This window comes from Streptomyces sp. NPDC088124 (genome assembly GCF_040685895.1).
Lineage (GTDB): Bacteria > Actinomycetota > Actinomycetes > Streptomycetales > Streptomycetaceae > Streptomyces.
Window position 1 is genome coordinate 1 of sequence record NZ_JBFBJB010000075.1, and the last position, 42,291, is coordinate 42,291.

Annotated in this window: 43 protein-coding genes, 2 pseudogenes and 1 riboswitch; of the genes and pseudogenes, 15 read left to right on the plus strand and 30 right to left on the minus strand. The window is 70.4% G+C overall.

The annotated features are described in order from the left end of the window. A partial coding sequence (locus AB0P17_RS38220; RefSeq protein ID WP_365818766.1) for an aminotransferase class I/II-fold pyridoxal phosphate-dependent enzyme occupies positions 1–1,376 on the minus strand: 1,376 nt, incomplete at its 3' end. Between the two features lie 36 nt (positions 1,377–1,412). Between AB0P17_RS38220 and AB0P17_RS38225 the strand changes: the two genes are divergently transcribed. Then, entirely contained in the window at positions 1,413–2,207 is a 795-nt protein-coding gene (locus AB0P17_RS38225; RefSeq protein ID WP_365818768.1) for a pyridoxamine 5'-phosphate oxidase family protein, read from the plus strand. Here AB0P17_RS38225 and AB0P17_RS38230 read toward each other — a convergent pair. The 4 genes from AB0P17_RS38230 to AB0P17_RS38245 all read right to left on the minus strand — a co-directional run bounded on the left by AB0P17_RS38230 (position 2,189) and on the right by AB0P17_RS38245 (position 5,993). Continuing rightward, positions 2,189–3,199 carry an EamA family transporter gene (locus AB0P17_RS38230; RefSeq protein ID WP_365818770.1) on the minus strand — a complete coding sequence of 337 codons (1,011 nt, stop codon included), beginning with the start codon at positions 3,197–3,199 and terminating at the stop codon, positions 2,189–2,191. The two genes, AB0P17_RS38225 and AB0P17_RS38230, sit on opposite strands and share 19 nt — an antisense overlap. Before the next feature lie 82 nt (positions 3,200–3,281). Then, a complete protein-coding gene (locus AB0P17_RS38235; RefSeq protein WP_365818838.1) occupies positions 3,282–3,830 on the minus strand; it encodes a Clp protease N-terminal domain-containing protein in 549 nt (182 codons plus the stop codon). A gap of 270 nt (positions 3,831–4,100) precedes the next feature. After that, positions 4,101–4,706, minus strand: a complete 606-nt coding sequence (locus tag AB0P17_RS38240; protein WP_365818772.1) for a PadR family transcriptional regulator — start codon at positions 4,704–4,706, stop codon at positions 4,101–4,103. A 384-nt stretch (positions 4,707–5,090) separates the two neighbouring features. Continuing rightward, positions 5,091–5,993, minus strand: a complete 903-nt coding sequence (locus AB0P17_RS38245) for a LysR substrate-binding domain-containing protein (protein WP_365818774.1) — start codon at positions 5,991–5,993, stop codon at positions 5,091–5,093. Between the two features lie 92 nt (positions 5,994–6,085). On the opposite strand from AB0P17_RS38245, the gene AB0P17_RS38250 reads away from it, so the two are divergent. Then, on the plus strand, positions 6,086–6,913 hold the full coding sequence (locus AB0P17_RS38250; protein ID WP_365818776.1) for an oxidoreductase: 828 nt from the start codon (positions 6,086–6,088) through the stop codon (positions 6,911–6,913). Positions 6,914–7,108: 195 nt separating this feature from the next. Here AB0P17_RS38250 and AB0P17_RS38255 read toward each other — a convergent pair whose 3' ends face one another. Both AB0P17_RS38255 and AB0P17_RS38260 read right to left on the minus strand, forming a co-directional pair. Continuing rightward, positions 7,109–7,630, minus strand: coding sequence for a hypothetical protein (locus tag AB0P17_RS38255; RefSeq protein WP_365818778.1), 522 nt, complete (start codon positions 7,628–7,630; stop codon positions 7,109–7,111). Positions 7,631–7,671: 41 nt separating this feature from the next. Further along, positions 7,672–8,256, minus strand: coding sequence for a hypothetical protein (locus AB0P17_RS38260; RefSeq protein WP_365818780.1), 585 nt, complete (start codon positions 8,254–8,256; stop codon positions 7,672–7,674). Positions 8,257–8,387: 131 nt separating this feature from the next. Between AB0P17_RS38260 and AB0P17_RS38265 the strand changes: the two genes are divergently transcribed. Continuing rightward, entirely contained in the window at positions 8,388–8,696 is a 309-nt protein-coding gene (locus tag AB0P17_RS38265; RefSeq protein WP_365818782.1) for a hypothetical protein, read from the plus strand. 449 nt (positions 8,697–9,145) lie between these two features. Here the strand turns inward: AB0P17_RS38265 and AB0P17_RS38270 are convergent, their stop codons facing one another. Continuing rightward, complete coding sequence (locus AB0P17_RS38270) at positions 9,146–9,481, minus strand: helix-turn-helix transcriptional regulator (RefSeq protein ID WP_365818784.1); 336 nt, start codon at positions 9,479–9,481, stop codon at positions 9,146–9,148. Positions 9,482–9,864: 383 nt separating this feature from the next. On the opposite strand from AB0P17_RS38270, the gene AB0P17_RS38275 reads away from it, so the two are divergent. After that, complete coding sequence (locus AB0P17_RS38275; RefSeq protein ID WP_365818786.1) at positions 9,865–10,857, plus strand: phosphotransferase; 993 nt, start codon at positions 9,865–9,867, stop codon at positions 10,855–10,857. A gap of 31 nt (positions 10,858–10,888) precedes the next feature. Here the strand turns inward: AB0P17_RS38275 and AB0P17_RS38280 are convergent, their stop codons facing one another. The 7 genes from AB0P17_RS38280 to AB0P17_RS38310 form a co-directional block, all read right to left on the minus strand. Next, positions 10,889–11,380, minus strand: a complete 492-nt coding sequence (locus tag AB0P17_RS38280; protein WP_365818788.1) for a DUF6262 family protein — start codon at positions 11,378–11,380, stop codon at positions 10,889–10,891. Further along, positions 11,370–13,622: a tyrosine-type recombinase/integrase gene (locus AB0P17_RS38285; RefSeq protein WP_365818790.1), complete on the minus strand. Its 2,253-nt coding sequence runs from the start codon at positions 13,620–13,622 to the stop codon at positions 11,370–11,372. The genes AB0P17_RS38280 and AB0P17_RS38285 overlap by 11 nt, the downstream gene beginning before the upstream one ends. Next, the gene (locus tag AB0P17_RS38290; protein WP_365818792.1) at positions 13,619–13,750 is read right to left on the minus strand and encodes a hypothetical protein; all 132 of its coding nucleotides are present in this window, start codon (positions 13,748–13,750) and stop codon (positions 13,619–13,621) included. Before AB0P17_RS38290 ends, AB0P17_RS38285 begins: the two co-directional genes overlap by 4 nt. Beyond that, positions 13,732–14,727: a tyrosine-type recombinase/integrase gene (locus AB0P17_RS38295; RefSeq protein WP_365818794.1), complete on the minus strand. Its 996-nt coding sequence runs from the start codon at positions 14,725–14,727 to the stop codon at positions 13,732–13,734. The genes AB0P17_RS38290 and AB0P17_RS38295 overlap by 19 nt, the downstream gene beginning before the upstream one ends. Beyond that, positions 14,687–15,832, minus strand: a complete 1,146-nt coding sequence (locus AB0P17_RS38300) for a tyrosine-type recombinase/integrase (RefSeq protein WP_365818796.1) — start codon at positions 15,830–15,832, stop codon at positions 14,687–14,689. Before AB0P17_RS38300 ends, AB0P17_RS38295 begins: the two co-directional genes overlap by 41 nt. Before the next feature lie 253 nt (positions 15,833–16,085). Continuing rightward, the gene (locus AB0P17_RS38305; RefSeq protein WP_365818798.1) at positions 16,086–16,244 is read right to left on the minus strand and encodes a hypothetical protein; all 159 of its coding nucleotides are present in this window, start codon (positions 16,242–16,244) and stop codon (positions 16,086–16,088) included. A gap of 99 nt (positions 16,245–16,343) precedes the next feature. Beyond that, a complete protein-coding gene (locus AB0P17_RS38310; protein WP_365818800.1) occupies positions 16,344–16,796 on the minus strand; it encodes an Lrp/AsnC family transcriptional regulator in 453 nt (150 codons plus the stop codon). 111 nt (positions 16,797–16,907) lie between these two features. Here AB0P17_RS38310 and AB0P17_RS38315 point away from each other — a divergent pair, with 111 nt between their 5' ends. From AB0P17_RS38315 to AB0P17_RS38330, 4 genes and pseudogenes are all read left to right on the plus strand, one after another. Continuing rightward, positions 16,908–17,525 (plus strand): LysE family translocator, encoded by a 618-nt coding sequence (locus AB0P17_RS38315; protein ID WP_365818802.1) that lies wholly within the window; start codon positions 16,908–16,910, stop codon positions 17,523–17,525. Positions 17,526–17,573: 48 nt separating this feature from the next. Next, complete coding sequence (locus AB0P17_RS38320) at positions 17,574–18,032, plus strand: PaaI family thioesterase (protein WP_365818804.1); 459 nt, start codon at positions 17,574–17,576, stop codon at positions 18,030–18,032. Further along, on the plus strand, positions 18,029–18,229 hold the full coding sequence (locus AB0P17_RS38325; RefSeq protein ID WP_365818806.1) for a hypothetical protein: 201 nt from the start codon (positions 18,029–18,031) through the stop codon (positions 18,227–18,229). The genes AB0P17_RS38320 and AB0P17_RS38325 overlap by 4 nt, the downstream gene beginning before the upstream one ends. Positions 18,230–18,241: 12 nt before the next feature. Further along, a pseudogene (locus AB0P17_RS38330) lies at positions 18,242–19,015 on the plus strand (MBL fold metallo-hydrolase); the annotation flags it as partial. Positions 19,016–19,082: 67 nt separating this feature from the next. Here AB0P17_RS38330 and AB0P17_RS38335 read toward each other — a convergent pair. The 4 genes from AB0P17_RS38335 to AB0P17_RS38350 form a co-directional block, all read right to left on the minus strand. Beyond that, a complete protein-coding gene (locus tag AB0P17_RS38335; protein ID WP_365818808.1) occupies positions 19,083–19,385 on the minus strand; it encodes a 3-methyl-2-oxobutanoate hydroxymethyltransferase in 303 nt (100 codons plus the stop codon). 313 nt (positions 19,386–19,698) lie between these two features. Then, on the minus strand, positions 19,699–21,786 hold the full coding sequence (locus tag AB0P17_RS38340; protein WP_365818810.1) for a Mu transposase C-terminal domain-containing protein: 2,088 nt from the start codon (positions 21,784–21,786) through the stop codon (positions 19,699–19,701). Next, the gene (locus AB0P17_RS38345) at positions 21,774–22,292 is read right to left on the minus strand and encodes a TnsA-like heteromeric transposase endonuclease subunit (protein ID WP_365818812.1); all 519 of its coding nucleotides are present in this window, start codon (positions 22,290–22,292) and stop codon (positions 21,774–21,776) included. Before AB0P17_RS38345 ends, AB0P17_RS38340 begins: the two co-directional genes overlap by 13 nt. A gap of 6 nt (positions 22,293–22,298) precedes the next feature. Beyond that, on the minus strand, positions 22,299–22,535 hold the full coding sequence (locus tag AB0P17_RS38350) for a hypothetical protein (RefSeq protein WP_365818813.1): 237 nt from the start codon (positions 22,533–22,535) through the stop codon (positions 22,299–22,301). Positions 22,536–22,672: 137 nt separating this feature from the next. On the opposite strand from AB0P17_RS38350, the gene AB0P17_RS38355 reads away from it, so the two are divergent. The 3 genes from AB0P17_RS38355 (at position 22,673) to AB0P17_RS38365 (ending at position 25,187) form a co-directional block, all read left to right on the plus strand. Beyond that, on the plus strand, positions 22,673–23,236 hold the full coding sequence (locus AB0P17_RS38355; RefSeq protein ID WP_365818814.1) for a DinB family protein: 564 nt from the start codon (positions 22,673–22,675) through the stop codon (positions 23,234–23,236). A gap of 118 nt (positions 23,237–23,354) precedes the next feature. After that, on the plus strand, positions 23,355–24,194 hold the full coding sequence (locus AB0P17_RS38360) for a DUF3626 domain-containing protein (RefSeq protein WP_365818815.1): 840 nt from the start codon (positions 23,355–23,357) through the stop codon (positions 24,192–24,194). Positions 24,195–24,365: 171 nt separating this feature from the next. After that, positions 24,366–25,187 carry a PhzF family phenazine biosynthesis protein gene (locus AB0P17_RS38365; protein ID WP_365818816.1) on the plus strand — a complete coding sequence of 274 codons (822 nt, stop codon included), beginning with the start codon at positions 24,366–24,368 and terminating at the stop codon, positions 25,185–25,187. Positions 25,188–25,296: 109 nt separating this feature from the next. Here AB0P17_RS38365 and AB0P17_RS38370 read toward each other — a convergent pair whose 3' ends face one another. Then, complete coding sequence (locus AB0P17_RS38370) at positions 25,297–26,097, minus strand: CPBP family intramembrane glutamic endopeptidase (RefSeq protein ID WP_365818817.1); 801 nt, start codon at positions 26,095–26,097, stop codon at positions 25,297–25,299. A gap of 194 nt (positions 26,098–26,291) precedes the next feature. Here AB0P17_RS38370 and AB0P17_RS38375 point away from each other — a divergent pair, with 194 nt between their 5' ends. Further along, positions 26,292–28,205, plus strand: coding sequence for a substrate-binding domain-containing protein (locus AB0P17_RS38375; RefSeq protein ID WP_365818818.1), 1,914 nt, complete (start codon positions 26,292–26,294; stop codon positions 28,203–28,205). Positions 28,206–28,378: 173 nt separating this feature from the next. Here AB0P17_RS38375 and AB0P17_RS38380 read toward each other — a convergent pair. Continuing rightward, positions 28,379–29,881: pseudogene (locus AB0P17_RS38380) on the minus strand (glutamate--cysteine ligase); the annotation flags it as partial. A gap of 520 nt (positions 29,882–30,401) precedes the next feature. Here AB0P17_RS38380 and AB0P17_RS38385 point away from each other — a divergent pair. Both AB0P17_RS38385 and AB0P17_RS38390 read left to right on the plus strand, forming a co-directional pair. Continuing rightward, positions 30,402–31,076, plus strand: coding sequence for a hypothetical protein (locus tag AB0P17_RS38385; RefSeq protein ID WP_365818820.1), 675 nt, complete (start codon positions 30,402–30,404; stop codon positions 31,074–31,076). A 290-nt stretch (positions 31,077–31,366) separates the two neighbouring features. Beyond that, positions 31,367–31,573, plus strand: a complete 207-nt coding sequence (locus AB0P17_RS38390) for a DUF5999 family protein (RefSeq protein WP_365818822.1) — start codon at positions 31,367–31,369, stop codon at positions 31,571–31,573. Positions 31,574–31,737: 164 nt separating this feature from the next. Here the strand turns inward: AB0P17_RS38390 and gcvP are convergent, their stop codons facing one another. Beyond that, positions 31,738–34,623, minus strand: a complete 2,886-nt coding sequence (gene gcvP, locus AB0P17_RS38395; RefSeq protein WP_365818824.1) for an aminomethyl-transferring glycine dehydrogenase — start codon at positions 34,621–34,623, stop codon at positions 31,738–31,740. Positions 34,624–34,807: 184 nt separating this feature from the next. Beyond that, positions 34,808–34,905: riboswitch (glycine riboswitch) on the minus strand. A 113-nt stretch (positions 34,906–35,018) separates the two neighbouring features. On the opposite strand from gcvP, the gene AB0P17_RS38400 reads away from it, so the two are divergent. Next, positions 35,019–35,417, plus strand: coding sequence for a PRC-barrel domain-containing protein (locus AB0P17_RS38400; RefSeq protein WP_365818826.1), 399 nt, complete (start codon positions 35,019–35,021; stop codon positions 35,415–35,417). Here the strand turns inward: AB0P17_RS38400 and AB0P17_RS38405 are convergent. The 8 genes from AB0P17_RS38405 to AB0P17_RS38440 form a co-directional block, all read right to left on the minus strand. Then, positions 35,312–36,877, minus strand: coding sequence for a DNA polymerase IV (locus AB0P17_RS38405; protein WP_365818828.1), 1,566 nt, complete (start codon positions 36,875–36,877; stop codon positions 35,312–35,314). The genes AB0P17_RS38400 and AB0P17_RS38405 overlap by 106 nt on opposite strands. Before the next feature lie 80 nt (positions 36,878–36,957). After that, the gene (locus AB0P17_RS38410; protein ID WP_365818830.1) at positions 36,958–37,527 is read right to left on the minus strand and encodes a MerR family transcriptional regulator; all 570 of its coding nucleotides are present in this window, start codon (positions 37,525–37,527) and stop codon (positions 36,958–36,960) included. 178 nt (positions 37,528–37,705) lie between these two features. Beyond that, positions 37,706–38,179: a bifunctional nuclease family protein gene (locus AB0P17_RS38415; RefSeq protein ID WP_006123076.1), complete on the minus strand. Its 474-nt coding sequence runs from the start codon at positions 38,177–38,179 to the stop codon at positions 37,706–37,708. Positions 38,180–38,232: 53 nt separating this feature from the next. Continuing rightward, entirely contained in the window at positions 38,233–38,970 is a 738-nt protein-coding gene (locus AB0P17_RS38420) for a MerR family transcriptional regulator (protein ID WP_365818832.1), read from the minus strand. A gap of 20 nt (positions 38,971–38,990) precedes the next feature. Further along, complete coding sequence (locus tag AB0P17_RS38425; protein WP_365818840.1) at positions 38,991–39,812, minus strand: FHA domain-containing protein; 822 nt, start codon at positions 39,810–39,812, stop codon at positions 38,991–38,993. Between the two features lie 148 nt (positions 39,813–39,960). Beyond that, positions 39,961–40,896 carry a DUF881 domain-containing protein gene (locus AB0P17_RS38430; protein WP_365818834.1) on the minus strand — a complete coding sequence of 312 codons (936 nt, stop codon included), beginning with the start codon at positions 40,894–40,896 and terminating at the stop codon, positions 39,961–39,963. Between the two features lie 5 nt (positions 40,897–40,901). After that, complete coding sequence (locus AB0P17_RS38435; RefSeq protein ID WP_023543062.1) at positions 40,902–41,234, minus strand: small basic family protein; 333 nt, start codon at positions 41,232–41,234, stop codon at positions 40,902–40,904. Further along, the gene (locus tag AB0P17_RS38440; protein WP_365818836.1) at positions 41,231–42,163 is read right to left on the minus strand and encodes a DUF881 domain-containing protein; all 933 of its coding nucleotides are present in this window, start codon (positions 42,161–42,163) and stop codon (positions 41,231–41,233) included. Before AB0P17_RS38440 ends, AB0P17_RS38435 begins: the two co-directional genes overlap by 4 nt. Positions 42,164–42,291: the final 128 nt, after the last annotated feature.

Here is a 42,291-nt window from a genome sequence, read left to right on the forward strand (position 1 = left end):
GTCGACCCCGCCTTCGTCCTCAGCGAAGCCCTCGCCCTGCCCCAGCCCTCCTGACGAAAAGCCGGCCGGCGGCTCAGCGCCGACGCGGTGGCGTCGGCGAGCGGCCCGATGTCGTCGGCCGTGAGGGCCGACACCGTCAGCCGTACGCCTCGGGGCGCCGCGGTCCTGAAGCGCGCGCCGGGGGCGACCGCCCACCCCGCGTGCAGCAGCCGCGCCACCGCGCCGGTCTCGTCGGCCACCGGAACCCAGACGTTCATGCCGCTGCGGCCGTGCGCCACGACGCCCCGGTCCGCCAGCGCCGTGACGAGCCCGTCCCGCCGTTCCCCGTAGGCGCGCGCGACGGCGGGTACGTCCACCGCTCCCGAGGTCCACAGGTGGACGACGGTCCGCTGGAGCAGCCGGCTCACCCAGCCGGGGCCGAGCCGCTGACGTCCCTGGACCCGGTCGATGGTCAGCGCGTCCCCGCTGAGCACCGCGAGCCGCAGATCGGGACCGTACGCCTTGGCGGTCGACCGTACGAACGCCCACCGGTCCGTGACCCCGGCCAGCGGATGGAGCGGCAGGTCCACGATGCTGTGGCCGTGGTCGTCCTCGATGAGCAGGACCTCGGGGCGGTCCGCGAGGAGGACGCGCAGCTCCGCGGCCCGACCGGCGCCCATCGAGGCGCCGGTCGGGTTCTGCGCGCGGCAGGTGACGACGACCGCGCGGACGCCGTCCCGCAGCGCCCGGTCCAGGCCGTCCGGGAGCGGCCCTTCGTCGTCCACCCCGACGGGGACGAGCCGCAGTCCGAGCGCCGGGACGAGATCCAGCAGGCTGCCCCAGCCGGGGTCCTCCACGGCGACGGCGTCACCGGGGCGCAGATGCGCGGCCAGGACGCGTTCGATGGCGTCCAGCGAGCCGGAGGTGACGGCGACCGGTCCCGGCGGCACCCCGTCCGCGTCCAGCCCCGCGCGGGCGAGGCGCGCCAGCTCCGGGTCGACGGGCTCCTGTCCGTACAGCCCGGGACGGCGGGCGTGGTGGCGCGCGGCGGCGGCGAGCGCGTCGCCCAGCGGGGGCAGCAGGGCCGGGTCGGGGTTGCCCTCGGAGATGTCCCGTACGCCGGGCGGCGCCTCGACGCGGATGGAGCCGCGGGCGGTGCTCGCCGGACGGGGCCGCACCCGGCTGCCCCGGCGGCCGGCCGTCTCGATCACCCCCCGGTCGCGCAGGGCGCGGTAGGCGGCCGCGACGGTATTGGGATTGACCCCCAGCTCGGCCGCCAACTCCCGCATCGGGGGCAGCGGTTGGCCCGGCGCCAGCTCTCCGGAGCCGACCCCTCGCTCCACGCTGGCGGAAATCTCCGCGGCACCTCGGCCGGTAATCCGATACTCTCCTAGCACAAAGAACACTATGCACTAGTGCAATGGAGAAGGCAAATGCCCGAGACCACCGACACCGCACAGACCGCCCGGCCCACCGGGAACACCACCGGGAGCACCGCCTACCGGCCCACGGCCCGCACCGTCCCCACCCGTTCCAAGGAGCGGGCCGCGTACGACCACGGACTGGTGCACGGGATCCTCGACGAGGCGTACCTCTGCCACCTCGGGTTCGTCCGCGACGGCGCCCCGGTCGTGCTGCCGACGCTCTACGCGCGGGTGGGCGAGCGGCTGTACGTGCACGGCTCGACGGGCTCACGCCCGCTGCGCATGGCGCGCGGCGCCCGGACCGGAGCCGACGCGGACACAAGCACCGGCACGAGCACCGGCACGGACGCCGGCCCCGGCACGGGGGCGGCCGGGAAGCCGGACGCCGGCCTCGCGGTCTGTCTGACCGTGACCCATGTCGACGGTCTGGTGCTGGCGCGCTCCGCCTTCCACCACTCGATCAACTACCGCTCGGTGGTGGTCCACGGCACCGCCCACCAGGTCACCGACCCCGAGGAGCGGCGCATGGCACTCGACGCGATCGTGGACCAGGTCGTCCCCGGCCGCGCCGCCGACTCCCGACCCGCCAACGCGCGCGAGCTGGCCGCGACCGCCGTGATCCGGCTCGATCTGGACGAGGTCTCCGCCAAGGTCCGTACGGGCGGCCCCAACGACGAGCCCGAGGACGCCGTCCTCCCGCACTGGACGGGGGTGGTCCCTCTCGTACGCGGCTACGGCCCCCCCGAACCGGCCGCCGATCTCGACCCGTCCGTCGCGGTGCCCGGCTACCTCTCCGCCCTCTGAGGCCGGACCGGGTCCTCCCGATCCGGTTCCGCCGCCGGGATCTCGCCCAGGGCGCCCGCGCCGCCGGCGACCGGTCCCGACGGCGCCTTGGGCGTCGACGACTGGGCGATGAAGGCGCCGACGAGGACGACGGCGCCGCCGAGGATCTGCGGGGCGGAGAGATGCTCCCGCAGCAGCACCCAGGCCAGCACGGTCGCGACGACCGCCTCCAGGCAGGCCACCACACCCGCCACCTGCGGGGAGAGCCTGCGCACCGAGATCACTCCGGTGACGTACGCCAGCACGGTCGCGATCAGCACGATCCAGCCGAGCAGCAGCCCGGCCGCGATCCGCGAGCCGCCGAAGTCCACCGAGCCGCCGAGGACCGCCCAGTCCATGCCCCACGGGCGGGCCACGGCGGTCAGCACCACGGCCCCGACGATCAGCCCGTACGCGATCACACCGAGCGGATCGGGGGCGTCCGCCCCGTCGCTGCCCTGGTCGGACAGGACGAAGTAGCCGACCTGGCAGCAGGCCGCGCCGAGCGCGAGGAGCACCCCGACCGGGTCGAGCCCGAGCCCGGCCCACACCTCGACCACACAGGCGAGCCCGCCCACCGCGAGGACGACCCCGACGGCGGCGGCGCGGGTGACCGGCCGGCGCTGGACGAAGCGGACCCAGAGCAGGACGAGCGCGGGGGCGAGGTATTCGATGAGCAGCGCGACACCGACGGGGATCCGGGAGAGCGCGGCGAAGTAGCAGGCCTGGACGCCCGCGACGGCCAGCAGACCGAACCCGGCGAGCAGCGCGGGCCTGCGGCGCACCAGCGCGCGGTGGCGCCAGGCCACCGGGAGCATGATGAGGGCGGCGCCCGTGACCCGTAGCCAGACCACATGGAGCGGATCGAGCCCCGCTTCGATCAGCGGCTTGGCCGCGACCCCCGAACCACCGAACGCGAACGCCGAGCCCAAGGCCAGTGCCAGGCCGACGTTCCTCCCCTGAGACGCGTGCATGGCGTCATCATGACAGCTCGCGTCAGGAGCGTCATCCGCGTGACACCTGTCGAGACGACCGTGGCCCGGCGGGGGCCCGGGATCACGCCCGGCCGGAGAGGCGGGACAGCCGTCGCTCCAGGGTTCCGGCGTCGGCCCCGGCCCGTTCCAGCACCTCGGCCGCGCGGCAGTCCCGGTCGGCGAGGAGCGCGGCCAGCAGATCGAGCCCGCTGATCCGCGGTTCGCCGTTACGGGCCGCCCGGTCCAGGGCGCCCGCCATCGCGGCGAGCGCCTGCGGGGACCAGCCGGTCACGGCCCGGTCGGCGGCGTCACGCGGCACGGGCACCGCCGGGACGGACCCGGAGTCCTCCACGGTGGCCTGCCAGCGCAGCCCGTAGCCGATGCTCCGCTGGACGAGATAGCCGAGCACCCGGACCACACGTTGATCGCCACCGAAGACATCCCGTACCAGCGGGTCCGTCTCCAGCAGGGAGTGCAGCAGATGGGCGGTGTCGACCTGGGCGTCCCCACCGCGCAGCGCCCTGCGACGCGCGCCGGCGAGCACCGACACCAGCTCCGCCGTGAGCCGGGATTCGGCAGCGGCACGGACCGGCGTGACACCGGCGCGCTCCGGGGCGGGTGATACCGGCACCACGGGTGAAGGCTTCTGCACGCTCCCACCCCATCAGTCCCCCGCGCCCGGGGCATCCCCGGCGGGAAGCATCTTCGTGTCCGACGGAGGGTGGGCACATCGGGACGAGTCCTCCTCCTTGCGGATGAGATTCCCCTGTTACTTCCCCGATGCGCCCTTCCGGACCCTTCCGCGCTCATCCCCGAGCAGACGCTTGGCCGAGGCCCCGCGGCGCCCCGGCGGACACCGGGAACACCGCGGGGCCTTGCGGGCAGTCGGCCGCGCGGGCGGTCAGTCCTCGTCGGCGAGGATCAGATAGAGCTTCTTGCGGGATTCGTTGATGACCGCCAGGGCCTTCTCCCGCTGCTCGGGAGAGCCGGTCTTCCAGACCTGTCCGAAGGCTTCCATCAGCCCGAATCCGGCCTGCCGTATCTCGTTCATCGACTCCCAGTCGATGCCGCGGCCGGCCTCTTCCCACGGAGCGTCGGGCCCCGACTCAGCCTCGGCCGCACCGGCCTCAGTGAGGGTGAACAGCTTCTTGCCGCCCTCGCTCCGGCTCTCGATCAGCCCCTCGTCCTCCAGCAGTTGGAGGGTCGGGTAGACCGATCCCGGGCTGGGGCGCCAGGCCCCGCCGCTGCGCTCGCCGATCTCCTGGATCATCTCGTAACCGTGCATCGGCCGGTCCTTCAGCAGCGCCAGGATCGAGGCGCGCACATCACCGCGCCGCGCCCTCCCCCGGCCTCCGCCGCGCCCCCTGCCGCCCCCGCCGAAGGGACCGCCGAACGGCGGGCCGAACGGCCCGAAGGCCCCGCGCCGCCCCTCGAAGTCACCCCGGCCGGGGTGGCCGGGCCCGCAGTGACCGGATCCCGGTCCGTGCTCGTGTCCATGTGAACGCATCGCTACGCTCCCTTCATCGTTGATCTGTCGCGATGCGTCAACGATATATCGGAACCTGTCGCATGGCAAGGGAATCACAGCGACGATCACTGACCTGTGACAGAGATCTTGGGGCGACTGTCACCGAAGTCGAGCCGAGGTCACTTTGTGTCAACGAAGGTGGGCCACTGCTTTGCTTGTGACATCGAAGATGGGCCGATGGCGGCCGCTTGGGGTGCGAAGCACCGTGTGTCAGGTGACAGCGGACCCTTGGGAAGCCTTCTGATCACGGGACCGCGGAATGTCGATGAGAGCGGACAGCACTTCGGGACGGTTGAGTGCTTGGGTTGGGCGGTTGCTCGGCTGCTGGCTGGAGGAGTCGGTTTCGGCCCATGGGCGGTGCGTTCAGGGTTGCCCGGCCGCCTGTCGACAGGCGCGTGCGTAGTCCAGTACCAGAGGACGGTGGTCGTCGGCACGCCAGGCGAGCGCGAGCCGGCTGGGGGAGATACCACGCACCGGGCGGGTGACGACGCCACTCAGGGCAATCAGTGGTGCGTTCCCGCTGGCCAGCAGGCAGACGCCGCGTCCGTCCACGAGCGCTTCGTACGTCTCGTCAGTACTGGCGATCTCAGCCCCGATGCGCGGCGGCCTGCCACCGCGGGCGTCAAGCGCGAGCCAGTAATCCCGGAGCGCCCCTGCGCTCTCCGGTAGCGCGAGGAAGGGCTCGTCCAGCAGGTCGGCGAAGTCGACGGCTTCGCGAGCGGCCAGTGGATGCTCCTGGGACATGGCGACCAGGCGTGGTTCCTCGGCCACCACCACGCAGGTGTAACGGTCGAGTTCAGGCAGGGGCAGCCAGACGAAGGCGAGGTCGCTGGAGGTGTCCGAGAGGCCTGCGGTCGAGTCCTCCCAGCTGACCTGGCGCAGTTTCACGGTGGCGTCGGGGTGCGCGTCGGTGAACCGGGATCTGATCGCTGGCAGCAGACCGCCGCGGCCCGGGCTGGTGCTCATCCCCACGAGGAGTGTCGTCCGCTGCCCGGCCTTGGCGACCTCGACCGCCTCCCGCGCGGCGTCCCAGACGGCGAGCACCTGGTGGGCATGGGGCAGCAGCGCGGCACCCACCGGCGTGAGCCGGACACCCTGCCGGTCGCGCTCGAACAGCGGCGCGCCGAGCTGCCGTTCCAGCATCCGGATCTGCTTGCTCAGCGCGGGCTGAGAGACGAATAGCCGCTCGGCAGCACGGGTGAAATGCAGTTCCTCCGCCACGGCGGCGAAATACCGAAGATCCCTCCCATGCACATCCATAACCATTGGTTATCACAGCGGGTCTTGGACGGGCGAACGATGCCCCCGGCAGGGTTGAACCCGAAAGGTCCGCAGCACTTTCCGGGAAGGGATGTCCGATGACCAAGGTATGGCTGGTGACCGGGGCGAGCAGCGGCTTCGGCCGGGCGATCACCGAGGCGGCGGTCGCCGCCGGGGACGTGGTCGTGGCAACCGCGCGCCGCGTCGACGCGCTGGCAGGCCTGGTCGCCGCGCACCCCGACCAGGTGGAGGCGCTGCCGCTCGACGTCACCGACACCGCAGGGATCGAGGCCACCGTGCGGGATGTGGCGGACCGTCACGGCAGGGTCGATGTACTGGTCAACAACGCCGGACGCAGTCACGTCGGCGCCGCCGAGGAGACCACCGACGCCGAATTGCGGTCTCTGTTCGACCTGCACTTCTTCGGACCCGCCACACTGGTCCGGTCCGTGCTCCCGCATATGCGCGCCCGACGCAGCGGCGCGATCGTCCAGATGAGCAGCATGGGCGGCCAGATGTCCTTCGCCGGGTTCTCCGCCTACAGCGCCACCAAGTTCGCTCTGGAAGGATTCTCAGAGGCGCTGGTCGACGAGGTGCGCCAGCTCGGCATCAAGGTACTGATCGTCGAGCCCGGAGCCTTCCGCACCAGCCTGATGGGCAACATCAGCGCCAGTGAGGAGATCGCAGACTACGCCGAGACGGTCGGTCCCACCCGGCGGATGACCCAGACCGGCGGCGGCGCGGAACCGGGCGACCCAGCCAAGGCCGCGGCGGCGATCCTGGCCGCCCTGGACGCCGAGCAGACCCCGCTGCACCTGCCCCTGGGCAGCGACGCGGTCGACGCGGTCCTCGCCCATCTCGACGCCGTCCGCTCCGACGTCACCACCTGGGAGAAGACCGCTCGCGATACCGCCTACCCGCGATAAGGGCAGCGTGACTGGCAACCGGTTTGCCTCAGTGAAGGTTGACCGCTTCGGTGGGCCGCGCCGAATAGGCGATCGATGATCGTTTCGGCTACTGGTGTGTCTTCGGTGTCTCACGGCCTCGGGACTGGTAGGGGTCTGTGATCAGGTGACCTGTAATTGAGGGCTCGGGCTGCCTCCGATTACTGTGAGTTTCCGTCAGGGGCGGCCTCGGGTAGCACTTTGTGTTGCGGTGTCGGGATCGATGCCTTGGTGCCGTAGCCGCGCGCGGACCCTCTCCCACCGCTCAGCGGGCAACTCCCACCCGATCGCCGATCCGGTGTCGCTCGCGGAGAAGGAGACTCCTGATCCCGTCGGCCCCCAGATCTCTGCGGAGATGGTGTGCGGCACGAGGGTGATGAACCATTCGCGCTGCCGTTCGTCCGTCAAGTCCAGGACAACGGCGGTCTCCCCTTCCCGGGCGCCCGTCGCGTCGGCGATGGCGGTGAGGGCGGCCTGGGCATCCGGAGGCCAGGGGAGGTCGGAAATGAGGTCAATGTCCGTCGAAGCCGCGTCAGGTGCCACCTCCCTTATCACCTCTTCAACCACTGTCCTCGCTGTTTCTGGGGCGGTGCCTTCCTGGAGGAAGAGGTCAAGCGAACGTGGCTTATGGCCATCGCGGCTTCGAAAGGACCGTGTGAGCTCGGTGAGCGCGCGCGTGAGTGAGTGTTTGGCGGACATCGGGCTGTCGTCTCCTCTGGTGAGGTTTTGCGCGAAACATTTCATCGGGTGTGGTCGCCGGGTGCGTAGTTCTTCCAGGGGGCTCCGGCTTCGGTGGCGATGCGGGTGGTGCTCTTGTCGTGGTAGCCCAGTGCTTGGGCGATGACGGGCGCCGGGGCCTGGAGGACGAGCTGGCGGATGGCCGAGGTGCGGCCTTTCTCGGCCGGGACGCCGAGTTTCCGCAGCGCGTCGCGCAAAGTGCCGGGGCTCACCGGCTGGCTCGGGCGGCGGCCGGGGAAGAGCCAGGGCGAGTTCTGGTTGATGGCAGGGGTGTTGGCGGGCAGGGCCTGGAGATAGTCGAGCAGGAGGTCGGCCACCGGCTCGGGGACTGGGGTAGGCGGGTCGCCGAGCCGGAGTGTGACGTGCTGGCCGTCATGGACAACGTCGTCGGTGGTCATGCGGACGATTCGGCTGACGGGCTGTGCGAACAGCAGGACGAGGCAGGCGGCGAGTCGGACTCTCGGTGAGGTGCTGTCGTCGGCGAGAACCCGTTGCAGGGCGGCGATGCGCTGGTGTTGGCCCATCGGGTGGGGGTTGGTGGTCGGGCGGTTCGGGATGGCGAGCCGCGGCATGTGGCGGGTGCCCATGCACCAGCGTAGGAATGTCTGCGCGGGGCGCCGGGTGGCGTACTTCTCCGCGTGCCAGGCATCGAGATCGGTCTGGGTGCAGGAGTCCAGCGTGACGTGCCGGGCGGAGAGCCAGACCAGGAGGAGCCGGCTTGGGTGATCTGCTGACGGGATTCCTGCGTCGTGCTGGCGCCCAGCGGGCTCTTGGCCGCCTTGGCGCGGAGCTTGCGGAGCTGGTGCCAGGTGGCGAAGTGCTGGAGTATGCGGGCGTGTTCGACGTCCTCCGTGGCGGCGATCCGCTGGGCGAGCCACCGCTCGAACAGCAGGAGTCGGCGGTCGAGGTGCGGCAGGACGCCGCTGTCCATGAGCAGGTCGCGAAGGTAGGCGGCGGTCCGCCAGTTCGGCAGGGCCTGGATGGCGTCGTGTGTGAGCGGCACTGTTCCGGTGGCGAGGTCTCGTAGCAGGGCCGGGACTTGCGGGTTGCGGAGCCAGATCAGCCGGCTCTTCGGGCGGTCCAGGCTCACCAGGAGCTGGTGCAGCGGGATCAACTGCGGGTAGATGCGGCCGGTGCCGTCGTCCAGGAGGGCGGTGAGCTGGTCGGAGAGGGTGCAGCGTTCGCAGAGCCGTCCGCCGAGAAGCAGGCCCTCGAAGCCGCAGCGGTCGCAGAAGAAGTCGCGGCTGATGCCTGCGCAGTCCCGGCAGACCGCGGTTCCCGCCGCGTTCCGGCCGGGAAGCAGTCGCTCGGTTCCGCAGTCGGGGCAGCGGCCTCGGTCCCGCGTGGCCCGTTCGTAGCAGGTGCGGCAGATAGGTCCGTCTGACCAGTTCGCGGACTTGGCAGCGCGGCGGCCGCAGCGTGCGCAGGTGCGTATGTGCCACCGCTCGTATTTCTCGCGGCTGTCGTAGGCCGGGCTCACGAGTCGGGGGTGATCCGGGCGCGCTTGGGCCGGATGGTGTTGGCCAGGTCCACGACGTCGGCGCCACCGGAGGCGGCGGTGCGGCGCGGGGCGACGTTCTCGGCCCGGGTGGCGATCAGGTCGGCGGGAGTGACATCGAGGATGTCGCAGAGCGCGGCCAGGACCGGCAGGGAAAGCCGTTCGGGAGTCTGGGTGACCAGGCGCCAGACCTGGACCGAGGACAGCTCGATGCCGCGTTCGGCGAGCAATGGGGAGAGGTCGGAGGCGGCGAAGATGCCGCGGGTGGCCATCACCTCGCGCAGTCGCCACTGGTAGCTGACCTGGCGTTTCATCAAGCCCTCCTCGCTGGCCGCAGAGCGGCCTGCATCGTCGCGTCCAACGCTCTCCGCAGGGTGCGGGTGCGGAAGTCGGAGGAAACACACGTGTAGATCGCGGTCGTGGATGCGTGTTCGTGTCCGACCTGTTCCTGGATTATCTTTAGTTCGCTGAGCTGGCAGGCTGTTGACCTGCGTGTTTGTGTTGTGGCCGTTGTCCGTGACGTAGCTGATGAGGGCATTGGGGGGCCTTTCAGCACGGGCCGATCGTTACCGACCTGGGATTGCTTGTCGATGGTCTCTTGGAGGGTCTCCCGGGCGTCGGCCATTCGTCGGCAGTCGGAGGCTGCGGAGGAGGTATCCAGTGGCACGCGCGGCGGCCTCTTCAGTAGGTTCTGCGGATGCGGCAATTCGCGGACATCGAAGACCTGTCGGGGCTCGTGCGTGACGCACTGGGAGCGGGATGCCACGTTGTCGCGGTGGACCGGTTGCGCGGGGGAAGCAAGAAAGGGGTGTACCGGGTCCGGCTCGATGGAAGCCACCCGGCGAGTCTGATCATCTACAGCTGGGCCGAAGCTGAGAACTTCTGGCCAGGCGCGCACGAAGGCGACTTGGCTGACCCGTTCGCGCCCGCCTCCGGGCTGGTCCCGTTCCTCACCGCGCAGCGGAGCTTGAACAGCCTCGGGGTGCGGGTTCCACAGGTGCTTCTGGCGGATGACAGTCGTCGCCAGTATCCGGCGGACGTCGCCGTGGTCGAGGATGCCTCCGGCAGCACGCTCGAAGCACTCTTCGAAACCGATCCCACGCGCGCTGCGGGAGCCCTCGGGGACCTCGCCGAGATGCTTGAGGTGATGCACCGGCACCAGGCCCAGCACTACGGCAGGGCGGACCTGTTGGAGCGGGGCGGCTCCGCATCCGAGATCTCGTGCGAGCGACGGGTCCTCGACCGCGCCATGCGTGACCTTGAGGAGGCGGCGGGGCGTGACGGCAGGATCGCGGCAGCCGGCACGGCAATGTGCGACCGTCTGCAGGAACTGGCTGATCGGGTGAGCCCTCGCGCGCAATACGGACTGATCCACGGTGAACTCGGACCCGACCACGTCCTGGTCGACGCCGAAGGTCACCCTGTCCTGATCGACATCGAGGGCCTGATGTACTTCGACGTCGAGTGGGAGCACGTCTTCCTCCGGCTCCGCTTCGGCGAGTGGTACCCCGCCCTGGCCCGGCCCGGTCTCGATCCGCAGCGCCTCGACCTCTATATGCTCGCGATGCGTCTGTCGCTGGTAGCCGGTCCACTGCGTCTCCTTGACGGTGACTTCCCCGACCGGGCGTTCATGCAGGGGATCGCTGAGCACAACCTGAAAGAGGCGCTGGCGCTCCTGCCGTTGGTGTAGCCGGATACACAGGGCCGCGCCGAGCACCCGTCTACTCGACACGATCAGCTCGAACGGGTGGGCGGGGAAGCTGACGCTGGCGGTGGGGAACCGGGTGACCGTCGACAGGGTTGCTTGCGCCTGCCCGTGGTGAGTTGGTACGGGTCGTCGCGGCGCGTTGTTCGCCGAGGGCACGGGCGAGTTGCTCGCGGAGTTGCTGGTTCTCTTCGGTGAGCCGCCGGATGCGCGCGTTGGCGGCTTCGAGCCGTCGCAGCAGCGAAGCATCGGAAGTGCGCTGACGTGCGGGAACCAGCGATCTGGGTTCCCGGCGGTGTGCTGCCCGCAGTCGCTCGATCTCTGCTCGCAGGTCCGGCTGGGCATAGAGCCAGGACCGGGATACTCCGGCCTGCTTCGCGACGGTCTCGAATGTGACCGGCTCGCCTGCGGCGTCGAGGGTGCGGAGGGCCTGGATGGCTTTGGCGCGGGTGTACTCGCTGCGGCGGCGGGCGGCGTCGACGATGTGTCGGCTGTTGTCAGCTCGCATCGGCGGTCGCCTCCGACTGCCCGGGGTCGGACTCCAGACCGGTGATGATCTTCTCCAGGTTGCCGAGGACCTGGCGGTTCATCTCGGCCACGCGTGCTTGGCCACGGGCCTCGGCGGCGGAGACGATCTGCAGCAGTTGCTGCCGTTGCTCACGGTGCTGCGGCAGGAACTCGGGGGTCGTTACGAACATCGGACATGTCAAGCAAGCGTTGGCATGCGGACAGGTCTTCTGTACTGGCAGACCGCAGTAGCCGTTGGGCAGGGCCTGGGTCACACGGCCGAGCCGCTGCTTGGCCCATGTGGCCTCGGCCAGAGGGCCTTGGGGGTCGACGATGACGCTTTCACCCTGGATGTTGACCTTGCGGGCCTTCTCCCAGTGCCGGCGGACCGTGGTGTCGTGCAGCCGGGCATAGTGGGCTGTCATCTCGCCGGAAGAGTGATCGAGAAGGACGCGTACAACTTCCTGCGGGACGTCTCGGTTGATCAGTCTGGTTCCAAAAGTGTGGCGCCATTGATGGGGCGTCAGATGGACGGCCCGGCCCTGTTCGTCGCGGACGTCGCACCGCTCCAGCCAGAGGTCGAGCTGCCCGCGGTAGGAGTGCGTGGTCAGTGGCCGGGTGCCGTCGGGGTTCATCCGGGGTGCCGGGAACAGCCACCGGCTGCCACTGGGCCAGCGGTCCAGGACGCGCTGCTGCTGCGTGGTGATCTCGTTCTCGACTTCCTCGTCGATCGGGACCAGGGCTTCGCGTTTCATCTTCCGGTTGAGGTAGCGCACGTAGGCGGCGCCGTCGGCGTCCCGGATGATGCAGTCGAAGGCCAGGTTGCAGGCGTCGCCGACGCGCAGTCCGCAGCGCATGAGGATCAAGGTCAGCACGCGGCCGTCGGGGTTGTGCCAGCGGTCGAGGTTGGCGGGCTGCTCGACCTGGGCCATCACGTGCTCGGCCAGCGCCCGGGGTAGTCGCTTGTCGGGGCGGGGGAAGTCGTCGGGGTAGAAGGTCGCATTCGCCGGGAGACTCCGGTCCCAGACGTGGCGGCGCACGGCGTTGAAGAAGGCGTTGAGCGAGCCGATGTCCCGGCTACGGGAATGGGTCGAGCGCGGGTCCAGGGCCAGGTCGGCGAGATAGCGTTCCAGCACGGTCCGGTCCACGCGGGCGAGCTTGTCGGCGGCGACGCGGGGATCGGCCAGGAATCCGGAGAAGCGGTTGAGGGCAAGGATGTCGACGACGGCCTGGTTGATGCTGCGGCCGATACTCAACCGCCAGCGCACGAATCGCTTGGCCGGCTCGCGCAGCCACGGCTGGGTGATGCGGTCGAACCGCAGCCGTGCCCGGGTGCCCTCGATGCCGAGCCGGCGCAGTTCCCATACGTCGCGCGGGAACTCGCTCTCCCAGCCGTTGCCGTGGACGAGGTCTTCCAGATGCATGTACGCATAGCGCAGGAAGGCCAGTTGCCCGTTCTGGCTGTGGCTGGCACCTCGCATCGCCGCGTAGTACTCGCTCCACCGCTCCATCGGCCACTCCAGCAACGACGCGGTGCCGCTGGCAGCGGCCAGTCGGATCACCGGGGCGACAGCCGAGCTGTGGGTGTTGACCTGCCGGTCGTCGTGACGGCACTGGAGTGCGTACTGCAGCTCCAGTCGCAGCTGCCGCTGGCCGTCCAACGGTCGGAAGTCGAACCGGTCGTCGCCCGCTGCCTCGCAGCGGCGTACGAACTCCTCGATCTCGGGGCGGCCGACGGCCTGCCAGCGGGAGTTGTGGTTGTGGCAGAACGGCGACTTCCCCTGAGCCCACAGGGTGCAGAACGACAGCCGACAGACCCGGCGGCCGTCGTCTTCGACCACTCGGAGACCCGCGGTCCAGATCTTCTTGTCGGGTTTGCCCGCTCGCTCCCAGAAGCCGTTGTGGCTCACGCGTAGGCCCTGACGGGCCGCTCCGAAGCGGCATCCGGCGATGGCGCAGGCGGTCAGCTCGGACCGCCCGACCGGATCGGCTCCGGGATCGGCGATGAACGCTTCAACGTCCGGGTTCCCGCGGCGTTGCCAGCGGTAGTAGTGGCCGCGGCAGAGCTGGCGGGTGCGGGGCTGGCGCGGGCAGCCGGGAACCCGGCAGGCACCCAGACCGAAGATCAGTTCCCCAGGCTCGGGGATGAACACATCCACCCGGAACTCCGGCCGGACGGCAGCCATCAACTTGCCCAGCAGTCCGGCGCCGGGAGACGGAAGGGCGAAAGTCTCCTGGCTCACCAGCGCACCTCCCGGCCGGTCAGGAATCCTGCGGCCTCCAGAGCACGGCGGGCGTCCTCCACCGACAGGTGGCCGTAGATGTCGTGCGTGGTGGCGATCGAGGAATGTCCTAGCAAAGTGCTGACCACTCGATCGGCACTCCCTGCCGCAGGAGCAAGGTCGCTCGGGTATGCCGGAGCCAGTGGGGGTCGAAGTCGATGCCGGTGTCGCGGCGCAGTCGCAGGACGAGATCGTAGACGGACGCGTAGGTCAGCGGGCGCCCGTAGGAGCCGCCCCACAGATTGACGAACATGTAGTCGCTGTCGAGGTCGCCGTACTCACCGTGGAGGTAGTCGGCGTAGAGCCGTACGATCTCGGGGCCGACGGGAACGGTGCGGGGCGATGCGGACTTGGCCCTCGCCCGGTTGTCGTTGACGCGCGGTATGACGGTCAACTCGCCTTCTGCCGCAGCCAGATCCTCGTGCCGCAAGCCCAGAGCTTCGCCGATCCGGACGCCGGTCTCCCACAGCAGTGCGAACAGGAACCGGTCCCGCAGCCGGGTGCAGGCGTCCAGGATCGCCTGGACCTGGGCGGCCGTCAGGATCGTCGGATGCATGCGAGGCGTCTTCAGCTTGATCGTGCGACGCCGCTCCGGCTGTCCGCCGGCCAGGTGGTAGAGGAATGGCTTCCAGCCCGTGCGGCGGGCGCGGACCGGCTGCAGTTCGGTGACAAGGTCGCCGAGGTCCACTCCGTGGCGTGCGTGGAAGACGTACAGACCGCTGACGGCGGAGAGCTTCCGGTTGACCGTGGTGACCCCGCAGTGATGCTCCGCCGAGGGCAGCAACGTCACACCGCCATGCCGTCCCGCAGGCGGCAACCGGAGCCAGGCAACGAACTCGCCCAAGTTCTCCAGCCGGACCTCACGCCAGTCCAGACCGCGTCGGTCGAGGAAAACGAACCAGTCCTTCAGATCATGGGCGTATGCCTTGATCGTGTTCGGAGACCGCTCGATGTCGGTCAGGTAGGCGAGGTAACGCTCGATCGGCTCGACTATCCCGCCTTCATTGCCGAGGACCGTCCATGACTCAAGCGACGAGTCGGGCATCAGCACCCGTTGCACCAGCATCAAACCTCCCGGAGAACTGCCTGGTGGACGGCGGTAGATAACCACCTCCACCACACAGATCGCCGCCCGCCCCAGGCTCGTGCTGCACGTCATGGACACACTGCTGAGGACTCAAGAGAACCTGGACGAACCGGGCGTCCATGCCCATCTCGATCAGGTGGGTGACGTAGGACCTGCGGAAGGAGTGGAAGTCGAGTCCGTCGTCCAGGCCGAGGGCGTCCCGGTAGGTGGTGAAGCGGGTATTCATCTGGGAGAAGCCGACCCGGGCCGAGCGCTCCGAAGGCCACAGAGCCCCGGAGCCGGCAGTGGGAAACAGCGGACGCACCTCCTCGTTCCACTGCTGGAGGATCTCCGCCGACCAGTCGAAGACGGTCAGCACGCTGCGGCGCTTGGGCGGCGAGCCCTTCTTCGCCTTCCCGTGGCGCACGTAGAGGACGCCGTACTCGCCGAACTCGGGGCCTTCGGGGTTGCGTCCGAAGTCAACCGCGTCCAGCATCCGCGTCTCGTTGCGGCGCAGGCCGAAGGCGTATGCGGTCTTGAACAGCATCGCGTCGCGGAATGCGGGCAGCCAGCCCTTGCGGCCCCGGCCGCGGACCCTGCCGACTTGGTCGTCGGCGTGGTCGAAGAACGCCTGCAACTCCTGCCGGGTGAAAGCCCGTTTACTTGGGTCTGCCTCGGCTTCCTCCACGTGCACCGCGGTGTTCCACTCGTGCACCACCTGAACCGGATGGGCGCCGAAACGCTCCTCGCAGGTCACCGCCCATCCATAGGCGGGATCGGTGATGAAGGAGCAGAAGGACCGGACCGATCCCTGGTAATTGCGGAGCGTGGAACGGCGCAGGTGCTGCACCGACCGCAGGTCACCCAGCCACTCGTCGACCATCTGCGGCGACCAGGCCCAGGGGAACGTGTCCGCGTGCCGGACGAAGGCGCGTACCACCTTCTCCCGGCCCTCGATCGTAGAGAACGCCAGGTTCCGCGCGAGCTGCTGGTTGCGCCAGCCGTCCAGCATTGCCGTGAACACCTGCTCGTCCGGCCGCAGCAGCGGCAGGTCACCTACCAGATGCAGCCCGACAGCCCCCGGCGCGAGCCTGTTCCCACCCACGAATGACTACCCTCCGCCGCCTACATCAGACGAAGGAATCTTTCATCAGATGTAATCGCCTGGCAAGTTCCCAGCTCAGAAGGCATCTCAATCCGCACTCGCCCCGTCTCAACCGGCCCGGCGAATCGTCCGCACCGAACTCATATAGGGCGCTGACCAGGGACATCGAGGGAAGGGGCTGTTGATATGCGCCCCAACCGCAGTGTTGCATCTGATGAAATTGCGGCCACTTGGAACATCGGTACAGCGGTTATCAGTGAGAACGATCACGGTCCGGCTGGGGTGCCAGGAGAGCAGTGACGCGGTTCTCGTACTCGCGGCGGGCCTTGCGCTGTGCCGGGACGGTCGGGGCGCCTTGGTTGCCGTCGAGGGGCTGGCAGCGGGCGAGGAGCTGGCGAAAACCCGTAGCCACGCACCTGTGCCTCCACGATCACATGATCATCCATGGACGGTGCGTTGATCACTTGAGGGTGCCATCGTTTGCCGACAGGGAGGGCGATCGGGGGGGCGGCTATTCGGGCAGCGGTCTGTCCTGGACGACGTTCTTCATGACGAGGGTCGAAGTCAGGCGTTGGACGCCGGGGAGCCGGGCGAGCTGCTGGTCGTAGAGCTGCTGGAACGCGGCCAGGTCGGCAGTCGCGACCCGTAGAAGGTAGTCGGGCTCACCGAACAGGCGCTGCGCCTGCAGCACGTGCGGGACGGCGGTCACGGCCTCTTCAAAGGCGGTGACGGTGTCGGCGTCCTCCCAGCGCAGGGTGGCGAAGACGAGGGCCTCGAAGTTCAGGCCGACGGCGGCCGGATCCACTACCGCCCGGTAGCCGCGGATCGCGCCCTCGCGTTCGAGGTCGCGCAGTCGGCGGTGGCAGGGTGAAACGCTGAGCTGCACGCGGGCGGCCAGCTCGGTGACCGTCAGGCGGCCGTCGAGCTGCAGCTCGGTAAGAATCTTCCGGTCCATGGCGTCCATGGAGAAGATTCTCCCTCACATTGCGCGATCATGGGGTAAAGACGCAAACACCTTCGGACGTATCCGGCCTAGCCTTCCCTCCAGAGCGAGACATGCGAGAGGGAACGGTTGATGGACACGACGACGCTGGCGGCCTTCCTGGCTGTGGACCTGCTGCTGGTGTTCACGCCGGGCGCGGACTGGGCCTACGCGATCTCCGCCGGACTGCGGGGACGCTCGGTCGTCCCGGCTGTCACAGGGCTGATCGCCGGGCACGCGGCCTATGCGCTGGTGGCCGTCGCGGGCCTGGCGGTGATCGTGGCGAGCTCCCCGGCCGCGCTCACCGCTCTGACCGTGGCGGGCGCCGGCTACCTGCTGTGGCTGGGCTGGGGTGTCCTGCGGCAGCCGGCCGTTCCGGCGGCCGCTGGAGGGAGCGCGGACGCCTCCCGCGTGCAGGTCATGCTCAAGGGGGCCGGGATCAGCGGCCTGAACCCCAAGGCGCTCCTGCTGTACTTCTCGCTGTTCCCGCAGTTCATCGACCCTGCCACGGGCTGGCCGGTCGCCGCGCAGACCGGGCTGCTCAGCACGATGCACCTGACCGCGTGCGCCGTCGTCTACCTCGCCGTCGGCGTCCTGGCCCGCACGGTCCTGAGCACCAGGCCCTCGGCCGCCCGGGTCGTCACCCGCATCAGCGGTGCCATGATGATCGCCATCGGCGCCTTCCTGCTGGTGGAACGCCTGGCCGGCTGAGAAACCCGTCCCGCTCCACCCGTCACGGCCCCGAAGGAGAGCACGCACGTGGAAGACCGGATGCAGCAGGAACAGGCGAGCCCCGCGGTGCACAAGCGCGTCCAGGACAGCTTCAACCTGCAGGGCCTGATGTCCCATCTCGGCGCGCGCCTCGCTCACATCGGCCCCGGCCGCGTACACATCGTGCTCCCGGCTCGCCCTGAGGTGACCCAGCAGCACGGCTACGTTCACGCCGGTGCTACCAGCGCCATCGCGGACAGCGCCGGTGGCTATGCCGCGCTCACCCTGTTCGACGAGGATTGCGAGGTCCTCACCGTCGAGTACAAGATCAACCTCCTCGCGCCCGCCGCCGGCGACCACCTCGAAGCGATCGGCACCGTCCTCAAGCCCCGACGCACCCTGACCGTCTGCCAGCTGGAGGTCTACGGCGTCCAGGCCGACGGCGCGCGGAAGCTCGTCGCCAACGGGCAGCAGACCCTGATCCGCGTGAACAGGCCCACCGCATGAACCCCCAGCCGTCCACTCCGGCCCTGCCGTCCTGGCTCACGTGGTGGCAGCGCCCCTTCCCCGACGCCAACACCCTCCTGCTGCCCGGACGGCAACCTGCCCTGGTCGACACCGGCTTCGTCGGCCACGCCGACGAGACCGCCGCCTGGGCCCACGCGCACGCCGGCACCGTCAACCTGGTCGTCAACACCCACTGACACTCCGACCACGTCGGCGGCAACGCCCTCCTCCAGGCCCTTGGCGCCGCCATCGCCGCCGGAACCCCGGAGGCCGAGGCGATCACCCGCCGAGACCCCGGCTGCTGCGCGGCCGAGTACCTCGACCAGCCGGTCGCCCCGTACACCGTGGACGTCCCACTCGACGACGGACAAGTCCTCCGCCTCGGGGACAGCGACTGGGAGGTCGTACGAACCCCCGGGCACACCCCGGGCCACCTCGCACTGTGGCAGCCTGATGAGCGGCTCCTCGTCGTCGGTGACGCGTTGTCGGACTACGACGTCGGCTGGGTCAACCTCGCGCTCGACGGCCCCGACGCGGCCACCACCGCGCTCGCCTCCCTCAAGCGGATGGCCGACCTCGACCCCCGGGTGATCCTGCCCTCCCACGGCCCGATCCCCGCCGACCCCGCAGCCGCGTTCGCCGTCGCCCTGCGCCGCGCCCAACGCCTCGTCGACGACCCCGACGGAGCGGTCTGGTACGGCGCCCGCCGGATCCTCGCCTTCGCCCTGATGATCCGTGGCGGCATCCCGGCCGACGAGGTCGAGACGTACCTCCACGCTCGTGCCTGGCTGGCAGACGCCGCCCGCCTCCTGGACGCGCACCCCGAGGTCCTCGCCGGCGAACTGGTCACCACCATGCTCCGCAGCGGCGCCATAGTCCTCCGCGACGGCCGCATCCACGCCGCCGCCGACCACACGCCTGTGGTGCCCGAGGCGATGCGCGCGCCCTACCCACGAGCCTGGCCCGCGACCGAGCCGCGCTGACACGTGGGGGATCGAGGGCGGGTGAGCGGCTCCAGCTGCTCGCCCGCCCTCTATCTGCACGCTCCGGTCAGAAGGTGTGCTCCGGTGCCGGGTAAGTTCCCGCCGCCACGTCGGCCGCGAAGTCCCGGGCCGCCTCGCGCAGTACACCGTGCACGTCGGCGTACTGCTTCACGAACCGCGGCAGCCGCCGCCTCCGCAGGCCCGCCATGTCCTGCCAGACCAGCACCTGCGCGTCGCACCCGTTCCCCGCGCCGATACCGACGGTCGGCACCGCCACGCTGCGCGTGATCTCCGTGCCGACGTCCTCGGGCACCATCTCGATCAGGACGGCGAACGCACCGGCCGCCTCCAGCGACTTCGCCGCCGACACCAGCCGCTGCGCATCCTCACCCCGAGGCTGTGCTCGGCCTGCGGAGTGAACCCGATGTGCGCCATCACCGGAATCCCGCACCGACGGCCGGTGGTGACGGTGTGGCGGACCGTGGAGGTGGCCACTACCCGCAGGCGCGTGTGGTGGTCCAGTCGGTCCTCGGTGTCGCGGGCGCGGTCGGCCTCGCTCAGCGCCGCGTACGCGTCCTCGGACAGCATGACCGGCAAAGCCGGCGGGTCCTGTGTGAACTCGCGCCAGCCCGGGCGCGTACTCAGGTGCCGGTCCGCTTCGGAGGGCAGGAGGTGAGGCGTGGTCACGAACGTCTCCAGGGGTCCTCGCGCGGGTCGAACAGGCCCAGCGGGATCACGTCGGCCATCGTGTCCTCGTCCTCCGCCGGCGGTTCCGGCGCGGGCTTGTTCTGCTGCGTCTCGGGTGGCGGCGGAGCCGCGGCTGCTGCCGGCGTGGTGGCCCTGGTCCGGGCTGCGACACGGCGATCGCCCTTGGCCTGCTTGGCCTTCCTGCCCTTCTTCGCCGTCGGCTGGGCGGGGCCGGCGTGTGCGCGGGTCAGCAGAGCGGCCACGGCCTCGGCGAGTTCTTCCTCGGTGGCCTTGGGCAGCTGGTGGCTGACGTGGTCCCAGGCCAGGTCGCCGAAGGGGACAGGCGCCCGGTTCAAGTATTTCCAGGTCGCCTGGACCCATCCGCCGTCTCCACGGTGGTCGCGTACCCAGACCCGGGAGACGTCGTAGGGGTCACGGTGGACCTCCCAAAGACCTCGCTTGGCGGTGACACCTGATTGGTGCCGCCGCATCGGCCCGAGTTCCGGGGCGTCGTAGGTGCGGTTGTTGATCCGGATGCCGTAGGCGTTGACGACCCGCCAGGCCGCGGGCAGGAGCTCAATGTAGTCCTGGCCGCTCAGAGCGACCGGGACATAGCCGCAGGACTCGATCAGCGCGGCGTACTTCTGGTTCGGCGTGAACAGACGGCCAGGATGGTCGGGGTCGCGCAGTCCTTCATGGGGGCGGTTCAACCACCTGGCGACGACCCATTCATCGAGCAGTTCCTGCAATTCGGGCAGTGACCACAGGTTTTCCTTCTCCGGGTGCCGGCCGCGGTGGTCGGTGTTGCGCCCGGTGTGGCCGGGGAGGAACTGCGCGAACATCGTGGCGACCGAGCCCAGCATCTTCTCGATGTGTCCCTTCTCGAAGGGCGAGCCCTTGTGGGTCGGCTGGAAGTCGATCTCCAGGAACCGGCAGGAGGCCCGGAAGTTGCGTGAGATGAACGCCTTCCCGTGATCGCAGACGATCATTTCCGGGACGATCACCGGCCTGGCGGCCGCGTGCTCAAGGCGCTCGTCCAGGGTCAGCAGCCGCCGGTGCGGCAGAACGGAGCGGGACATCTTCAGCGCGTCCACCCAGCCCGGACGCATCAGCTCCGGAGTAACAGTCCTGGCCAGCAGCACGCTGGCATCAACCGACTTCGTCGACGGCCGGAGAACGACCGCTGTCGGGGTCCGGGTCGCGACGTCGATCACCGCCGTGAGTTCGACCTTGCCGACGACCCCGTTGTCCAGCCGGACCATCACATCGAGCGGGATGGAGTCGATCTGCATGACCTCGCCCGGAGCACTCACCGTCAGTTCCCCGAACGGGACAGCCGCCGTGTGGGCCTTCGACCGGCGTGTCACGGCCGAGCCCGTCGCGTGAGTGCCCGCCGTCAGTTTCTCCACCAACCGGTATAGCGTGGCCCTGGACGGCCACGGAGCCGCCTGCCCTTCCTCGGTCTGCTTGAGGATCTCCTTCGTCCTCCAGATCAGGTAGGACGCGGTCCGGGTGGAGGCGTCGACTCCTTCCTTGATGGCCTGACGCATCGCGTCCACCACCCCGGGGTCCACCGTCCCGAACTCCGGCCGCTTGCGGACCGCGCGGCCATCAGCCAGCCCGGCAACCCCGTCCTTCAGATAGCGGCGACGCAGTCGGGCGACCGTGCTGGCCGTCACCGTGTGCCCAGCCCTCGAAAGTTCCGAGGCCTTGGCCTTCTCCCGCGCGGTCAGCGACGTGCCCGGCCCGTACTCCTCGCGCGGCTCCATGCCGGGCTCCGCGGCCGGCGGCAGTCCGTGCACCACTTCCAGGATGTGGCTCTCCCACCACAGTGCCTGTTTGACCGCCGCCTCCGGGAGCGCCTCCAGGACGGACGAGGCCGGCAGCGGCATCCGCTCCGGGCGGAACAAGACCTCGAAGTCCACCGCCTCGAACAGCTCGATCAAGGCCACCACCCGGTAGGGATCCTCGGTGTCCTCCAGGACCGCGGCCTGGGCAGTCACCTCAAGCACCCCCCGGACCTGCCCGTCGAACCGGACTCTCTCACCGACCACCAAGGTCGGCGGACGTGTCAGCCGGCCCATCGCCGCCCCTTCGCCCAGACCAGGCTCCCGGTCTCCATCAGCCCTCCCGACAGATCCACCGTCAACGTCCCCGACCACAGCAGGTGGAACAGCACCGGCAGAACCTGGAGCCGGTCGCCGACCACCCCGGCGCCCTCCCATAAGCCCCTCGGCTCGCTGAACACCTCCAGGAGACGCTCAGCCAAAGCCGCCGGCCGACCCGAGCGTGCCCGGCGATACCGCGACAGCCACCGAATGTTCGCCATGAGCACCGCATCAGGACGGCCGGCCCACTCGAACTCCCAGCCCACGGCCTCGCAAGCGCGCTCGGTCGCCGCGAAGGCCTCCCGCGTCCCCTCGTCCATGTCGTCCTCAGCACGGACATCCACGACCCGGGCCTGCCCCGCAGCCAGCCGGACGAAGTAGTCGGGAGCGTGGCGGCGCTGTCTTCTGCCGTCGTCCCAGTGCAGCCAGAAGGGCTGTGACGATATCGCCGTCACCTGCGGATCACGGTCGAGCAGGATCAACCGGTCTCACTCCAGCCACGACTCATAGCCCACGTGATCCCGCGCGGTCACCGAGTAGTACCAGCCGGCGAAGCCCGGCGTGTCCTTGTCCCAGCGGAACGGCCGGACAGGTTCGACCGCCTCGAAGGAAACCTGCCAACTCGCCCCCAGAGGGAGCCTGCGACGCTCTCCGCCGCTGAGAAAGTCCAGCTCAAACGCTGCTAACGCCTCGTCGCCGTACGCACGCGACAGAGCTTCCACCACACCCCCAGCCCCGAAGGCCGAGCCGGTGCTTAACCTTCGGTGAGACTAACGGGCATCCGTTCACCTTCGCTGAGAATCGCGGAATCCTAGTTGAGACAGGTCAATCACTCTGCTCGACGGGTCTGTAGTGTGCGGCGATGACAAGAAGCGAGCGGCTCGCGGAGCAGTTGGACTGGTACTGGCGCAAGAACCTGCGGCCGCGGCTGGACGGTCTTACCGACGAGGAGTACTTCTGGGAGCCGGTGCGCGGCTGCTGGAGCATCCGCCCACGTGGCACGTCGGCCGCACCGATGTTGGAAGGCTCGGGGGAATGGACGATGGACTCCGCGTCCCCTGCCCCGGTGCCGGCACCGGTGACCACGATTGCCTGGCGGCTGGCGCACATCATCGTCTCGTGCCTGGGCTATCGGGTCGGCTGGTACTTCGGCGGCCAGGACGTCGACTCCCAGACATTCGCCTACGCGGGGACCGCTGACGAGGCGCTGAAACAGCTCGATGAGATGTATGGGAGATGGAACGCGGGGGTCCGCGAGCTCTCGGACGCCGACCTGGACAATCCGCCCACGGTGGGTCCCGAGCGGTTTCCCATGGAGAACAGGGTCCTGCACGTCAACAGGGAGCTGATCCATCACGGCGCCGAGATTTCCCTGCTGCGCGACCTCTACCGCCGGCAGGACGGAGCCGTACCGCGCCGCATATGACTTTCGATCGTTAGAGGTCGGCTCGATTGGCGATCCATACTCCCGGCCGTCAGGCGGAACGGGCTGTTGCCGGATAACCCGCGTGCACTGGTTGATCAGCATGGGGAACACTGTGCCGATGAGCTCCGCAGTATCCCTGACATCGCAGGAGCGGGCCCTTCGCCATGTCGCGGGACTATCTTCGGGCCCGCCGGTGGACCCGTCGCTGCGCGTGACCCTCAACTTCCACCCGGACCGCCTGCTCCAGGGCCGGCCCATCCTGGACGCCATGGCCGAAGCGGGCGCCTACTACTCACAGTTCGTCACCGGGAGCAGTAACGGTGGACTGACTGCGTATCCCGGCGGCGACCGGTGGGGCTGGGAGAGCCGGATCTTCCATAAGGCGTACGACGAAGCACCTGCTCATGAGCGGCCGGTCTACGGGGCGTTGGACTTCCGCCGCAAGCCGGTCGGCGGGGCACCGCGGTTCGGCTCCGCGCACTTCCGGCTGACTGCCGAGACGCTGGCGCGGACGACGTTCTGCTACCCGGACAGTTTCCTTGAACCTGCGGCCTTCGGTATCGCGGACCGCATGGGGCTCATCGAGCTCGCCCTCGCCGACCGGCAGGACGATCTTGACGACTACATCGAGGCACAGGTGCACGGGCCGGTGAGACCGCACCGCCATGTGGAGGCGCTGGTCCTGGACCCCTGCTACCAAGGCACGGCTGTTGAAGACGCGGCCCTGCGTCTGGGGTGCCGGGTGGAGTGGCACCCAGGTTTCCGTCTCACTGTCGGGGAACTCCGCCGTCACCCCGGCTACCGCGGCCAGGAATACGTCGACTTGGGCACGCAAATCGCTGTCGACGACGTGCTTGACCCTCGGATCGTCGGAGATGCTGCCCGCGCCGGCCGCTATGACCCTCAGGCGGTCAAGAAGGTGTGGCACTACCTGGCGCGTTTCGGGACGCCCTGTTAGCTGAGCGAGGTGGAGGCTGCTGCGATCACAGGCCCAGGTCGCGTGACGAGCGCCGCGCTCCCGGCGATCCGTCCGGCGATCCGTCCGGCGGCTTCTTCGGTCCACTTCTTCGGTCCACCGGTACGGAATTGGCCTTGGGCAGCGGATCCACGCGGCTCCTACGCTCGCGCCATGCGCATTCGAATCGTCGACGCCTTCACCGACCGCCCCTTCAAGGGCAATCCCGCCGGGGTGCTGCTCCTCGACTCCGACGGCTTCCCGGACGCCGACTGGCTCCAGCGGGTGGCCGCCGAGGTGAACCTCTCGGAGACCGCCTTCGCCCACCCCCTGCCGCCCGGCGGCGGCGCCGACTGGGCGCTGCGCTGGTTCACCCCGGTCACCGAGGTGGGCATGTGCGGCCATGCCACCCTGGCCACGGCTCATGTACTGCACAGCACGGGACGCGCGAGCGGCGCCCTGCGCTTCGCCGCCCGCCCCGGGATCCTCGGCGCCACCGCGCACGAGGACGGCTCACTCACCCTGGACTTCCCGACCTCCCCGCTGACGCCGGTCACCGTCCCCGACGGCGTCCCGGACGCCCTGGGCGCGGAGCCGCTCTCCGTCCACGACACCTCGGAGCACATCGGGGACCTGCTGGTGGAGCTGGCCGACGAGCGGACCGTACGGAGCCTCACCCCGGACTTCACGGCGCTCAGGGCGTTCTCCGAGCGCGGCGTGATCGTCACCGCGCCCGCAGACGAGCCGGACGGCGGATACGACTTCGTCTCGCGGGGCTTCTTCCCCAACGCCGGGATCGACGAGGACCCGGTGACCGGCAGCGCGCACACCGCGCTCGCCCCGTTCTGGTCGGCGCGGCTGGGCCGTACGGAACTGACCGGGCTCCAGGTCTCCGCCCGCACCGGGCTCGTCCGCACCTCGCTGCGCGGCGACCGGACCCTGCTCACCGGACGGGCCGTCACGGTCATCGACGGCGAACTGCACAGCGCGCCCTGAAACGGCCGAGGGGCGTACGGGTCTCCCCGCACGCCCCTCGGCCCCGGTGTCCGCGACGCCCCCGGCATCCCCACCCGCGACGCCCGCGACGCTCGCGCGCGGATCCCCGTCACACGGTCGGCAGCCAGGAAACGTGGCCCGCCAGCAGCGCGTATCCGACGAACGCCCCGATGTCCAGCAGCGCGTGGGCGACGACCAGCGGGCCGACCCGCCCCCAGCGCCGGTAGAGCAGGACGAACACCACGCCCATCACCATGTTGCCGATGAAGCCGCCGATCCCCTGGTACAGGTGGTACGAACCACGCAGCACGGAACTCGCCACCAGCGCGCCCATCGGCGTCCAGCCGAGCTGCCCGAGCCTGCGCAGCAGATACCCGACGACGATGACCTCCTCCACCACGGAGTTCTGCACCGCCGACAGGATCAGCACCGGGAACTTCCACCACACGGAGGGCAGCGACTCCGGCTGCACCGTCAGATTGAATCCGGCCGCCTGCATCGCCAGGTAGAACGCCAGCCCGGTGCTGCCGATCCCGGCCGCCACCAGCGTGCCGCGTCCCAGGTCCTGCCAGGGCCTGCGGCCGTCGAAGCCGATGTCGCGCAGCCCGCTGCCCTCCCTCAGCAGGAGGTGCGCGACGAGCGCGACCGGGACCAGCGCCGTACTGATCCCGAAGAGCTGCCAGGCGAGATCGAGCCACGGCCGCCCGGGCGCGGCCGAGGCGTTGAGCCGGGCCGCCTGGTCGCCCAGCGCCTCGGGCCTGGTCAGCGAGCCGATGAAACTGATGAGCGCCGACACCGCGCTCGCGCCGAGCGAGAGCGCCAGCACGAGCATCGTCTCGGACCTCAACGTCCTCGATGAGAGGGCCTCTTGGGGGTAAGAGCCGTCCACCCGCCCCGCCTCCGCCTGCACACCAGCCTCCAGTTGGGTAATCCCGCCTCATGCCTCTCACGGTGCCGCTAGGGTCTCGAATGCGGGTACGAAGATCGCTCGCGACAGGCCGGAAGACCGGCGCCGTCCGGCGTCCGGCGTCCGGGCCCGCATCTCCGGGCCCGTCCACTCTTCCAGCCCTTGTTCACCCTTCACGAAGGAGGGGCGTCACCGTCATGGGACGTCACAGCTTGCCCGACGCACGATCGGCGGGAGCGCGCAGGGCCCGGTCACCGCGCCGTCGCACGGTCACGATCGCCGCGGCGGTCGTGGTGTCGGTGGCCGCCGGAACGGGAATCGCGGCGGGCAGCGGCCTGCTCTCCCTCTCGGAGACCTCCTGTGACAACACGCCCGTACGGCTGGATCTCGTCGCGTCCCCGGACATCGCCCCCGCCCTGCGCGCCGTGGCCGACCGAGCCCGGCGCGACCATGTCACCTCCGACGGCCGCTGTATCGACATCCGGGTCACCGCGCGGGAGAACGCCGAGGTCGCGAACACGCTCGCCACCAGCTCCGTCGCGCCCGACTACCAGATCTGGGTACCGGACTCGGACCTCTGGGTGGAGCGCGCCACGGGGGCCGGGGACGGGGTCGCCCTGACCCCGGCGGGCAATGTGGCCCTCTCCCCGGTGGCGCTGGCCGCGCTGCCGACGTCCGCGCAGGCGCTGGGCTGGCCCGCGAAGACCTACACCTGGGCCGCGCTGGCCGCGGCGACCGGCAACACCGACACCGTGCGCCTGGGCGCCGCCGATCCGTCGCGCAGCGCCACCGGGCTGCTCGCGCTCAGCAGCATCGCGGAGTCGGAGCGGCTGGAGTCCGAGCGGCAGGGCGGCGACCCGCGGCAGACCGGAGCCGGGCAGGGCGGTGCGGACGGCAAGCAGGGCGCGGACGGCAGGACGAAGACCGAGGACCAGGAAGGGGCCGGCGGCACCCGGGCCGCCGCCACCGCGCGGCTGCTCACCCAGCGGGTCTCGGAGTCGGACAGCCGCGTGCTGGAGAGCCTGGCCCGGGACGACGCGGGCGCCGGGCTCAACGACCCCCGGAGCAACGAGGCGGTGCTCCTCTCCGAACAGGCCGCGTTCCGGCACAACTCCGAGAACGGCGGCTCCGCGAAACTCGACCTCTTCTACCCCACCGACGGCGCGCCCGCGCTCGACTATCCATACAGCCTGGTCAACCAGAGCGCGCTCAGTACGGACGAGAGCCGCGCCGCCATGCGGTTCATGGCACTGCTCAGCGAGGACAGCTCGTACCGCACCCTGGCGGAACACGGTTTCCGGGTCGCGAACACGCCCGTCCACGACGACGTGCTCCTCACCGCCGGAGGCCGCTCTCCCCAGCCGTACACCGGGGCGGACGCCCGGCCACCGTCCGCGGAGGCCGTGGAGCGGGCCCTCGGTCTGTGGACGATGTCCGTGCGCAGCGCCCGGCTGACCACCGTCGTGGACGCCTCGGGGTCGATGGAGGAGTCCGTACCCGGACGCGGCGGCCAGAGCCGGATGGATGTCACCAAGGCGTCGCTGCTGCGGGTCCTCGCCCAGTTCACCGCCGAGGACGAGCTGGGCCTGTGGGAGTTCAGCACCCGGCTGGACGGTGCCAAGGACTACCGCAAGCTGGAGAAGACGGCGCCGCTCGGTGAGCCCGCCAAGGGCGGTGGCACCCACCGCGAGCGGCTCTCCGACGCGTTCACCGCGCTGAAGCCCGTCCCCGACGGCGACACAGGGCTGTACGACACGGCGCTCGCCTCCTACCGGGAGGCTCGGGCGAGTTATGTGCCCGGGAAGTTCAACGCGCTCATCATCCTCACGGACGGCTCCAACAAGGACGACGACAGCGTTTCGCGCGGCAAACTCGTCGAACAGCTCAAGGAACTCGCGGACCCCGAGCGCCCCGTGCCGCTGATCGGCGTCGCGGTGGGGCCCGACGCGGACCGCAAGGAACTCGACGCGATCGCCCGGGCCACCGGCGGCGCCGCGTACGAGGTGAGTGACCCGGCCGACATCCAGTCCGTGATCCTGCGGGCGATCATGCTGTCGGCGAGCGAGTCCGCGGCGGACGCCACCGCCGACACCACCGCGGCCCGCCCCTGACCCGGCCCGCCGCCGGACGGCGGGCCGGGCCCGCACGCCCTCGCCCCTTTCCTCCTCTCCGCCCGGCCCCGGCCGGGTCACCCCCTCCCGCTGCCGAACGGCCCCGCGTCGCAGTCGCCGGGGTCGGCCGGTCCCCGGCCCGGCCCTCCCAGGTCCGGCCGCCGCCCGCCGGAGGGCGCGGGGAACCCCGTCGGCCAGGTGTGCACCGGCTCCCCGCGGTGCATCAGCTCGCAGTAGCGGCGGGTGGTCGCCGCGAGCGCCGCGTCCCGCTCCAGGCCGGCCTCCAGCGCCCGGTGGAAGGTCTCCACCTGCCAGGAGGCGCCGTTCACCCGCCGCTTGCACCGCTCCTCGATGACCCCGAGGTAGAAGTCCCGGTCCACCGGCGAGATCTGCCACGCGTCGAGCCCGGCCGCCGCGAGCGGCAGCAGTTCGTCGCGCACGAGCTTGACCGCCGGTACGGTCGTGATCCCGCCGGCCCGGCCCGGGCGCGGCCAGCGCAGCTCCGCGTCGATGCCGTGGCGGCACGCCTCCTCGAAGTTCCTGGCGGCGTCCGCGAAGGGGAGCCGGCGCCACACCGGCCGCGCGTCCTCGGCGAGCGCCCGCACGAGCCCGTAGTAGAACGCGACGTTCGCGATGACGTCGGTGACCGTCGGCCCCGCGGGCAGCACCCGGTTCTCCACCCGCAGGTGCGGGGCGCCGTCGGCGACCTCGTACACCGGCCGGTTCCAGCGGTAGACCGTGCCGTTGTGCAGTGCCAGCTCCTGGAGGTCGGGCATGCCGCCCGCGTCGAGCACCCGCATCGGGTCCTCGTCGTCGCAGATCGGCAGCAGCGGCGGGAAGTAACGCAGGTTCTCCTCGAACAGGTCGTAGGCGGAGCTGATCCAGCGCTCGCCGAACCAGGTCCTGGGGCGTACCCCCTGCGCCTTCAGCTCCGGCGGCCGGGTGTCGGTGGCCTGTTCGAAGAGGGGCGGCCGGGATTCGCGCCACAGCTCCCGGCCGAACAGGAACGGCGCGTTGGCACCCAGTGCCACCTGCACGGACGCCACCGACTGGGCCGCGTTCCACACGTCGGCGAACCGGTCGGGGGTGACCTGGAGATGCAGTTGTACGGAGGTGCAGGCCGCCTCCGGGGTGATCGAGGCCGACGTACAGGTGAGCCGTTCCACGCCCTCGATGTCGAGGGTGAAATCCTCGCCGCGGGCCGCGACCATCTGATCGTTGAGAAGTGTGTAGCGATCCACGTCGGAAAGGTTCGCGGAGACCACGTCGTGCTGTGTGAGGGTCGGCAGAATTCCGATCATCACGATCCCCGCGTCGACCTCACTCGCTTTGCGGTGGGCATATCCGAGGCCCGTGCGCAGTTCCTCGGCCAGCTGGTCGAGAACGCGCCCGTCCAGCCGGTGCGGAGCCACGTTCACTTCCAGGTTGAACATTCCGAGTTCGGTCTGGAAATCACCACTCGCGATGCGCTTCAGTACCTCCGCATTCATCATGCGGGGCATCCCGTCGGAGCCCGCCAGATTCAGCTCGATCTCCAGGCCCATCAGATTCTTGGGCCGGTCGAACCGCTCCTCCGCCAGGAGCCGCTCCAGCACCGTCAGGCACTGCTGGAGCTTCCTGCGGTATTTCTGCCGATCGGACAGGTCGGAACCGCCCGCTTCGACCTTCTCCCCCATCGAAGTGTCCCTCCTCGACTGGGCGCCCGGCGGCTGGGGCCGCTCGCGTCACGATCGATAATGCCCACACAGAGTGATCCGTAACGCCCCCGTCCGCCCCCGGCGCCCGGTAGGGTGGTGTCCGGCCGCCGAGGCATCCGGCACATTCCCTCGGCATAACAGGGTGACAGGGAGTGGATTTTCGTTTCCGCTGCCCGAACGGGCGCCGAAATCGCCGACCATTTTCAGCCGACCCCATCCGGCGAATCACCCCAGGCCAGACGCCCTCCCTTCACGATTTATCAACTGAAATCGCGTGGGAGATGGACTTAATAGTGCCTTGCCCGCAATATCCAGTACGGCTAGCGGAAACATGGCGTGAACACGCGTCGTATAAACTCTGCCCACGAGGCAGAGAGTCGGCGCCCGGCCGTACGGCCCGGTGCCCCACCTCTGACCCCGCATGCCGACAGCGACGTCCGCACCCGCCCACGCTCCATTTCACGCGTCACCCTGTCTCCTGAATGAGAGGCAACCCACCATGCCGCTGCATGTACCCCCGGCCCCGGCGCCCGCCCTGCGCAGCGTTCTCGCGGCACTCAGTTCCCCCACCGCCGTGCGCGATGCCCGCACCCCCGCTCTGCAGTCCGTCCAGGGACCGCTGAGCCCCGAACTCCCGCTCCCCGTCCACACTCTCGGCGGTCCCGGCGGTCCCGGCGGTCCCGACCACGTCACCCAGGAGGACCGGACCACCCCACCGGGCAGCGGTGCGCCACGGACCAGGCTGACCGGCTGGCGCTTCCTGATCCGCAGCGGCGACCGCTCCGTGGCCGCCGCCGACACCATGCTCACCGCGGACGGCTGGGCCTTCTCCCGCTTCTTCGAGGGCCCGTACCTGCCCTCCACCGAGCGGGCACTGCGCCAGGCCGAGAGCCTCACGACGGCCTACCAGCCCCGGCTGCTCTCCGTGCCCGAGCTGTACATGCTCACGCTCTGGCTGCACGGCGACACGGAGGCCGACCCCGGCGCCGGTGCGCCCGCGCCCACCGACATCCTCGTACCGCTCGCGCCCGCGCCGCCGGGCATCGCGGCGCACCGCCCGCACCGGGTCGCCGAGTTGCTGCCGGTGATCGGGCTACGGCTCACACCGGCCCCGCCGCTCGCCCCCGCTCCGGCGGCGGCCCCGGCGCCTCCACTGCTCCGCACCCCGGCCTGAACGCGCGTCCCGCGCCCGTGCCCCGCGGCCCTGCCGGTCGCGGGGTACTTCGCTGCCCATCCGGCGTAGTCCTCCCGGGCCCCCTCGAACCACCCGAAAGGACAGCCCGAATGAGCTGAACCGTCCGCGTGGGTGAGACGTCCTTAAGCAGAAGGAAGCACTGCCGCGAAATACCTGCGGATCGCCGTCCGCGGGGCAACACTAGGACTGGACCAGACAGATACGGGGGAGCGGCCATGAGTACATCGAGCCGCAGGACACTCACGACGACTCAGCGAAAGAATCCACCCATGTGCCAGCATCAGCCAGCCTGTCCGACAGCCGACTCCGCCGACCGTGACGCGGCGCGGCTGATCGCGCACCATCCGGAGCAGGGCTGGAGCCTGCTGTGCAACGGCGTGCTGCTCTTCGAGGACACCGGAGAGCTGCTGCCCGACGGACAGATCATCGCTCCGCACCGGCCGCTGCGCACGGAACAGGTCGCCACGGCGGCCTGAGCCCTCGGCGCCACCCGGCAGCCCGCGGCCCGCACGGCGCCCGGCAGCCGGCGGGAGAACGAACAGAAGAACGGGGGCCGGCCCGGAGATCACTCCGCACCGGCCCCGACGCATGACAGCGAACGCCCTTACACCACCTGACGCCCCGTCAGCTGCCGTCCGCGTCAGTCGTCGTACGCGTCCACCGGCGGGCAGGAGCAGACCAGGTTACGGTCACCGAACGCGCCGTCGATCCGGCGGACCGGCGGCCAGTACTTGTCCGCGGCCGAGACCCCGGCCGGGAAGACCGCCTCGGACCTGCTGTAGGCGTGTTCCCACTCACCGCCCAGCGCCGCGGCCGTGTGCGGGGCGTGGCGCAGCGGATTGTCGTCCGCGGGCCACTCGCCCGACGCGACCCGCTCGATCTCCGCACGGATCGCGATCATCGCCTCGCAGAAGCGGTCGATCTCCTGCAGGTCCTCGCTCTCGGTGGGCTCGATCATCAGTGTGCCCGCCACGGGGAACGACATGGTCGGCGCGTGGAAGCCGTAGTCGATCAGCCGCTTCGCGATGTCGTCGACGCTGACACCGGTGGCCTTGGAGAGCGGCCGCAGATCCACGATGCACTCGTGCGCCACCAGCCCGTTCGGGCCGGTGTAGAGCACCGGGTAATGCGGCTCCAGCCGCTTGGCGATGTAGTTGGCGGCCAGCACGGCGACCTGCGTCGCACGCTTGAGGCCCTCGCCGCCCATCAGCCGTACGTACGCCCAGGAGATCGGCAGGATGCCCGCCGAGCCCCACGGCGCCGCGGAGATCGGACCGACGCCCGTCTCGGGCCCGGCGGCCGGCTGGAGCGGGTGGTTGGGCAGGTACGGGGCGAGGTGGGCCCGGACGCCGACGGGGCCGACGCCGGGGCCGCCGCCGCCGTGCGGGATGCAGAAGGTCTTGTGCAGGTTCAGGTGCGAGACGTCGGAGCCGAACCGGCCCGGCTTCGCCAGACCGACCAGGGCGTTCAGGTTTGCGCCGTCGACGTACACCTGGCCGCCCGCGTCGTGCACCGCCGCGCAGATGTCGCCGATGTGCTCCTCGAACACCCCGTGCGTGGACGGGTAGGTGACCATCAGGACGGCCAGCTCCGCGCCGTACTGCTCGATCTTCGCCCGCAGGTCCTCGACGTCGACGTCGCCGTCCTCGCGCGTCTTGACGACGACGACCCGCATCCCGGCCATGACCGCGCTCGCCGCGTTCGTGCCGTGCGCGGAGGACGGGATGAGGCAGACGGTGCGCCCGGTCTCGCCGTTGGCCCGGTGGTACGCCCGTACGGCGAGCAGTCCGGCCAGCTCGCCCTGCGAACCGGCGTTGGGCTGGAGGGAGACCGCGTCGTACCCGGTGACCTCGGCGAGCCGCTCCTCCAGCTCGCGGATCAGCGTCAGATACCCCTGGGCCTGCTCGGCCGGGGCGAAGGGGTGCAGCGCGCCGAACTCGGGCCAGGTGACCGGCTCCATCTCGGTGGTCGCGTTCAGCTTCATGGTGCAGGAGCCGAGCGGGATCATGCCGCGGTCCAGCGCGTAGTCACGGTCGGCGAGCCGGCGCAGGTAGCGCAGCATCGCGGTCTCGGAGCGGTGCTGGTGGAAGACGGGGTGCGTCAGATAGTCGTCGGTGCGCAGCAGTTGGCCGGGGAGTACGTCGTCGGTGGCCGCGTCCAGCGCCTCGATGTCGCCCTGGACGCCGAAGGCGGTCCACACGGCGGCGAGCTGGGCGCGGCCGGTGGTCTCGTCGCAGGCCACGGAGACGTGGTCGGCGTCGCTCTGGTGGAGGTTGACGCCGCCCTCCCGCGCGGCGGCGACGATCTCGGCGGCGCGGCCCGGCACGCGGAGCGTGAGCGTGTCGAAGTACGTGTCGTGCACGGTCTCCACCCCGCCGGCGCGCAGTCCCGCGGCGAGCACCGCCGCGTACCGGTGCGTGCGCCGCGCGATGGCGCGCAGACCGTCGGGGCCGTGGTAGACCGCGTACATCCCGGCCATGACGGCGAGGAGCACCTGTGCGGTGCAGATGTTGCTGGTGGCCTTCTCACGGCGGATGTGCTGCTCGCGGGTCTGGAGCGCGAGCCGGTACGCCTTGTTGCCGTCGGCGTCCACGGAGACCCCGACGAGCCGTCCCGGCAGGCTGCGCGCGAGCTTCTCGCGCACGGCCATGAAGCCGGCGTGCGGTCCGCCGAAGCCCATGGGAACGCCGAAGCGCTGGGTGGTGCCGACCGCGATGTCGGCGCCCAGCTCACCGGGCGGGGTGAGGAGCGTGAGCGCGAGGAGATCGGCGGCGACGGTGACGACCGCGCCGAGGTCGTGCGCCCGCTCGATCACGGTCCTGATGTCCCGTACGGCCCCGGAGGCGCCCGGGTACTGGAGCAGCACCCCGAAGACACCGCGCTCGGCGGCCTCGGCGGGGATGCCCTCGCCGAGGTCGGTGACGACGACCTCGACACCGGTCGGCTCGGCGCGGGTTCGGATCACCTCGATCGTCTGCGGCAGCGTGTCGGCGTCCACGAGGAAGACACCGCCCTTGACCTTGCCGACGCGGCGGGAGAGCGCCATGGCCTCGGCGGCGGCCGTGGACTCGTCCAGCAGGGAGGCGCCGGAGGTGGGCAGCCCCGTCAGCTCGGCCACGACGGTCTGGAAGTTGAGCAGGGCCTCCAGCCGGCCCTGGGAGATCTCGGGCTGGTACGGCGTGTACGCGGTGTACCAGGCCGGGTTCTCCATGACGTTGCGGAGGATCACCGGCGGTGTGAAGGTGCCGTAGTAGCCGAGCCCGATCATCGGCGCGAGCACCTGGTTCCGGTCGGCGAGGGAGCGCAGCTCGGCGAGGACCTCGGCCTCGGTGCGGGCGTCCGGGAGGTCGAGGGCCTCCGCGCTCTTGATCGCGTCGGGCACCGCGGCGGCGGTCAGCTCGTCGAGCGAGCCGTAACCGACCTGCGCGAGCATCTTCGCCTGCGCCCCCGCGTCGGGGCCGATGTGGCGCTGTTCGAAGGGGGTGCCTCGCTCCAGCTGGGCGAGCGGCGTGCGGTGGGCGTTCATGTACGGAGGCCTCCTGGTCTGCCACGACCTGCGGGGGCACCAAGGCGCGGGTGCCCTAAACGGCCTCCCCCTCTGTCATCTCGACCTGAGAGCTTCACCGGCCCGCCGTGCGGCGGTCCGGCTTTCACCGTCGGTGAGAGCGGATGCCGTACGGTACGGCGCCCGCCCTGCTTTCCAGAGTGACCTCGTCCGCGCGGTACGGGGGCCTGAGAGATTCCGGGGAGGATTTGCTCCTTCGGCGCCTCCGGTGGGCTCACCGGAGGACTCTCCCGCACGGGGTCAGCAGCCGCTTGCCAGCCTACCAGCGGGGTCTTCCGGACAACTTTCGAGTGGCCGTCCCACCGGTTCTGCACTTTCGTAGTGTTCAGGAGCAGTTGCGACCCGCTGGAGGGACCGTGGAGACCCATATCGATCCGCGCAGCCTGATAGGACGCAAGGCCTACGACCGTGAGGGCCGTAAGTTCGGCACGGTCGACGAGGTCTATCTCGACGACGCCACGGGGACGCCCGAATGGGCCGCCGTGCGCACCGGACTCTTCAGCCGTGACGCCTTCGTCCCCCTCGCCCCCAGCACCCTGGCCGAGGAGGGGCTGCGGGTCCCTTTCGAACGCGCGTTGATCAAGGACGCCCCCGATTTCGGTGTCGGTCGCCATCTCTCCCCCGACCAGGAGCTTCAGCTCTACCACCACTACGGTCTCGCCCTGCCGTCCCCGGAACCCCCGGAGGGGCCCGCGGGCCTCTCCGGCCGTGACAACGAGCGTGACTTCGGGCGGCTGGCGGGCCACGACGACTGACCCGGCGACCGACCGGTCCCGGGTACGAGGGGCAGCGGCTCGGAGAGTTCCAGAGCGGGATCGTCGGCCCAGAACGTCCGCACCCACCCCGGTGCGGATCCGGGCTCCTCGAACCGTACGGTGACCCTCCGCAGCCCGCTGCCCTGCACCCAGCCCGGCCCGAACTCAGCGTGGCGCACATCGTGTCCGGCCGGGAACCGCCGCTCCCCGGCCGGGCCGGACGTCCCGGCCGGCGACGGCGGCCCGTCCCCCGTGTCCGCCGCCCCCTGCGCCGGGGAGTTTCCCTGCCCCGCCCCGCCGCCGGCCACGGCGTCGCCCTGCCCCTCCTCCGGCCCGCCGGGGGCCGCAGCGGCCGCCCCGGGCTCCTCCTCCGCCGCGCGCTCCCGGGCCGCGGCCTGCGCGAAGAGGTCCTCCTGCGTGAAGTCGGCGAGCCCGGTCACCCCCACCCCGAGCAGCCGTACGCCCCCTGTGGTGTCCACGGACTCCAGGAGGCGCCCGGCCGCCTCCCGTACCACTCCCGGGTCGTCCGTGGGGCCTCTGAGCGTCTCCGAGCGGGTCAGGGTGGAGAAGTCGTACCTGCGCACCTTGAGGACGACCGTGCGCCCGGAGTGCCCGGACGCCCGGAGCCGGCGCACGCACCGCTCGGCGAGCCGGTCCACCTCCGTACGCACCCGCACCCGGTCGTGGAGATCGGTGTCGAAGGTGTCCTCGACCGAGACGGACTTGGCCTCCCGCTCGGACACCACGGGCCGGTCGTCGTGGCCGAGCGCCATCCGGTGCAGCGAGGTGCCGTGCGCTCTGCCCAGCAGCCGTACCAGCTCGTCCTCGCCCGCCTCGGCGAGATCGGCGACCGTCGTCATGCCGGCCCGCCGCAGATGCTCGCCCGTCGCGGGCCCCACACCGGGCAGGGTCCGTACGGACATGGGCCCCAGCAGCTCACGCTCCGTGCCGGGCTCTATCAGGACCAGCCCGTCCGGCTTGGCCTGCTCGGAGCCGATCTTCGCGAGCATCTTGGACCCGGCGAGCCCCACCGAGCCGCTGAGCCCGGTCCGCGCCCTGATGTCCCGGCGCAGCCGCTCCCCCGCGGCCAGCGCCGAGGCCGTGTCATGGGCCGAGCCGCCCGCCTCCAGGTCCACGAACGCCTCGTCCAGGCTGAGCGGCTCCACCAGCGGCGAGAGCCTGCCCAGCAGCTCCATCACCTGCTCGCTGACCGCGCGGTAGAGCGTGAAGCGCGGCACGAGATACGCCGCGTTCGGCGCGAGGCGCCGTGCCTGGGCCATCGGCATCGCGGAGTGCACCCCGAACCGCCGCGCTTCGTACGAGGCCGTCGAGACCACACCACGCGGCCCCAAACCCCCGACGACCACCGGTTTTCCACGCAGACTGGGCTTCGCCGCCTGCTCTGCGGCGGCGAAGAAGGCATCCATGTCCAGATGCAGCACGGTCGGCGCGGTTCTCACACCACCGATGCTGCCTCACGCCACTGACAATCGGCCCGGGACGCTGCCGCCCTGCCCCCCGTTCCGCGGGACGGGGCCGCTCAGACGGCCCGGTCGCGGCGCCTGCGCGCCAGTTCGTCGGCGGGGTTGTTCCCGATCAGCGTCTCGCCGGTGTCGATCCGCTCCCCGTGGAGCTGGGAGAGCGCGGCCTCGACGTCCCGCCACACCACGCCGACCGCGATCCCGAAGATGCCCTGGCCCCCCTGGAGCAGGCTCACCACCTCGTCGGGCGAGGAGCACTCGTACACCGTCGCACCATCGCTCATCAGCGTCATGCGGTCCAGATCCCGGAAGCCCCGGTCCCGCAGGTGCTGGACCGCCGCCCGGATGTTCTGGAGCGCGACCCCGGTGTCCAGGAACCGCTTCACGATCTTGAGGACGACCACGTCCCGGAAGCTGTAGAGCCGCTGGGTGCCCGACCCGTACGCCGGCCGCACACTCGGTTCGACCAGCCCCGTACGTGCCCAGTAGTCCAACTGGCGGTACGTGATACCCGCCGCCGCGCACGCCGTCGGCCCCCGGTATCCGACCGTGTCCGCTCCGAGGTCGGGCGCCCTGCTGTGAAGCGGATACGGACCGCCCGCCGCCCTACCGTCGCCGCTGCTTCTCACGCCGACCCTCCGTCCTTGACCTGCCCTGTCGAAGGTAGGCAGTCACCCGGGGTGCGTCAACGATCGCCACACTCGCCACGCCGAGTGATAATCACCCTGAGAGTGGTTTCCCGTGCCCCATTTCGGGAAAGGCTGACCGAATGTGCTGACAGAGCCCGGCACAGCGCTCACCCGCCGCTCACTGGCTGTTGGTCCCGAAGTCCTCCGGAGAGATCTGGTCGAGGAACTCGCGGAACTTCTCCACCTCGTCCTCCTGCTCATCCGGGATGGCGATGCCGGCATCGTCCAGAACCCCGTCACTGCCGTAGATCGGCGTACCCGTGCGCAGAGCGAGCGCTATGGCATCGCTCGGCCTCGCGCTCACCTCGACCCCGCTCGCGAAGACCAGCTCCGCGTAGAAGACCCCTTCACGCAGGTCCGTGATCCGGACTTCGGTGAGCTCCTGGCCCACCGCTTCCAGCACGTCCTTGAAGAGATCATGGGTCAGCGGCCGGGCCGGGGCCATGCCCTGCTGGGCGAAGGCAATGGCGGTCGCCTCCCCCGGTCCGATCCAAATGGGGAGGTACCGGTCGCCTCCCACTTCACGCAGGAGCACGATCGGTTGGTTGGAGGGCATTTCCACCCGGACACCCACAACGTCGAGCTCGTTCACACAGCAACCCTAGGACGTGCCCGGCAGGTTTGGGTAGTCGGACTCCCCCATGATCAGTGCGGATCCGTCCCGAGAGCCGTACGGAGCAGGGCCGCGTGGAGCTCCACGCAGAGTGCCGACAACTCTCGCGTGGTCGCCTCGGCATGGGCCCTGGTCTGCGGATTACGGTGCAGCCGCAGCGGGGCCACGACCTGCTCGACCAGTCCGGCGTCCCGCTCGGCCGCCGCCTTCATGGCGCGCAGGTGCCGGGGCTCCAGGCCGAATCTGCCCAGGTCCGAGACGAGTTTCGCCACCGTCACCGACTCCGCGCCGTACCCGCCGTCCGGCGTCGGGGCGACCAGGCCGTACGCCTCCCACTCGGCGAGCGCGCCCGCGTCGGCCCCGGCCGCCGCCAGCAGCTCCTCACGGCCGATCCGCGCCGCGGCCGGTGGACCGGACTCCGCGTCGCTCCGCGGGCCCGGCAGGGCCCGCCGAGAGCCGGGAAGAGGGACATCCTCACCGCGCTCCAGCGCGTCCAGGTGCCCCTTGATCACTTTCAACGGCAGATAGTGGTCCCGCTGCATCCGCAGGACACGAGCGAGCCGCTCGACGTCCTCCGCGCTGAATTTCCGGTACCCGGAGGGGGTCCTGCAGGGCTCGACGAGCCCCTCGGCCTCCAGAAACCGGATCTTGGAGATGGAGACCTCGGGAAACTCGTCCCGCAGCCTGCCCAGGACCGCGCCGATGCTCATCAGCGCGGTGCCGGAGGGGGCGGCGCCGTCTCCGGCACCGCCCGTCGGTGTACGCGGCATGGACCTTCCTCAGGGGCTTGTCACACGCCCCGCTGACTCGCGTAGAAGACCAGCCGGTACTTTCCGATCTGGACCTCGTCGCCGTTCGCCAGCAGGACCGAGTCGATCCGCTCACGATTGACGTACGTACCGTTCAGGCTGCCCACGTCCGAGACGGTGAAGTGGCCGTCGCCGCCCCTGCGGAACTCCACATGGCGGCGCGACACGGTCACGTCGTCCAGGAAGATGTCGCTCTCGGGGTGGCGTCCCGCCGTCGTCAGCTCGCCGTCCAGCAGGAAGCGGCTGCCCGAGTTCGGGCCGCGCCGCACCACCAGGAGCGCCGAGCCGAGCGGCAGGGCGTCGACGGCGGCCTGCGCCTCCGGCGTGAGCGACGGCAGCGCCGTCTGACCCGTCACCTCGGAGTCGTACGCCTCAAGACCCGAGATCGAGATCGTCGACGTCGTCTCCGAGGCGCGCTCCGGCGGCACTCCGCCCCGCAGCGGCGCCCCGCAGTTGGAGCAGAACCGACTGGCCTCGGCATTGCGGTGCCCGCACCTCGTACAAACCGGCAAGGCCGCCATAGAGGGATCCTCCTGCCGCGACGGCCCCCCGGGGGCCGATGATTCCCCGAAACCTATGCGGCCGGGACCGGCAGGGTCAACAGACGACGCGCCGGTGGCGTCACCGCCCACCTGGTCGCGGAAGAGCGGACGTTCGCCGCCCTGCTCCTCGCTTCCGCCTTGGCGCGAGGCACGATGACGGGAGCGCCCGCCGCCGTCCTCGCGTGCGCTTTTGCCGAACAACTTCCCAAACAACTTCACGGGCGATTCCCCTTGACCGAAACAGACCCGCCCGTGGGGCAGGACGAACCCTGAATGAACACACCTGCCGACCCGGACATCTTGACAACGTCCGTATCCACCGGACAGTTTCCACCACTCACCGCACTGTTCGTGCGCCGACCCCCCGCAACCTCATGCCCCCGTGCGACGGCTCGCATGCACCTCCGCCTCACCGCGATGACGACCGAGCGTAGTCAGGGCGCTTCGCGGGTCGCAAGGCATTCACAATGATCTTCTCAGCCCGTGCCACCGTGGCCGTGGCCTGCTCCTTCTCCAGTGTCTGGACCACCCCGCCCGGAATGTTCAGGGCGGGCTCCAGGTCCTGCGGCTTGCCGATGACCTTGAAGACGTACGGAGAGGACACCGCGTTGCCATCCACGCGCACATCACCCCCCGTACCCGAGAAGTACGTATCGGCGACGACACGGACATCGTTGATCTGAATGGCCTCCGCGCCGGCCGCCCGCAGCTCCTGGATCGCGTCGAGCAGCATGTCCGGCTCGACCGTGCCGCTGATGTCCCGGATCGTCAGCGTGATACCGGGCCCCTGAGCGGCGACCGTACCGGCCAGGATACCGAGCTGCTGCTCCTTCTCCCTGGTCTGCTTACGGGCTTCCTCGGCCTGGTCCGAACTGGTCTCCAACTCGGTGCGCTGCGCGTCGAGACGCTGCTTCTCGTCCTCCAGCCGCTGCGTCCGGTTGTCCAGCTCGTCCAGGATCCGCACCAGGTCCTCCTGGCGGGCGCCCCGCAGCGCGCTGTCGTCGTTGTTCGACGTGACCTGGATGGCGAGCCCGAGCCCGAGCCCGAACAGCAGGACGGCGACAATGAGCTGTGCCCGGGTCACCCGCGGCGGCCACAGCCCCGCCGCCAACCGCTGGCGCCCGGTGAGCTGTTGGGCCCCGGAAGGCCCTGCGGCGTTCCCGGCGGTGTCCTCCGACGCCGCGCCTGCCGTGGGGCTCCCGTCGGCGGCGCCGGAGCTCTCCCCGGCACCCTGAGGCCGCTCCGGGCCCCGCGGCCCGCCGGCCCCCGCGGACTTCCCGGCGCCGTGCGGCTTCCCGGGCTCGTGCGGCTTCCCGGGCTCCTGGGGGTTCTCCTCGCTGCTCATCGGCGTCACGCCCGGAACACGTGCCGGCGGATCGCGGCAGCGTTGGAGAAGATCCGGATACCGAAGACGACGACCACGCCGGTCGACAACTGCGCGCCCACACCCAGCTTGTCGCCGAGGAAGACGATGAGCGCGGCGACCACCACGTTCGACAGGAAGGAGACCACGAACACCTTGTCGACGAAGATCCCGTCGAGCATGGCCCGCAGCCCGCCGAAGACCGCGTCCAGAGCGGCGACGACGGCGATCGGAAGATACGGCTCGACCACAGCCGGCACCTCGGGCCGGACCAACAGCCCGACCACGACTCCCACGACGAGGCCCAATACGGCGATCACGATGTGCCCTTCCCCATGTCGGCCGCGTCCTGCCCGGTGCCCTTCCCGGCGTCGGCGGTCTCCGGCTCTGCTGTACGTACGATCAGGCTGGGCGCGGCAGGAAGACGCACCTCCCGCTGATCCGAAATGCTGGTGCGGATGCCGAAGTTCTCCTGCAAGGAGTGCAGATACTGGCCATCGGCGCTGTCCTGGAACGCGGTGCTCAGCTTCTTTCCGTCCCCCACCGCGAGCACCGTGTACGGCGGCACGAGTGGCCTGTTGTCGACCAGTATGGCGTCACCGGCGGCCCGGATCGCCGACAGCGAGGTCAGCCGCTGGTCGTTGATGGCGATCGCCTCGGCGCCCGACTCCCACAAGCCGTTGACGACCCGTTGCATGTCCCGGTCGCGCACCCGGCCCGTGTCGGAGAAACCACTGCTCTCCCGGGGACCGCCGCCACCACCGGACGAGGCGTCCTTGGCGTCGTCGACGACCAGTTTCACCCCGGGCCCGTGTACGGGCGTCGCACCGGCCAGCAGCGCCACCACCTCGCCCTGGTCCCCGCCCCGGATCCGCAGCGCGGCGCGCTGCCGGTCGCCGACCTCCTTGCGGAGCGCCTCCACCGAGCGCTCCAGCCCGTCGGCGGTCGACGTCTCCGCGTTGATCCGGTCGATGAGTTCCTCGCGCTCCTTGGCCACCACCGGGGCGGAGATACGCGCCTGGGCGGCACCCACAGTGACCACCAGAGCGGCCAGCACCAGCCCCGCGGCAAGGCCCAGTTTGGCCCTGAGCGTGCGCGGCAGCCCGCCGTCCTCCGCCGTCCTGCGGGCCGCCGCCTCCGCGTACCCCTCGTCGAGGCTGTGGTCCATCACACTGTTCAGCAGCGACATCGACGCGTCAGGACGCGCGGGCGGAGAAGCGGTGCTCCGGATGGGGGGCTGCTGCGACATGCCGCACATCGTCGCACGTCGCGACCGCTACCGCCGAATGGCCTTACCGACGCGCCGGGCGGCGTCCGCGGGCGCCCCCCCGCCCCCCTACCCCAACCCCCGCGCACCGGCCCCACCCCCCCAAAAAA

Excerpts from the sequence above, each read along its gene's own strand:
- AB0P17_RS38225 (WP_365818768.1), top strand. The coding sequence starts at position 1,413 with ATGCCCGAGACCACCGACACCGCACAGACCGCCCGGCCCACCGGGAAC.
- gcvP (WP_365818824.1), bottom strand. The coding sequence starts at position 34,623 with ATGAACGCCCACCGCACGCCGCTCGCCCAGCTGGAGCGAGGCACCCCC.
- AB0P17_RS38255 (WP_365818778.1), bottom strand. The coding sequence starts at position 7,630 with ATGTCCGCCAAACACTCACTCACGCGCGCGCTCACCGAGCTCACACGG.
- AB0P17_RS38340 (WP_365818810.1), bottom strand. The coding sequence starts at position 21,786 with ATGGGCCGGCTGACACGTCCGCCGACCTTGGTGGTCGGTGAGAGAGTC.
- AB0P17_RS38365 (WP_365818816.1), top strand. The coding sequence starts at position 24,366 with ATGCGCATTCGAATCGTCGACGCCTTCACCGACCGCCCCTTCAAGGGC.
- AB0P17_RS38275 (WP_365818786.1), top strand. The coding sequence starts at position 9,865 with ATGCGGCAATTCGCGGACATCGAAGACCTGTCGGGGCTCGTGCGTGAC.
- AB0P17_RS38315 (WP_365818802.1), top strand. The coding sequence starts at position 16,908 with ATGGACACGACGACGCTGGCGGCCTTCCTGGCTGTGGACCTGCTGCTG.
- AB0P17_RS38270 (WP_365818784.1), bottom strand. The coding sequence starts at position 9,481 with ATGAAACGCCAGGTCAGCTACCAGTGGCGACTGCGCGAGGTGATGGCC.
- AB0P17_RS38230 (WP_365818770.1), bottom strand. The coding sequence starts at position 3,199 with ATGCACGCGTCTCAGGGGAGGAACGTCGGCCTGGCACTGGCCTTGGGC.
- AB0P17_RS38430 (WP_365818834.1), bottom strand. The coding sequence starts at position 40,896 with ATGAGCAGCGAGGAGAACCCCCAGGAGCCCGGGAAGCCGCACGAGCCC.
- AB0P17_RS38245 (WP_365818774.1), bottom strand. The coding sequence starts at position 5,993 with ATGGTTATGGATGTGCATGGGAGGGATCTTCGGTATTTCGCCGCCGTG.
- AB0P17_RS38310 (WP_365818800.1), bottom strand. The coding sequence starts at position 16,796 with ATGGACGCCATGGACCGGAAGATTCTTACCGAGCTGCAGCTCGACGGC.
- AB0P17_RS38360 (WP_365818815.1), top strand. The coding sequence starts at position 23,355 with ATGAGCTCCGCAGTATCCCTGACATCGCAGGAGCGGGCCCTTCGCCAT.
- AB0P17_RS38355 (WP_365818814.1), top strand. The coding sequence starts at position 22,673 with ATGACAAGAAGCGAGCGGCTCGCGGAGCAGTTGGACTGGTACTGGCGC.
- AB0P17_RS38280 (WP_365818788.1), bottom strand. The coding sequence starts at position 11,380 with ATGCGAGCTGACAACAGCCGACACATCGTCGACGCCGCCCGCCGCCGC.
- AB0P17_RS38240 (WP_365818772.1), bottom strand. The coding sequence starts at position 4,706 with ATGCGTTCACATGGACACGAGCACGGACCGGGATCCGGTCACTGCGGG.
- AB0P17_RS38295 (WP_365818794.1), bottom strand. The coding sequence starts at position 14,727 with ATGCTGGTGCAACGGGTGCTGATGCCCGACTCGTCGCTTGAGTCATGG.
- AB0P17_RS38250 (WP_365818776.1), top strand. The coding sequence starts at position 6,086 with ATGACCAAGGTATGGCTGGTGACCGGGGCGAGCAGCGGCTTCGGCCGG.
- AB0P17_RS38440 (WP_365818836.1), bottom strand. The coding sequence starts at position 42,163 with ATGTCGCAGCAGCCCCCCATCCGGAGCACCGCTTCTCCGCCCGCGCGT.
- AB0P17_RS38385 (WP_365818820.1), top strand. The coding sequence starts at position 30,402 with ATGCCGCTGCATGTACCCCCGGCCCCGGCGCCCGCCCTGCGCAGCGTT.
- AB0P17_RS38325 (WP_365818806.1), top strand. The coding sequence starts at position 18,029 with ATGAACCCCCAGCCGTCCACTCCGGCCCTGCCGTCCTGGCTCACGTGG.
- AB0P17_RS38390 (WP_365818822.1), top strand. The coding sequence starts at position 31,367 with ATGTGCCAGCATCAGCCAGCCTGTCCGACAGCCGACTCCGCCGACCGT.
- AB0P17_RS38260 (WP_365818780.1), bottom strand. The coding sequence starts at position 8,256 with ATGGGCACCCGCCACATGCCGCGGCTCGCCATCCCGAACCGCCCGACC.
- AB0P17_RS38375 (WP_365818818.1), top strand. The coding sequence starts at position 26,292 with ATGGGACGTCACAGCTTGCCCGACGCACGATCGGCGGGAGCGCGCAGG.
- AB0P17_RS38420 (WP_365818832.1), bottom strand. The coding sequence starts at position 38,970 with ATGCCGCGTACACCGACGGGCGGTGCCGGAGACGGCGCCGCCCCCTCC.